General features: G+C 72.1%; 41 protein-coding genes, 2 pseudogenes and 1 riboswitch (2 of these 44 cut by a window edge). Of the genes and pseudogenes, 26 read left to right on the top strand and 17 right to left on the bottom strand.

Annotation, left to right across the window (positions count from 1 at the left end):
* The 10 genes from OG792_RS19905 to OG792_RS19860 all read left to right on the top strand — a co-directional run.
* Positions 1-1,377: the 3' end of a BTAD domain-containing putative transcriptional regulator gene (locus tag OG792_RS19905; RefSeq protein WP_329101021.1), read on the top strand. It extends 1,908 nt beyond the left edge of the window; the window shows 1,377 of its 3,285 coding nt (coding positions 1,909-3,285); the start codon falls outside the window, past its left edge; the stop codon is at positions 1,375-1,377.
* Positions 1,378-1,581: 204 nt separating this feature from the next.
* Positions 1,582-3,474 (top strand): bifunctional 3-(3-hydroxy-phenyl)propionate/3-hydroxycinnamic acid hydroxylase, encoded by a 1,893-nt coding sequence (locus tag OG792_RS19900; RefSeq protein ID WP_329101019.1) that lies wholly within the window; start codon positions 1,582-1,584, stop codon positions 3,472-3,474.
* Between the two features lie 41 nt (positions 3,475-3,515).
* Positions 3,516-7,949: a peptidoglycan-binding protein gene (locus OG792_RS19895; RefSeq protein WP_329101017.1), complete on the top strand. Its 4,434-nt coding sequence runs from the start codon at positions 3,516-3,518 to the stop codon at positions 7,947-7,949.
* A 91-nt stretch (positions 7,950-8,040) separates the two neighbouring features.
* Positions 8,041-11,730, top strand: coding sequence for a DUF6603 domain-containing protein (locus OG792_RS19890; protein WP_329101015.1), 3,690 nt, complete (start codon positions 8,041-8,043; stop codon positions 11,728-11,730).
* A 1-nt stretch (position 11,731) separates the two neighbouring features.
* A complete protein-coding gene (locus OG792_RS19885; RefSeq protein ID WP_329101013.1) occupies positions 11,732-16,765 on the top strand; it encodes a hypothetical protein in 5,034 nt (1,677 codons plus the stop codon).
* Positions 16,762-21,462, top strand: a complete 4,701-nt coding sequence (locus OG792_RS19880; RefSeq protein ID WP_329101011.1) for a hypothetical protein — start codon at positions 16,762-16,764, stop codon at positions 21,460-21,462. The genes OG792_RS19885 and OG792_RS19880 overlap by 4 nt, the downstream gene beginning before the upstream one ends.
* The gene (locus OG792_RS19875; protein WP_329101009.1) at positions 21,459-23,363 is read left to right on the top strand and encodes a hypothetical protein; all 1,905 of its coding nucleotides are present in this window, start codon (positions 21,459-21,461) and stop codon (positions 23,361-23,363) included. The genes OG792_RS19880 and OG792_RS19875 overlap by 4 nt, the downstream gene beginning before the upstream one ends.
* Positions 23,364-23,457: 94 nt before the next feature.
* On the top strand, positions 23,458-25,323 hold the full coding sequence (locus OG792_RS19870; protein WP_329101007.1) for a hypothetical protein: 1,866 nt from the start codon (positions 23,458-23,460) through the stop codon (positions 25,321-25,323).
* Positions 25,323-26,324 (top strand): peptidoglycan-binding domain-containing protein, encoded by a 1,002-nt coding sequence (locus OG792_RS19865; protein WP_329101005.1) that lies wholly within the window; start codon positions 25,323-25,325, stop codon positions 26,322-26,324. Before OG792_RS19870 ends, OG792_RS19865 begins: the two co-directional genes overlap by 1 nt.
* A 63-nt stretch (positions 26,325-26,387) precedes the next feature.
* The gene (locus tag OG792_RS19860) at positions 26,388-28,460 is read left to right on the top strand and encodes an ATP-binding protein (RefSeq protein ID WP_329101003.1); all 2,073 of its coding nucleotides are present in this window, start codon (positions 26,388-26,390) and stop codon (positions 28,458-28,460) included.
* A 58-nt stretch (positions 28,461-28,518) separates the two neighbouring features.
* On the opposite strand, the gene OG792_RS19855 is transcribed toward OG792_RS19860, so the two are convergent.
* The 3 genes and pseudogenes from OG792_RS19855 to OG792_RS34745 form a co-directional block, all read right to left on the bottom strand.
* Complete coding sequence (locus tag OG792_RS19855) at positions 28,519-28,989, bottom strand: hypothetical protein (RefSeq protein WP_329101001.1); 471 nt, start codon at positions 28,987-28,989, stop codon at positions 28,519-28,521.
* 297 nt (positions 28,990-29,286) lie between these two features.
* Positions 29,287-30,861: an ATP-binding cassette domain-containing protein gene (locus OG792_RS19850; RefSeq protein WP_329100999.1), complete on the bottom strand. Its 1,575-nt coding sequence runs from the start codon at positions 30,859-30,861 to the stop codon at positions 29,287-29,289.
* 112 nt (positions 30,862-30,973) lie between these two features.
* Positions 30,974-31,156, bottom strand: a pseudogene (locus OG792_RS34745) (hypothetical protein); the annotation flags it as partial.
* Between the two features lie 735 nt (positions 31,157-31,891).
* Here OG792_RS34745 and OG792_RS19845 point away from each other — a divergent pair.
* A complete protein-coding gene (locus OG792_RS19845) occupies positions 31,892-32,416 on the top strand; it encodes a winged helix-turn-helix domain-containing protein (RefSeq protein ID WP_329100997.1) in 525 nt (174 codons plus the stop codon).
* Positions 32,417-32,427: 11 nt separating this feature from the next.
* On the opposite strand, the gene OG792_RS19840 is transcribed toward OG792_RS19845, so the two are convergent.
* Complete coding sequence (locus OG792_RS19840) at positions 32,428-32,649, bottom strand: hypothetical protein (RefSeq protein ID WP_329100995.1); 222 nt, start codon at positions 32,647-32,649, stop codon at positions 32,428-32,430.
* 23 nt (positions 32,650-32,672) lie between these two features.
* On the opposite strand from OG792_RS19840, the gene OG792_RS19835 reads away from it, so the two are divergent.
* From OG792_RS19835 to OG792_RS19825, 3 genes are all read left to right on the top strand, one after another.
* Positions 32,673-32,963 carry an MBL fold metallo-hydrolase gene (locus OG792_RS19835; RefSeq protein ID WP_329100993.1) on the top strand — a complete coding sequence of 97 codons (291 nt, stop codon included), beginning with the start codon at positions 32,673-32,675 and terminating at the stop codon, positions 32,961-32,963.
* Positions 32,963-33,931: an amidohydrolase family protein gene (locus tag OG792_RS19830; protein WP_329100991.1), complete on the top strand. Its 969-nt coding sequence runs from the start codon at positions 32,963-32,965 to the stop codon at positions 33,929-33,931. Before OG792_RS19835 ends, OG792_RS19830 begins: the two co-directional genes overlap by 1 nt.
* A gap of 88 nt (positions 33,932-34,019) precedes the next feature.
* A complete protein-coding gene (locus tag OG792_RS19825; RefSeq protein WP_329100989.1) occupies positions 34,020-34,970 on the top strand; it encodes an NADP-dependent oxidoreductase in 951 nt (316 codons plus the stop codon).
* A 173-nt stretch (positions 34,971-35,143) separates the two neighbouring features.
* Here OG792_RS19825 and OG792_RS19820 read toward each other — a convergent pair whose 3' ends face one another.
* Both OG792_RS19820 and OG792_RS19815 read right to left on the bottom strand, forming a co-directional pair.
* Positions 35,144-36,019, bottom strand: coding sequence for an alpha/beta fold hydrolase (locus OG792_RS19820; protein ID WP_329100987.1), 876 nt, complete (start codon positions 36,017-36,019; stop codon positions 35,144-35,146).
* Positions 36,020-36,129: 110 nt separating this feature from the next.
* Entirely contained in the window at positions 36,130-37,332 is a 1,203-nt protein-coding gene (locus OG792_RS19815) for a low temperature requirement protein A (RefSeq protein WP_329100985.1), read from the bottom strand.
* A 268-nt stretch (positions 37,333-37,600) separates the two neighbouring features.
* Between OG792_RS19815 and OG792_RS19810 the strand changes: the two genes are divergently transcribed.
* Positions 37,601-38,893 (top strand): low temperature requirement protein A, encoded by a 1,293-nt coding sequence (locus tag OG792_RS19810; protein ID WP_329100983.1) that lies wholly within the window; start codon positions 37,601-37,603, stop codon positions 38,891-38,893.
* Between the two features lie 71 nt (positions 38,894-38,964).
* On the opposite strand, the gene OG792_RS19805 is transcribed toward OG792_RS19810, so the two are convergent.
* Both OG792_RS19805 and OG792_RS19800 read right to left on the bottom strand, forming a co-directional pair.
* Positions 38,965-40,008 carry a non-reducing end alpha-L-arabinofuranosidase family hydrolase gene (locus tag OG792_RS19805; RefSeq protein WP_329100982.1) on the bottom strand — a complete coding sequence of 348 codons (1,044 nt, stop codon included), beginning with the start codon at positions 40,006-40,008 and terminating at the stop codon, positions 38,965-38,967.
* The gene (locus OG792_RS19800) at positions 40,005-41,327 is read right to left on the bottom strand and encodes an endo-1,4-beta-xylanase (protein WP_329100980.1); all 1,323 of its coding nucleotides are present in this window, start codon (positions 41,325-41,327) and stop codon (positions 40,005-40,007) included. The genes OG792_RS19805 and OG792_RS19800 overlap by 4 nt, the downstream gene beginning before the upstream one ends.
* 619 nt (positions 41,328-41,946) lie before the next feature.
* Here OG792_RS19800 and OG792_RS19795 point away from each other — a divergent pair.
* Together OG792_RS19795 and OG792_RS19790 are read left to right on the top strand one after the other, a co-directional pair.
* Positions 41,947-42,156 carry a hypothetical protein gene (locus tag OG792_RS19795; RefSeq protein WP_329100978.1) on the top strand — a complete coding sequence of 70 codons (210 nt, stop codon included), beginning with the start codon at positions 41,947-41,949 and terminating at the stop codon, positions 42,154-42,156.
* A 469-nt stretch (positions 42,157-42,625) separates the two neighbouring features.
* Positions 42,626-42,880 (top strand): hypothetical protein, encoded by a 255-nt coding sequence (locus OG792_RS19790; protein WP_329100976.1) that lies wholly within the window; start codon positions 42,626-42,628, stop codon positions 42,878-42,880.
* 54 nt (positions 42,881-42,934) lie between these two features.
* Here the strand turns inward: OG792_RS19790 and OG792_RS19785 are convergent, their stop codons facing one another.
* Positions 42,935-45,802 carry an nSTAND1 domain-containing NTPase gene (locus tag OG792_RS19785; RefSeq protein ID WP_329100973.1) on the bottom strand — a complete coding sequence of 956 codons (2,868 nt, stop codon included), beginning with the start codon at positions 45,800-45,802 and terminating at the stop codon, positions 42,935-42,937.
* A 351-nt stretch (positions 45,803-46,153) separates the two neighbouring features.
* Between OG792_RS19785 and OG792_RS19780 the strand changes: the two genes are divergently transcribed.
* The 3 genes from OG792_RS19780 to OG792_RS19770 are packed head-to-tail and all read left to right on the top strand — an operon-like array spanning position 46,154 to position 47,223.
* Positions 46,154-46,516: a DUF2089 domain-containing protein gene (locus tag OG792_RS19780; protein ID WP_329100971.1), complete on the top strand. Its 363-nt coding sequence runs from the start codon at positions 46,154-46,156 to the stop codon at positions 46,514-46,516.
* Positions 46,513-46,773, top strand: coding sequence for a hypothetical protein (locus tag OG792_RS19775; RefSeq protein ID WP_329100969.1), 261 nt, complete (start codon positions 46,513-46,515; stop codon positions 46,771-46,773). The genes OG792_RS19780 and OG792_RS19775 overlap by 4 nt, the downstream gene beginning before the upstream one ends.
* Positions 46,774-46,794: 21 nt before the next feature.
* Positions 46,795-47,223 (top strand): SHOCT-like domain-containing protein, encoded by a 429-nt coding sequence (locus tag OG792_RS19770; protein ID WP_329100967.1) that lies wholly within the window; start codon positions 46,795-46,797, stop codon positions 47,221-47,223.
* A gap of 113 nt (positions 47,224-47,336) precedes the next feature.
* Here OG792_RS19770 and OG792_RS19765 read toward each other — a convergent pair whose 3' ends face one another.
* The 3 genes from OG792_RS19765 to OG792_RS19755 all read right to left on the bottom strand — a co-directional run bounded on the left by OG792_RS19765 (position 47,337) and on the right by OG792_RS19755 (position 50,587).
* Positions 47,337-48,164, bottom strand: a complete 828-nt coding sequence (locus OG792_RS19765; RefSeq protein WP_329100965.1) for a tautomerase family protein — start codon at positions 48,162-48,164, stop codon at positions 47,337-47,339.
* Positions 48,165-48,353: 189 nt separating this feature from the next.
* Positions 48,354-49,550, bottom strand: coding sequence for an NAD(P)/FAD-dependent oxidoreductase (locus OG792_RS19760; RefSeq protein ID WP_329100963.1), 1,197 nt, complete (start codon positions 49,548-49,550; stop codon positions 48,354-48,356).
* Positions 49,551-49,642: 92 nt separating this feature from the next.
* Positions 49,643-50,587, bottom strand: coding sequence for an RNA polymerase sigma-70 factor (locus tag OG792_RS19755; RefSeq protein WP_329100961.1), 945 nt, complete (start codon positions 50,585-50,587; stop codon positions 49,643-49,645).
* 27 nt (positions 50,588-50,614) lie between these two features.
* Here OG792_RS19755 and OG792_RS19750 point away from each other — a divergent pair, with 27 nt between their 5' ends.
* Complete coding sequence (locus OG792_RS19750) at positions 50,615-51,262, top strand: shikimate kinase (protein WP_329100960.1); 648 nt, start codon at positions 50,615-50,617, stop codon at positions 51,260-51,262.
* 126 nt (positions 51,263-51,388) lie between these two features.
* Here OG792_RS19750 and OG792_RS19745 read toward each other — a convergent pair whose 3' ends face one another.
* Positions 51,389-52,039, bottom strand: a complete 651-nt coding sequence (locus OG792_RS19745) for a class I SAM-dependent methyltransferase (protein WP_329100958.1) — start codon at positions 52,037-52,039, stop codon at positions 51,389-51,391.
* A 77-nt stretch (positions 52,040-52,116) separates the two neighbouring features.
* Complete coding sequence (locus OG792_RS19740; RefSeq protein WP_329100956.1) at positions 52,117-52,998, bottom strand: helix-turn-helix transcriptional regulator; 882 nt, start codon at positions 52,996-52,998, stop codon at positions 52,117-52,119.
* Between the two features lie 449 nt (positions 52,999-53,447).
* Between OG792_RS19740 and OG792_RS19735 the strand changes: the two genes are divergently transcribed.
* Positions 53,448-54,071 carry a helix-turn-helix domain-containing protein gene (locus tag OG792_RS19735; RefSeq protein ID WP_329100955.1) on the top strand — a complete coding sequence of 208 codons (624 nt, stop codon included), beginning with the start codon at positions 53,448-53,450 and terminating at the stop codon, positions 54,069-54,071.
* A gap of 278 nt (positions 54,072-54,349) precedes the next feature.
* On the opposite strand, the gene OG792_RS19730 is transcribed toward OG792_RS19735, so the two are convergent.
* Positions 54,350-54,706, bottom strand: coding sequence for a hypothetical protein (locus OG792_RS19730; protein ID WP_329100953.1), 357 nt, complete (start codon positions 54,704-54,706; stop codon positions 54,350-54,352).
* A 10-nt stretch (positions 54,707-54,716) separates the two neighbouring features.
* Here OG792_RS19730 and OG792_RS19725 point away from each other — a divergent pair, with 10 nt between their 5' ends.
* The gene (locus OG792_RS19725; protein WP_329100952.1) at positions 54,717-54,845 is read left to right on the top strand and encodes a hypothetical protein; all 129 of its coding nucleotides are present in this window, start codon (positions 54,717-54,719) and stop codon (positions 54,843-54,845) included.
* Here the strand turns inward: OG792_RS19725 and OG792_RS19720 are convergent.
* Positions 54,834-54,905 (bottom strand): annotated as a pseudogene (locus OG792_RS19720) (helical backbone metal receptor); the annotation flags it as partial. The gene OG792_RS19725 and the pseudogene OG792_RS19720 sit on opposite strands and share 12 nt — an antisense overlap.
* Positions 54,906-55,076: 171 nt before the next feature.
* A riboswitch (adenosylcobalamin (AdoCbl) riboswitch) is annotated at positions 55,077-55,219 on the top strand.
* Positions 55,187-55,411, bottom strand: coding sequence for a hypothetical protein (locus OG792_RS19715; RefSeq protein WP_329100950.1), 225 nt, complete (start codon positions 55,409-55,411; stop codon positions 55,187-55,189). (Overlaps the previous riboswitch by 33 nt.)
* A 29-nt stretch (positions 55,412-55,440) precedes the next feature.
* Between OG792_RS19715 and OG792_RS19710 the strand changes: the two genes are divergently transcribed.
* The 3 genes in view from OG792_RS19710 to OG792_RS19700 are tightly spaced (at most 20 nt apart) and all read left to right on the top strand, a layout consistent with a single transcriptional unit that may run on beyond the window.
* Entirely contained in the window at positions 55,441-56,049 is a 609-nt protein-coding gene (locus tag OG792_RS19710; protein WP_329100948.1) for a hypothetical protein, read from the top strand.
* Between the two features lie 20 nt (positions 56,050-56,069).
* A complete protein-coding gene (locus OG792_RS19705) occupies positions 56,070-57,026 on the top strand; it encodes a hypothetical protein (protein ID WP_442932256.1) in 957 nt (318 codons plus the stop codon).
* Positions 57,026-57,671, top strand: partial view of an energy-coupling factor transporter transmembrane component T gene (locus OG792_RS19700; protein WP_329111334.1) — the 5' portion only. The gene runs 494 nt beyond the window's last position; the window shows 646 of its 1,140 coding nt (coding positions 1-646); the start codon lies at positions 57,026-57,028; the stop codon falls past the right edge of the window. Before OG792_RS19705 ends, OG792_RS19700 begins: the two co-directional genes overlap by 1 nt.

The following is a 57,671-nucleotide window of genomic DNA, read 5'->3' as shown; positions in this document are numbered from 1 at the left end:
CCGGCCGCGCAGGTCGCCGACGGGCTTGCCACGGCGTACACGGCCGCGCTGCTGATCGAGGCCGGACCGGGGTCGGTCGGGTTCCGCCACCCACTCTTCGCCGAGGTCACGTACGCCGAACTGCCGCCGCCGCGCCGGGCCGCGCTGCACGCCCGGCTGGCCGTCGGGTACGAGCGGGCCGGCGACGTCGCCCCGGCCGAGTTGGCCCACCACTACGGTCAGGCGATCGGGCTCGGCCACGGCGACGACCATCTGCGGTGGTCGCTGCTCGCCGCCGACGACGCGACCCGACGGGTCGCCTACGAGGACGCGCTCGGGCATCTCGACCGGGCCGCCCGCCGGCTGGCCCCGACGGCCGACGTCTCACCCCGTGCGGCGCAGACCGAACTCCGGGTCCAACTGCGTCGGGCCGCGCTGTTGCAGATGACGGCCGGCGTCGGCAGCGACGCCGTCGACCAGGTCTGCGCCCGCGCCCGGGACCTGTTGGCGCTGGTCGGGCCGGAGGCGGACGTCCGCTCCGCGCTCTGGGTGCTGGGCGAGGTGGCGGCCAACCGGGCCGAGTTCGAAATCTGCGTCGACATCGCCCGCCGGCTGGTCCGGGCCGAGGACGACGGGACCGGTCTGATCGCCGTGGCCGGCGAGTACCTGCTGGGTGTCGTCGCCTACCTCGCCGGCCGGCTCGCCGAGGCGGAACACCACCTGGGGGCGGCGGTCGACGGGCTGCGCGCCGTGGATCCGGGGCTGCTCGGCGAGCAGATCGGCCGGCGGCCGGTGCTGGCCGCGTACAACTTCCGAGCGCTGGTCCGGTCGCTGCGCGGCGACGCGGCCGGCGGTCGGGCGGACATCGCCGCCGCCGAGACGCTGGCCGAGGAGCTGGCCGACCCGTACGGCCGGGCGAACGCCGCCCTCTTCGCCGGCTGGATGGGGTTGCAGGAGCGGGACGTCCCCGCCGTCCGGGCGGCGGCCGGGCGGTGCCGGGAGATCGGCCGGGACAGCGGCCTGCCGCATTTCGTCACCACCGGCGCGTTCTTCACCGAGTGGGTCGCGGCACGCAGCGGTGATCCGGGCCGGCTGCCGGCGATGCGTGCCGCCGGGGACGCGATCTACCGGCTCGGACTGCGTTCCACCCGCACCATCACGGTCGCGGCGATGGCCGAGGCGTACCTGGCCGCCGGTGACCCGACGACCGCCCTGGCCCTGGCCGACGAGGGGCTGGCGGTGGCGGAGCGGACGGGGGAGCGCGTCCTCGTCGCGGAGCTGTACCGGGTACGTGGCCTCGCCGGCCCCGACCCGGCGGATCTGGACACCGGATCGTGGCTCGCCGCCGAGCAGGGCGCCGGGATGCTGCTGGCCCGCTTCCCCACCGAGGACCGCTGACCGGACCGGCGGCCTGATCGGGTCCGGCGAGAGCGACGGGAGAGCCGGCTCCACGGCGTCTCCACGCGATCTCCACGTCGCCTCCACGGGTTCGGTCCACACCGGTTCCACGGGACCTCCATGCCGCCCTGGTGTCGTGTTCACCGTCGAGGCGGGCAGCCGGTGGGCCGCTCGCGGTGAACCGCGTACCGGAGGGGCAGTCTCATGCGTCCAGTCGAGCCACCATGGACAGACGCCCTCCGCGAGGTCGACGTGGTGGTCGTCGGCTGCGGCCCGGTCGGCGCGCTGACCGCGAACCTGCTCGGCGCGCGGGGCGTGGACACGCTGGTCGTGGAGCGGAGTACGACCCCGCACGGCCAGTCGCGGGCGTTTTCCTGCGACGACGAGGCGCTGCGCGTCTACCAGCAGGCCGGCCTGCTCGACCGGGTACGGGCGGAGGTGAGCGTCCCGCCGCTCGCCGAGTACGTCAACCGCCGCGGCCGGGTCTTCGCCCGGATCGCCCTGTCGGAGATCGACTTCGGTTACGGGCATCCGCCGCTGCACTTCTTCGACCAGCCCCGGCTCGAACGGGCCCTGCGGGCCGGGCTGGACCGGTTCGACCACGTCCGGCTCGCCCTCGGCACCGAGCTGGTGACCCTGGACCAGGACGGGGACCGGGTGAACCTGGTCCTGCGGGACGTCGCCACCGGGCGGGAGTGGACCGTGCGCGCCCGCTACGTGCTCGGCTGCGACGGCGCCCGCAGCCGTACCCGGGCGGCGGCCGGGATCGGGCTGGTCGGGCGCAGCTACGCCGAGCCGTGGTTGGCGGTCTCCGGGGCGGCGCAGCCGTCGGCCGTACGGGTCGAACACACCACCTTCGTCTGCGACTGGCGCCGCCCCGCCTTCGTGTCGCCCGGTGCGGGCGGCACCTACCGCGTCGAGCTGATGCTTCGGCCGGGCGAGACCGAGGCCGAACTGCTCCGGCCGGAGAGCGTCGCCGCCCTGGTCGAGCCGTACGTCGACCCGGAGCGGTTCACCGTCGACCGGGCGGTGGTCTACCACTTCCACCGGCTCGTCGCCCGGCGCTGGCGATCCGGTCGGGTGTTCCTGCTCGGCGACGCGGCCCACCAGATGCCACCCTTTCTCGGCCAGGGACTGTGCAGCGGGCTGCGGGACGCGGCGAACCTGTCCTGGAAGCTCGCCCTGGTCCTCGCCGGTCACGCCGACCCGGCGCTGCTCGACACGTACGAGCGGGAACGTCGGCCGCACACGGTGGCGATGCTGCGCACGAGCGTACGGCTGGGTCGGGTCTTCCTGACCCGTGACCGCCGCGCCGCCTGGCTGCGGGACAGCCTGCTGCGGGCGGTCCAGACCGTTCCCCGGGTACGCCGGTTCGTCGAGCGCTTCGAGTTCAAGCCGGTACCGGCGTACCGGCGGGGGCTGATGGCCGGTGGCCGCCGACGCGGCGCCGTCGGGACGATGTTCCCGCAGCCCAGTGTCCTTGTCCCGGGCGAGGTCGGCCCGGTCCCGCTCGACCGGCTCCTCGGGGACGGCTTCGCGCTGCTCGGGCGACCCGAGTCCGTCGACCGACTCGACCGGGCCAGCGCCGCCGCCGATACCGACCGTCCTGCCGCCGACCGTCCTGCCGCCGACCGTGCTGGCGCCGACCGTCCTGCCGCCGACCGTGCTGCTGCTGCCGCCGCCGACGACGCCGATGCCGACCGCGCCGCTGACGCGGGACGTGCCGGGGCGGGAGACCGGCCGGGAACGGACTGGCCGGTGGCGGTGCGGCACGTCGTCGTCCACCCGCCCGGTACGCGGCCGTCGAGCCTGGACCGACCACGGATCGGGCGAACCGGCGAGCGGCAGTCCCGCCGGGGCGGTCCGGTGGAGCGGGTGGATGTCGTCGACGTGGACGGCGTACTCGGTGAATGGCTGCGGCGGCACCGCGCCGACCTGGTGCTGCTGCGTCCCGACCGGTTCGTCTACGCGGTCGCCACGTCCGCCGGGATCGACCGGGTCGGGCGCGACCTCGGTGCCGCCCTCCGCCCGATCCGCCACGCCCGGCCCGGACCGGGTGACGCCGCCGGCCCCGAAGCCGTTCCGAGTTTGTCGTAGTGACGGGAGTGCACCATGCCGCAGAAAGCCGGGGAACCGTGTTGAGCGAGGTCCCCGCCGCCGAGACGTCCACCCTGGACGCCGCCGCCGGCCCGCCACCGTTTGTCGTCTGTGGACCGATGCTGCGCCGGGTCGACCCGGTCGGGGTGACCGTCTTCGTCGCCGTCCGCGCCGCCTGCATCGTGACGCTGACGATCTTCGAGGCTGCCGGATCGGCTCGTGGGCCGGTGGTGGCCAGCGGAAGCCGGGCCGCGCGGCGGCTCGGCGACGGACTGTACGTGGTCGCGGTCCAGGCCACCGGAACGCTGCGCCCCGGCCAGCTGTACGGCTACGACCTCGCCTTCTCCGGCTCCGCCGGCACCTGGGGTTCGTTGCTGGACCCGACCGTGGTGGCCGCCACCCCGGACCAGGCCCTGGGGGTGCTGACCTACGCGGCGCAGCCGGGAGCCGGCGCCTCCGTACCGAGGTATCCGAGCTTCGCCACCCCGCCGGCCGAACCCGGTCGACTCCGGATCTTCCACGGCTCGTGCCGGAACCCGCTCGGCGAGGGCATGGACGCCTTCCCGGCGCTGGACCCGATCATCGCCGAGGCGGTCGGCGACCCGGACCAACGCCCGCACCAGCTCGTCCTCACCGGCGACCAGATCTACGCCGACAACGTCGCCGACGTGCTGCTGGCGATGATCCAGGGGCACAGCGCGGTGCCGGCCCGGCCCGGGGAGCCGGCCGTGCCCGCCCGGCCCGGGATCGCCGACAGCCTCGGCATGGGCCCGGAGGCGCTCCCGGTCAGCACCACCAACCAGCCGACCGACCGGACGTTCCCGCCGGGCCTGCGCGCCCCCGCGCTCACCGCGACGGCCAGGTTCACCACGCACCAGGCCGACAGCCACCTGATGTCGCTGCGCGAGTACGTCTGCATGTACCTGCTGGTCTGGTCCGACCAGCCCTGGCCCGCGACGTACCCGAGATTCGAGGACGTCTTCCCGGTGGAAACCCGCATCCTCCAGGACCCGCAGGGGCGCGCGGCCGGGGATACCCTCTACGACCAGCTGATCGGTGGGCGGCCGTACACGCTCACGGCGGCGCAGCGGCCGATCGTGGAACGCTTCCGGCGCTGGCACGAGCAGGCATTGCAGCTCAGGATCTTCCAGCAGGGCCTGCCTGCGGTCCGTCGGCAACTCGCCAACGTGCCGACCTACATGGTCGCCGACGACCACGAGGTCAGCGACGACTGGAACATGACCCGAGCCTGGGTCACCAACGCGGTCGTCGAGGCGCCGCTGGGCCGCCGGATCGTCCGCAACGCGCTGGCCGCGTACGCGTTGTTCCAGTCCTGGGGCAACGACCCGGCGCGGTTCGCCGAGTCCGGCCCGGCCGGCGAACCCGGACGGGAGATGTTGGCCGCGCTCGGCGGGTGGCTCGGTGCGCCGAACCCCACCGACGACCTGCGGCTCTGCACCCGGCTCGGGCTGCCGACCGGGGTCGACGCGGACGGGCGGATGCTCCGGCCGACCGGAGCGTTGGTCTACCACTTCACGGTGACCTGGCCGAAGTACCAGCTCATCGCCCTGGACACCCGGACCTGGCGGGAGTTCCCGACCGGTACGAAGCCCGGCGGACTGCTGCTGGCCGACCAACCGCTCAACGAGATGCTCACCGGCGGCGGGGTGCTGGACGACGAGGCGCTCACCGTGCTCGCCCAGCCGATCGCGCTGTTCGGCATGCCGCTGCTGGAGCGGGTGATCCAACCGCTGGCCCAGGTCCCGCTCGGCCGGTACGGCGCCGACCTGGACGACGCCTGGATGCAGAGCGAAGCCGCCCTGCACAAGTTCCTCGGCCGGCTGCTCTCCGCCGCGCCACCCGGCCCGGACGGGATCCGGCGGCGTCGGGTGGTCCTGCTCGGTGGCGACATCCACTTCGGGTTCGCCGAGCGGATCCGGTACTCGGCGACGCTGCCCTACGCCTGCGGACCGGACCCGGCGAAGCCGTTCGAGGGGATCAACCGGACCGAGGGGGTGTTGGCCGGCTTCGTCTCCAGCGCGCTGCGCAACGAGGCGTCGATGACCCGACTGCTGCACGTGACCGGCTACGCCCCGGTGCTCGACGTCCAGCGCCGACTCGACCTGGTCGGCTGGGCCAACGAGGACAGGGGGAAGGAGGGGCAGCGGCGCCACGTCGGGACCGAGGTCGCGGTGGCCGCCGACGCCGGGGCCGGCGTCGGGGTCGGCTGGTGGGCCTACGGCCGCCCCGCCGTCGGCGACCTCGACGGGCTCAAACTGCTCTCCGAGCCGCCGGAGTGGAGCGTCCAGGTCCAGTTCCTCCGGCACGACGAGAGCGACCCGGCGGCGCCGGGCGACGAGCCGGCGCAACCGGTACTGGATCCGGACGGGCTCACACCCCGACAGAAACTGGACCAGTACGCCGCCGCGGCCGGCAACCTGGAGAAGTGGTTCGGCCGCTGGGGCACCGGCCGGGAGATCGTCGGGCACAACAATCTCGGCGAGCTGCGCTTCACCTGGCCGACCGGACAGGGCAAGACGGCCACCCAGCGACTCTGGTGGTACGCCCCGGACGGCCGCCCGGCGCCGCTGACCACCCACACCGTCGACCTCGGCTACGGCTGCTCGCTGCTCACCCCGGCCCCGTACGGCGGCTACGTCCTCCACCCCGACGACCGCGACGCGGAGGACCCGGACCCGGAGAACCCGGCGAAACCGAAGCCCGCGCGCTACGGCGGGGTCGACCGGCCGGCCGAACCGGTCATCGAGAAGTTGGTCGACCGGTTGCAGTCCGAACTCGCCGAACTCGGCTTCGACCACCAGCCGAAGCCCGGCGAGTACGACCTGCACACGTACTGGGCGGTGCGGGAGTTCCAGACCCACGCCCGCGCGGACCGGGTCGCGTACGAGCGGCCCGGCGACACCGCCGCCCGCTACTCCGACCGTCTGGAGCCGGTCGAGGTGCCCGAGGCCGAGCGTTACCTCGGGCCGATCCACGGGTTCGCCGACCTGCCGACCCAGGTCGCCATCAAACACTGGCTGGACAAGCGCTGGCGTGCCCCGGTCGTGGTGGAGTCGTGGCAGGTCGCCGGCCGCACCCCGCAGCGCCTGGCGGCGCCGAACGTCTGGCGCTCCGACGTCGACCTGCCGGCCGACCAGCGGCTCTACGCGCGGGTGGTGACCGGACGTCCGCCCGACGCCGGGCCGGCCCCGACCAACCATCCCGAGCTGATTGCGCTGGGCGTCCGCAACAGCCGGCCCGACCAGCCGGAATGGGCGGGACCGGTCGTCGAACCCGTCTCCGAGCTGCTCCCGGAGCACCTGCTGCCCCGCCCGGACGGGCAGGTGACCGGACCGTCGCTGCGGGTGCTCGTCACGAACGCCGGGAGCAACAATCCGGCGATCGCCGAGCCTGCCGGGCGCCAGCTCTCCACCTTCAAGGTGCTGCGCGCGGTCGCCGAGAACACCCGGCCCGGCTCGACCGGCGGCTACTTCGACGTGGTCGACGGGGACGACCGGGCGCTGCTGCGGGTCGGCCCGTACGGCTGGGCTGCCGACGGGCCCCGCCCGGCACCGCCGGTGAACCCGCCGCCCTTCACCCTGCGCGCCGAACCCGGCCAGTTCTGGGCCTGGCTGGCCGCGTTGCGCGCCACCGATCGGGACGCGTACGACGCCCTGGGTGGGCTGGCCGGGTTGGTCGGCACCCCGGGATTCGGCAAGGACGGCGCCGCGCTGCTCCTTCCCGAACTGCGGGTGCTGCGGGCCCGGATGGGGCTCACCGGGCCGGACGCGGGCACCCCGGTCGTGATCGAGGGCTGGCCGGACGTGCTGCCGCTGCGGGGCTGGCACTGGGTGCACCGGTTCACCCTGGCGCTGCGCACCCACGACGGCGTACGCCGGTCCATCTGGCAGTTCGCCCGGCAGGGTCTGCACGACCTGCTCGGCACCGCCTGGGATCCGCCGGACGTGGCGCGGCGCAGCGTGCCGGACGTACCCGGTGCGGATCACAAGCCTCGGCGGGTACGCGTCGGCGACCTGTTCACCTCGGAACGGGCGGTCGCCCTGCTCGCCTGCTGGCAGGCGTATCGCGCCGACCAACTCGTGGCCCTCGGTACGCCGCAGGACGGGGAGCCGAACACGCAGCGGATCGTGCCGCGTGCCGGCAGCGCGCTGCGGGCCGTACTCGTTCGGGCGCGCGCCCTCGGCCCGGACTTCTCCGGCCCGCCGACCGGCTGGGCCGACGCGCACGAGCAGGCCCTGATCACCGCGCTCGGCGAGGTCGCCGGGGCCGACGCCGAGGTGGCGGCGGCGCTGACCGGGGTGCGGTCCTGGCCGCAGTGGCCGGACGGCCTCGACTACCGGCTACCGGTCGAGGAACTGGGCACCGAGCCGGGCGAGCCGGTCGAGCCGGGCCTGTCGGCACTGCGCGGCTCACTGCGGTTGGACACCACCGGCCTGCCCCGGTTCGTCGCGTGAGCGGCGGGATCGCGCCGGTGTGGTTGAGGCAGGACCGGCGGGCGGGGACGGACGAGGACCGAGCGGTGTGGACGGGAGAGGAGGGGTCGGGATGACCGACGAGGAGACCGGGGCGAGCCGGAACGCGCTCGCCGTGCTCTGGGGCGAGCTGCTGGCCGTGGCCGCGCCGGTGCTGGCCGCGGTGGACCCGTGGCGGCGGGTGCGGCTGATGCGGGCACTCGGCTGGGACCTGTTGGCCGTCACCGGCGACGACGCGGCCGCGGTGCAGGACTGGGTGGCGACGATCGAACCGACGCTGGACGCGCTGAGCGAGGCGCTGGCCGACGCCGACTCGCTCAGCGGCCTGATCGGGGCGGGTGGCGCCGCCGCTGAGGCGTTCGGGAAACTCGGCGCGCTGCCGCCCGCACTCCAGGGCAAGCTGCCGGAGTTCGACGGCCTGGCCGAGGAACTCGCCGACGACCTGGTCGACCACCTGATCCTGGTCTACCTGCGGGACCGGGTGCCGTGGACGCTGCCGCTACTGACCCTGCTCGGCCTGCTCGTCCCCGCCGCCGAGCACGATCCCAGCCCGGCCCTGCCGGCCGGCGAGAATCCGATCCGGCTGCCCCGCCGCCGCGACGAGCTGCGGTTGGACCGGATCGCGGACGTGATCGGGGACCCGGAGGCGTACTTCGTCGACCTGTACGCGAAGGAGGGCTGGGACACCCAGACCAAGGTCGAGAAGATGGCTGGGCGGATCCTGCCCCGGCTCGCGAGCCTGCTCGGCGCGCTCGGCGTGCAGGCGTCGTACGGCGTGGTTCCCAACGTCGGTCCGGACCAGGGCGAGGCGGGTCGACGGCTCGCCGACGCCCTGCTCCGGGTCCGCTTCTCCGGCCCGCGTACGGCCACCGGTGAACCGCCGTCGACGGCATTGGACGCCGGTTGGACGCCCAGGATCAGCGGCGGGTTCAACCTCGGGCTGGCCTCGTGGGACAGCCTGCTCACGGTGATCCTGGCGCCGGCCGGCGAGGTGAACGTGACCGGCGCGATCGGGTCGTGGAACGTCGCCACCGAGTTGAGCGGGTCCGGCCCGCTGATCGCGATCAACTCGGCCGGGGTGACCGTCGCGGGCGAGGAGTCCGAGGTGCGGTTCGCCGCCGAGGTCGCCCGGATCGCCGCCGCCGACGAGGCGGGCTGGGTCTTCGGCGCCCCGGACGGCAGTCACCTGGCGATCGGACAGCTCGTGCTCGGTGCCCGCGCGACACTCGGCACCGGACGGGACGACATCGCGCTGCTGCTCCGCGCCGGACGGGCCGAACTCGTGGTGCAGCCCGGCGACGGGGACGGGCTGCTCCGCAAGCTGCTGCCCGCGGACGGGCTGCGGATCGCCTTCGACCTCGGCCTCGGCTGGTCGCTGCGGACCGGACTGCACCTGGCCGGTGCCGCCGCCCTGACCGCCGAGTACCCGATGCACCTGAGCCGGTGGGGCGTGCACCTGAAGGGGCTGCGGATCGCTCTCGTCGGCGACAGCGCGGCCGGCCGGGTCAGCCTGATACTCACCACTCACGTAGAGGCCGAGATCGGCCCGTTCAGCGCGAACATATCGAACATCGGCATCCGCGCCGACCTGACCTTCCCGTCCGCGCTGCCGCCCGGCACGGACGACGGTGCCCCGGTCGGGAACCTCGGCGCGGCCGACCTGGCGCCCCGGTTCGAGCCGCCGAACGGCATGAGCCTCCACTTCGACCAGGGCTTCCTGCGCGGCGGCGGCTACCTCTTCCGCGACCAGCCCCGGGGCATGTACGCCGGCGCGTTGCAGCTCGCCATCGACTTCAACGAGAACGGCTCCACCACCGGCGGCTTCCAGGTGCAGCTCATCGCGGTGCTGAACACCCGCAACACCGATGGCAGCCGGATCATCGAGGCCGACGGCGACGAGACGTTCTCGCTGCTCGCCGTCGGCAGCGTCCAATGGTCCCCGGGGCTGATGCTCTTCTGGGGAATCTCGCTCACCGGCCTCGGCGTGGTGTTCGGGCACAACCGGCGCAGCAACCCGGAGGAGATCGGCAAGGCGGCCCGCGCCGGCACCCTCGACCACCTGCTCTTCCCGGAGGACCCGGTCGGCCGGGCCCCGGAGATCGTCGCCACGCTGAGTCGGCTCTTCCCGGTCGACCCGAGCGGCACGGTCATCGGCGCCATGGCCCGGCTCGACTTCCTGAGCGGCAAGGTCACGGTGGACCTGGCCGTACTGGTCGAGTTCCCCGCGCCGGTGCGCATCCTGCTGCTCGGCAAGCTCGTGATCGACCTCGGGAAGCTCGGCAAACTCCAACTGCACATCGCCGGCGTGTACGACATCGACCGCAAGGAGGTCAGCCTCGACGCCGGACTGGCCGACTCGAAACTGTTCGGGCGGCCGGTCAGCGGCGAGATGGCCCTGCGCGCCGGCTGGGGCGAGCGGGACCACTTCACGCTCGCGATCGGCGGGTTCCATCCCCGGATGCCGTACCCGGCGCGGTTCCCGAGGCTCAAACGGCTCACGGTCGTGGTCGTGGGCGACGGCAAGAGCATCGACGGCAAGAGCGGCAACGGCGTCACGATCTCCGGATACCTGGCGCTGACCGGCAACAGCCTCCAGTTCGGCGGCGAGGCGTTCGCGCGCTTCGAGGCGGCCGGGTTCCTCGTCGAGGGCCGGGCCTGGCTCGACGCCCTGGTCCAGTTTGACCCGTTCTGGTTCAACCTGGAGGTCGGCGCCGTACTGTCGGTCAAGTTCCGTGGCACCGAACTACTCGCGGTCACCGCGATACTCGGGGTCAGCGGACCCGCCCTGTGGCGGTTCTGGGGTGAACTGCGGTTCAAGCTCCTCTTCATCGACGTGTCGACGCGGTGGGACCTGAGCGGCGGGGAGGAGACGGCCGACCGCGAACCGGTCTCCTTCAACGTCACCGGCCTGCTCGCCGGGACACTGAAGAACCCGCGGACCTGGCAGGTCCGGTACACCGGGGTCGGCGGCGAACCGGTCACGTTGCAGCCGGTCCGGGCCGCGCCGGACGTGCTGGTGCTGGCCCCGGACGCCACCCTCGCCGTACGGCAGAACGTGCTCCCGTTCGACGTCGACCTGCAACGGTTCGGCACCTCCCGGATCGAGGGGCCGAACCGGTTCCGCCTGGTTGAGGTCCGGGCCGGCGGCGAGGGCGGGGTGACCGGCGAACTCGGCGATCCGCTCACCGACGACTTCGCCCCCGGACAGTTCCGCGACCTCACCCCGGAGGAGCAGCTGACCGTCCCCGGCTTCGAGCGGCTGCCCGCCGGGGCGACGGTGTCCCTACCGAAGGGCACCGCGCTGCCCGACCCGCAGAGCACGGTCTTCGCCGGGCTCTCCGGTGACGAGGCATGGGACCGGGTGATCATCGACGATCCCGGTGACGGCGGTCGACCGATGCCGGCCCGGCCGGTGACCGCCCTGGCCGCGCGGCAGCCGGACCGGCTGCTCACCCTCTTCGCCTCGACCGGGCCGGCGGCGAACGCCCGTACCCGGACCACCGGGACCGCCCGCTTCGGCGGTCTCGGTCTCGGGGTGGCCGACGCCGGTCCGTCCTGGGTGCCCGGTCCGCGGCCGCGATCGGGCCGCCGCGACCGGACGGCCGCCCGGACGGCCGCCCGGACGACGGCCGAGGCACTGCCCAGCGCGACGCAGGCCGCCGCGCTCGCCCCCGGCGGCGACCGGGCCCGGCTGGTCCGCCGGCGCACCGTCACCGTCCCGTATCCGACCATCGCCCTCACCACACCCCGGAAGGTGTCCTGACATGGGTGGCCTCCGATTCCTCCCCTGGGTGCGCGACGGCGTCACCCGGTTGATCTCCGATCCCGCTCTACCCACCGGCCGGCTTCCGGCCCGAGCCGAGGTGACCCTCACGGTCAGCGTCGAGGCCGCGCACTCGGACGGCTCGGCCGACCCGGTCACCGTCGACAGCGACACCCCCGCCTTCCTGTACGGCCCCGGCGACGTCATCGCGCTGGACGCCCGGCAGATCATCCGCGGCTACCCGGCCTCCGGTGCGGAGAACGTCGACGTGACCGCGTTCGCGGCGATCGAGTTCGACCGCCCCGACCTGCCCTGGCTCTACACCCCGGCCCGACCCGACCCGCTGGGCCGGCTCGAACCGTGGCTGGTGCTGGTCGTCGTTCCGATCGGGCCGACGGGTCGACTGGAGACACCGCCCGGTGCGGCGCTGCCCCGGCTCGCCACCATCGTCGGGGAACTGCCCGACCTGGCCGACTCGTGGGCCTGGGCGCACGCCCAGGTGCTGGTCGCCTCGGCGGACGAGGACGTGGCGGTCACGATCGCGAAGTATCCGGAGCGGAACCTGTCCCGGCTGATCTGCCCGCGCCGGCTCGGGCCGGACACCGACTACCTGGCGGCGGTCGTACCGGCCTTCGACGCCGGGGTCCGGGCCGGACTGGGGCTGCCGGTCGAGGCGGACGACGTCGGACCGGCCTGGGGCGGCGGGGACACCGACCCGGACAGCCCGGTGCTGCTCCCGGTCTACCACCACTGGACGTTCCGCACCGGGCCCGATGGCGACTTCGAGTCGCTGGCCCGGCGACTGCGGGCCCGAGCGCTCCCGGCCGACGTCGGCCGGCGGCCGGTGGACGTCTCCGCCGCCGGCGGCGGCCTGCCGGAGATCACCCCGGCCGGTGAGTCGGGCCGGTCGGTGCTCGCCTTCGAGGGTGCGCTCGCCTCGCCCTCGATGACCCCGGACGTGTGGCAGCCGGCGGTCGCCCAGCCCTGGCAGGCCCGGATGGCCGAGTTGCTCGAACACGTCGAGGACTGGTTCACCCCACCGCTCTACGGGCAGATCCACCTTGCGGAGGGCCGGGTGCCGCCACCCGGGGCCGAGCCGGTCTGGTTGGCCGGGCTGAACCTCGATCCCCGGTACCGGGCCGCGGCCGGGCTCGGCACCCAGGTGGTGCAGAAGCACCAGGAGGAACTGGCCGCCGCCGCGTGGGAGCGGGCGGCCCAGCTTCGGCAGGTCAACGAGCAACTGCGGCGCGGGCAGGCCGCCCGGGACACCGCGACCGCGCTGTTCGGCAAGCGGGTCGACCCCGAGGCGTCGGGGGGCGTACTCGGTGACGACCAGGTCCTGGCCCTGACCCGGCCGGTGCACGACCTCGTCGCCGCGCCGCCGCCGTCGCTGGCGGCCGGCCCGGTCGCCGCCAACGCCGAGTCGCTGGCCGACCTGCTGGCGGGCAACGAGGGCGCGCGGGCGGCGACCGGGGCCCCGTTCCGCCGGCTGGCCCGGCCCCGGGGCCCGCTGGCCCGACGGGTACGCCCCGACGCCGAGCGGACCGGGCTCGCCGCCGCCCCCGGGCCCAGTGCCCTGTCCCGGTTGGCCGGCGGGCTGGCCGCGGTGCCCCCGGCCCGGATGCCGATCGGTGGCACCGTCCTCGACGACCTGCTCGGCGCCGGGGTCGACGCGATCACCCCGGAGCTGATCCGGCAGGCGGCGGCGGATCCGTGGTGGCGGGTCGGCGCGCTGCCGCCCCGGCCGGGCGCCCGGTTCGCCACCCCACCGGCCGGTGTCCGGGCCATCGCGCCGCGCCCCCGGGCCGGCGTCCGGGCCGCCGCGACCGACGACCCGGTCACCGACATCGCCAGCAACGGCGGTGACCTACTCGGCGGCGACCCGTCCGGTGGCGAACGCTACTTCGTCGCCGGACGCGACGGTCGGCTCTTCGAGCACCGCCGGCTCGGCGGAAGCTGGGTCTGGCGGGACCACGGCCGGCCACCGGGAACCTCGGTGACCACCTCGGGCGCCGCGCTGCCCCCGGACCGGATCTACGTCGGGACCAGCGGCGGTCGGCTCTTCGAACGCCGCTGGGACGGCGACCGCTGGATCTGGGTCGACTGCGGTGGCCCGCCCGGCGGTACGGCCAGCCGGCCGACCACCGGCGGTGGCCGGGTCCACCAGCTCGGCGCCGACGGCCAACTCCACCGGTTCGACCCGGCCGCCTGGACCTGGAGTGCGCTGGGCCGTCCGGCCCTGTCGGACGGGGAACGGCTGTGGGGTTCCCCGCGCCCGCTACCCGGAGGCGTCTACGTGGCCACCTCCGCCGGCCGGCTGTTCCGGTACACCGGGACCTGGAGCCTGTGCATGGCGAATCCGCCGGTCTGGGGCTCGCCGGCGAGCGAGCACCGGGACCACCAGGGCGTGGACCGTCTCGCCTACCTGACCCCGAACGGCGAGCTGGTCACCGCGTCGATGAGCGGCGACGACCACCGCGCCCACGGTCGGGTGCAGTTCAACGGGCCGCCGCCCCGGAGCCTGCGGATCGTCTCGCTGGCCCAGCAGACGACGACGAGCTCGCTCAGCGAGCGGCCGGAGATGCTGGTCCTGGCGCACCCGGACGGGGTGCCGTCGGAACTGCGGCTGTACGGCCGGTCCAGCATGCCCGACGACCGCAAACCGACGGTCACCATCTGGTACTGGACCGACCAGTTCGACCGCCCGGCCAGCGGCATCGCGGCGCACCGGCCCGGTCCGGTGCTCGGCGACGAGCGCGACGGCGAGATCTTCGTCCGCACCGCGGCCGGCGGGATGGCGGCGTACCGGTGGGGGCAGCGGGGAGAGGGCTGGCTGGATCACGGGCTGCCCGCCGATCCGCGCGGCGCCGGCCGGGACGACGCCCCCGCCCCGGCCCCGCCCCCGGACCAGAACCCGTACCCGCCGCCGATCGGCCTGCTGGCGTCGCTGCTGGTGGCGTACCAGGTGGACGACGGGACGCAGAGCGTGTTCCGGACCCAGGCGGTGCACCACTTCGACGAGCACGGCACGCTGCGGGAGAACCTGCTCACCCCGGCGGCGACCGGGCCGGGTACCGGGGGGCCGGCGTACGGGGGCGCGGTCACGGTCGCCGCGCCGACCGCCGACGTCCCGGCGCGACTCTTCGCGGTGGCGGCGCTCGCCGACCCGGCCACCGCGAGCCGGCGCCTGGCCTACTGGGTCGGTACCGGACTCACCCCGGACGGCGCGGCCACCGCCTGGACCGGTCCCCACCCGCTGCCCGACCCGGTCAGCCGGTACGCCGGCCCGGTCGCCGCCACCGTCATCGACCTGGACGGCGACGGCGTTCCCGAGCTCGTCGTCGGGTACGCCGTCAACGAGCCGACCGCCGGCACCGGCCGGGTCTACTACCGGGTCGGTTGGGGGCTCGACCCGGCCGGCCGGGTCACCCGGGGTTGGAGCGACTCGCAGCCCCTCCCGGACACCTTCGACCTGGTCGGGTCGCTCGGCATCCAGGTGGTGGACATGACCGACGACCTGACCCCGGACCTGTTCGTCTTCGTCGCCGGACGCGACGGCGCCGGGCAACCGATGGCCCGGTACTACACCGGCCGGGGCATCAACCGCCGTGGCCGGGTCGCCGCCGACGCCTGGAGCGGCCCCCGGCCGGTCGACAACCAGGCGGCGGTCGCGGCCGGTGTCGCCGCCGGGGCCGCCGTGGCGGACCTGACCGGCACCCGCCGGCCCGACGTCGTGGTGTCGTACCGCTCCGGGACCGGCACGCTGACCACCCAGGTCGGCTTCGACCTCGACGCGGGCGGCGTGCCGGTGCGGTGGAGCCGCCCGCAGCTCACCCCCGGGCTGGTCGAGCCGGTCACCGGGCGTGGCTGCGCCCTCTTCCTCGGCGATCTCCGCCCCGACCTGGTCGCCGACCGGGCCGTCATGGGCGACCGGTTCATCGTCGCCGCCGCGGCGCACCAGGGTTGGCTGGGACCGGTGCAGGCGCTCGCCCACGACCCGCGACCGGAGCGGGTTGCGCTGACCCCGGCCGCGTACGCCGTTCGGGCCGCCGTACGTCCGGAGACGGCGGTTCCCGGCGAGGTGCTGGCCGGGTTGAGCATCGACGGGAGGTCCCTGGAGCATGCGCTTCCGGACAGCGGCGACCCGCTGCGCCGGCTGCTCGCCGGGGTCACCTTCGACGTGCCCGCGTACGAGTTGCTGCGCGGACTGTCGCAGGAGCACATCGCGCCGAACCTACCGGCGGTGGCACCGGAGACGATGACCGCGCTCGCCGCGAACCCCCGGTTCATCGAGGCGTTCCTGGTCGGGCTGAACCACGAGATGAGCCGGGAACTGCTCTGGCGCGGCTTCCCGGCGGACCCGAGGCAGACCTGGTTCCGCCAGTTCTGGGACGTCCGGGGCGCGATGTCGGCCGGTCAACCGCTGACCGACATCCCGCCGCTGACCGACGACGCCTGGCGCCACGGCCCGCTCGGCACCCACCTGACCGCGGTCGGTGCGCCCGGTGAACAGTCGCTGGTGCTGGTCATCCGTGGTGAGGTGCTGCGCCGCTTCCCGTCGACGGTGGTCACCATGCGTCGCGCCGCCTGGGCCGGCGACCGGCGGGAGCCGGTCGGCGACGACCTGCCGCCGATCTTCAACGCCTGGCTCTCCCCGGACCTGCTGCTCTTCGGCTTCCCGTTCACCGCCGACGAGGCGCGGGGCGACCCCGGACCCGGCGGCGATCCGGGCTACTTCTTCCTGCTCCGGGAGCAGCCGACCGCGGCCCGGTTCGGCCTGGACCTGGAACCGAGGCAGTGGCCACCGTCGGAGCCGCCGGAGCCGGTCGAGCGCTGGGACGACCTGCACTGGGGGCACCTGCCGAACGACGCGCGGTTCCTCCCGGTGGTCGCGCCCGGCCTGCCCACCGGGCCGGTGCAGGGCGCGGTCTTCGGCCGTACCGCCGCCGACATGGCTCGGGTGGTGCTCCAGCGCCCCGTCCTGCTCGCCCGTCACGCCAGCGACCTGCTACTCACCCCGGAGGACCCGTCATGACCAGCACACGCGCCCGGCGCCGAAGCGTGGCCCGGGAGCGGGCGGCGCAACCGCCACGGCTCTCCGGCGCGTTCACCGAAACCCCGTGGCAACTCTCCACCTGGTATCCGGTGGCGCTGCTGCCGGTCCGGTTGGAGACCCGCTTCGACGGCGCGACGCTGCGAGTACGGGTCTTTCCCGACCAGATCCACGTGGACAGCCACGAGCCGGGGCTGACGGAGGCGGAGGAGGCGGCCGGGCGGACGTACTGGATGGAGGTGGCCGCCGGCGGTCCGACCGCGGCCGAGATCGCCTGGACCGACCTGGTCCGCCGGTTCGGCGCGGCGCGGGCCGGCTGGATCGCCCGGGTGCTGGAGCCGGACGCCGGTGGCGCCCTGCCCGACCCGCTGTCCCGCGCCGCGTCCTGGACCGAGCCGGCTCGGGCCCGGTTGCTGCCGACCCGGTGGTACGCGGTCGGCCGGACCGCCGACGGGGTCCTCTTCACCGGCACCTCGCAGCCGGTCACCCGGGACCCGGCGGTCGGCCTGACCCCGGTGCTCCCCGGACAGCCGCCGGCCCCCGCCCCCGCCGACCCGGTGCCGGGGTTGCCGCCGGTCGACGACGGGATGCGCTGGATGGTCGACTACGCGGCGGCGGTCGCCGCCGGGATGGCCTTCCCGATCGGGGTGCCCACCGACGCCGGCGGGCGACCCCGGCCGGTGGAGCGGCTGCTGGTGTTCGGAGTGGACACGCAGGCCCCGCCGGACGTCTCCGCCCGGTCCCTGCACCGCCTGCTGGAGGCACACGCCGCCACCGACGGGCTGGCCTTCCTGCGTCCCGGCACCCCTACCAACAACACCGAGACGGTGAGCGTGCCCGTCCGGGCCCCGGTCGCCCGGGTCACCGCCGCCGACGCGGTGCCCGGCGGCACCGGTCCGGCGAACGAGAACGCCGCGGCCCTGGCCAGCCGGGCGCTGGCGCTGCCACTGGCGGCGGACGGCCTCGTCGACGACCTGGTCGCCGCACGCCGCCGGGCGGCCCGGCCCGGCGCCCCGACCGCGTTGGCCCGGGCCGCCGGCGCCGACCTCGACGAGCGAGCGATGGAGCGGCTGGTCCGGCACGCGCTGTGGCACCCCGGCCTCGGCAACACCCTGCGGCACCTGCTGCCGGTCGCCACCCCGGCCGAGCAGGAGCGGATCCGCGAGCACTTCGTCGCCCACGTACACCCGGAGGGGCCGCTGCCGACGCTGCGGATCGGGTCGCAGCCGTACGGGTTGCTGCCGGTCGCCGCGCTGCACGGCTGGCGGGAGACCGGCCCCGCGCAGCGGCGGGCGGTCACCGCGCTGGAGAACCTGTGGCGCCGGGTCTGGCTCGCCGAACCCGCCCCCCGGATCCGTCCAGGACTTGACGACCCGGAGCGGACGATGCTGGAGATCCTGGCCACCGACGCCCGGATCGCGGAGGTACGGGCCCGCAGCGTGCTCGGCAACGAGTACGTGAGCTGGCTGTGGCGGTTCTGTCGGCTCAACCTGGACGCGTCCTGGCAGGAGCAGGTGGTGGAGCCGGCGCGGGCCCTGCTGGCCGCCCTCGGGCTGGCCGGCGAGACCGATCCCCGGCTCTCGCTCGCCGTCTTCGCCAAGGACGCCTTCGCGCTCGGCACCCCGCTGCTGGGCACGCCGCCGCTCGGCACCCCGCCGCTCGGCTCGTCCGCGTCCGACGGGGCCGGGACGGTGGATCCGATCGCGGTGCGGGACTACCTCGTCGCGCTCGCCGCCATGCCGCTGCGCGGCGACCGGATTCCGCCGAGCCCCGCGCCGGACCTCCCGGTGCCGCTGTTCTACCGGCTGCTGCGCGTCGCCCTGCTCGCCGAGCACTCGGCGGCGGCCGACCGGCTCGCCGCGCTGGCCGGGTTGCCGGCCGCCGCCGAGCTGCCCGAGCCGGAGCTGGTCGACGTCCGGGCCCGCGAACTGACCGCCACCACCGCCCGCCGGCTGGCCGTCCCGGTCCCCGGCAGCGGGCTCGACGTGGGTGACTACCTCGCCGGGGCCGCGCCCGGGGACGACCGGCACCGGGAGGTCACCGCCGGGCTGCGCGGGCTCCGGTCGACGCTGACCGCGCTGGCCGACGCGCTGGTCCCGCCGCCGACCTCGGCGCCGCTCGACCCGGCCGACCTGGAACGGTACGTCGCCGGCACGCTCGGGCTGGCGGCGCACCGGCTCGACGCCTGGATCACCTCGCTCGCCACCGTACGGCTGGAGCGGCTGACCGCCACCCGTCCCGCCGAACTGCCGGCCGGGCTGCACGTCGGGGCGTACGGCTGGGTCACCGACCTGGTGCCGGCGCCGCCGCCGGTGCTGGTCGACCGGCCGGCGCACGTGCCGGCGACCGACGCCCCGGCGAAGCTGGTGGCCGCCCCCGACGGGGCCGGGCACGTGCACGCGCCGTCCCAGCAGCAGGCGGTGAGCGCGGCCGTGCTGCGCAGCGCCTGGCGCTCCCACGGGGGCGGGGACGACAACCCGGTGGCGGTGGACCTCTCCTCCCGGCGGGTCCGCACCGCCGAGCGGCTGCTCGACGGTCTGCGTGACGGCCAGCCGATGGGCGCGTTGCTCGGCTACCGCTTCGAACGCGGCCTGCATGACCACCCCCGGGGGCCGCTCGACCAGTACCTGCCGCTGTTCCGGCGGCTGGCGCCGGTCCGGGCGCACCGGGTCGATCCGGTGCCGGACGGGCCAGCGGAGATCAACTTCGCGATCGAGTCGACCGCCGTGACCGACGGGCTCGAACTGCACCGGCTGCACCGGTCCGGTGCCCTCGACACCGAGCTGGACCTCCTGCCCGGCCCCGTCCGGGTCGCCCTGGGCGAACTGTTGGCCGGAATCGCCGACGACATCGACGCGGTCGGCGACGCACTGCTCGCCGAGGGGGTGCACCAGCTCGCCGCCGGCGACCTGAACCGGGCCGCCGCCGCACTGGACGCCGCCGCCGGAGCCGCCGGGTCCGCGCCGGAACTGCACTTCAGCCGTACGCCGAGCAGCGGGGTGTCGGTGACGCACCGGGTCGCCCTGCTGTTCAACCTCGACGACCGGTTCGGCGCGGTACGCACCGACTGGCCGGCGGCCCGTACCGAGGCGCCCCGGATCGTCGGTCGGGCGGTCGACGCGCTGATCGCCGCGCTGCTGCCGCCGGCCCCACGGGTGTACTGGCGGATGCGCTGGCACGCGCCGGACGGCACGACGCGCACCCCGTACGTCGCGGCGACCCTGGACCACCTGGGCATGGCGGCGGTGGACCACGTCGCCGCCCCGCCGCATCCGGGCACCCCGGCCGACACCGACCTGGACCGGCGGATCGAACTCGTCGCCTGGACCGGATTCGCCCCGCCCCAGGTGACCCGGCAGTGGCGGCTGGAACTGAACTACGCGCCGGTCTCCGGCTCACCGGGGGAGTCGGTGAGCCTGGCCGACTTCCTCACCGCCGTCGCGGCCCTGCGCGACCTGTTCGGCCGGGGACGGCAACTGCTCGCCGCCGACCTCGGGCTGGACCCCGACGCGCCGCCGCAGGTGGACGACCACACCCGCAACGAGGCCGACGAACTGTGGCAACTCGCCCGGACCACCGCCTCGGCCCTGCGCGCCCTCGACCAGCCGGTACCCACGATCGATGACGGCCCGAACGCCGTCGCGGAGAACGGCCCGAACGCCGTTACGGTGAGTGACCCGGACGACGCGGAGTCGCGTCGGCTGCTCCGTACCGCGGCTGGTTTCGGCGTCGTCGGGGTCGTACTCCCACCGCCGGGACCGGAGACGGCGACGATGCTCACCGAGGCGGTCCGGTACGCCGGAAACGAGCTGACCCGCCGGATCGCCAAACACTGCGCGGTGGTGGCCGAGGCCTGGGGTCGTACGCCCTGCCCGCCCGGTGCCTGCGGCTGCGTGCCGGAGACCGACTGCGACGACCCGACCGCGCCCCCGGCCGACCGGCGGGACCTCCAGATCGCCCGGATCCGGGCGCTGCTCGGCGCGGACGCACCGGTGCTCTCCCGCAGCCGGGCACCGGAGCCGGCCGTCCTCGCCGGCGCGCTCGCCGCCAGCGACGACCTCCAGGGCGGTACGCCGCACCCGGTACGACGGTGGCTCACCCGCTACGGGCGGGTCCGCCCGGCGGTCGGGCGGTTGCAGGAGGTGCTGACGTTCGCCGAGGTGCTCGACGCCGGCGGCGCGGTACGCGTACCCGCGCGGGTACGGGTCGCGCAGCTGCCGTACCGGCCCGGTGACGAGTGGGTCGGCGAGTCGGCACCCCGACCCGACGTACGCCCGACGTCGCTGGTGCTGGTGACCCTCGGCGACCTCGACCCGCACCAGCCGGTGCACGGCCTCCTGGTCGACGAGTGGACCGAGACGGTGCCGGCCGTCACCACCCAGACCGGCCTCACGTTCGAGTACGACGCCCCGGCCGCCGCCGCGCCGCAGGCGGTGCTGCTCGGGGTCAGTACGGACGGCGCCGCCAGCTGGCAACCGTCGGCACTGGTCCAGACCCTCGAAGAGGCACTCGACCTGGCGATCGCCCGGGTCACCGACGTCGACTCGCTCGGCGCCGGCGGGCAGTTCCTGCCGGCGTACTACCTGCCGACCAACGTCACCCAGCCGGGCACCACCACCGACCTCACCCCGGACGCGCTGCCCCGGGCCGGGGCGGCCAGCGACGAGGAGAAGAGATGACGTACCCCGCCGCCCTCCGGACCGCGCCGCCGGACGACGTACCGGTGTCCACCGTGGCGGACGTGGCACAGCCGCAGCCGTCGGTGACCACCTGGACCCGGCTGGAGCCACGGACCCGCCGCGCCGACCTGAGCCCCGCGCTCCAGGCGCGGACCGCGGACCCGCTGTGGCTGCTGGCCCGGCAGTGGCAGCTCGGCGAGTTCCTCGGCGAGGACGCCGGTTCGCCGATCGCCGCCCGCGTGCAGGCCCGGGTGACCCCGTTCACCCGGTACCGCCCCGGCGGGCGCTCGGGCGGTGTCGTCCCGCTGCCGACCGACGTCCCGTTGGAGGCGTACGTCGAGCGGGAGTCCGTCCACACCGCCGACGACCTGCGATTCTCCGTCGAGACCGGACAGCAGTTCCTCCGCATGCTGGCCGGGGCCGGGGCCGGGACGCTCGGTCCGGTGGTGGCCGCCCACTATCCCGTCCCGGCCGTGCCCGCCGACGCGCCGTCGCGGCTCGACCAGGAGACCGCCGGCTTCCTGCGGCTGGTCGCCGGCCGGGTGCCGCACGGCGACCGGCTCCTCCGGGCGATCGCGGACGGGACGTTCACCCAGGACGTGCCGGTGCCGCCCGCCCTCGACGCGGCCGTGCTGAGCGCGGTCACCGGTTGGTTGCGCTGGCTCGGGGTGCCCGAGCGGCCGGCCGGTCCGGCCGACGGCTACCTGCTGCAACTGCCGGCGGTGATCTCGCCCGGGGTCGACCCACGGCCGGCGACCCCGCCCTGGCCGCCGGCCGACTTCTACCCGCTGGTCACCATGGCGCCGGGCGAGGAGACCGCCTGGCAGCGGGAACGGCTGGAGTACGAGTTCGCGATCGGCGCCGCCGGCCCGGACGGGGAGGTGGTGCTGACCGCCGGGGAGTACGACGGCGATCGGCTCGACTGGTACCACTTCGACCACCGGCCCGACGAGACCCTCCAGACGCCCCCGCCGCCGGACCGGCCGGACCTGGTCCGGGTCACCCTGCCGATGCCGGTCGGCTACGCGGGCATGCCGTCGACCCGGTTCTGGGAACTGGAGGACTCCCGGATCAACCTGGCCCAGGTCGGTGCGGGCGCCGCCGACCTGGCCCGGATGTTCCTCCTTGAGTTCGGACTGGTCTACGCCAACGACCACTTCGTGGTCCCGCTGGAGCTGCCGGTCGGCTCGGCGACCCGGATCCGGTCGCTGATCGTCACCGACACGTTCGGCGTCCGGACCCTGGTCCCGCCCGCACCGGACGCCAAGGGCTGGGCGCTGTTCCGGCCCTGGAACCCGGTCGCGGGCGAACCCTCCGAACTGCTCGTGCTGCCGCCGACCGCGCCGACGACCATCGACTCCGACCCGGTGGAGGAGGTCCGGTTCGGCCGGGACGAGATGGCCAACCTGGTCTGGGCGATCGAGTCCACGGTCACCGGCGCCACCGGCCGGCCGATCGACCGGAGCACGCAGGTCGGCCGCGCGGCCGTACCGCCCCGTCCGGCGGCCGAGGGGCCGGGCGTGCCGGAACTGGCGTACACGCTGGCCAGCACGGTGCCGGAGAACTGGGTGCCGCTCGTACCCACCGCCCCGGACGGCGATCCGACCCGGGTACGGCTGCGCCGGGTGCCGATCCAGCTCGTCCCCGAGCACGGGCCACCGGTGCCGGCGATCGGCCACAGCCGGGTGCTCGACTGGCGCCCCGCCCCGGACGGAGCCGGCCCGGTGGAACTCGCCATCCCGGAGGAGGAGATCGGCCGCGCCGGCCTGCGGGTGCTCCGCCGCTGGCAGCTCGCCCGCTGGTCGGACGGTTCGGTGCGGTTGTGGCTGGGCCGCTCCCGGCACGCCACCGGTGGCGACCTGTCCAGCGGTCTGCGCCACGACGCCGTAGCGCCCCGGTGAGCCCCGTCGCCCGGTCGCAGCCGGGCACCGCGTACCGCCCCACGGCGGCCGTCCCGGCCGCGTCCCCGAATCCCCGATCCGCCCGGAGAAGGCAATGACGATCAACTGGAAGAACAACCTGCCGCTGCCGATGGCGCGGCCCCGGTACTACGACCACCAGTATCTGCGCGCCGCCGACCTGACCCAGGCGGTCGACTACCTGCTGTCCCGGCAGAACCTCGCGGCCCGCCTGCTGCGGCCGGTCGGCGTGGTCAGCGGACTCGCCCTGGCCGCCACCGGCAGCGACGTGACGGTACGCGAGGGGGTGGCGGTCGACGTCGACGGCTCGGTCATCGTGTTGCCGGAGGACCTCCGGATGAGCCTGCCCGGCGACGGCACGTTCCACGTCGTCCTGCGCTACCTACAGACGCAGACCGATACCCGTACCGAGGGCGGGGTGGCCGGCGAGACCCGGTGGACCGAACAGGGCCTGGTCGAGATCACCACCGCCGCGCCGACCGACCCCGGTCGCCAACTCGTGCTCGGCCAGGTCACCCGGCAGCAGGGAACGGTGACCGTACGGGACACCGGCCGGCTGGCCGCCGGGCTCCGGGTGCCGGCGGGCGCGATCGTGCCGACGACCGGCGACAACCGGCAGTCCGGCATCCAGTTCCCGGCCGGGCTCACCGGCGACGAGGCGTTCATCCGCTACTCGGGCACCTCCGGTGAGAACACCGTGCTGCGGATCGCCAACCTTAACGACCCGGAGGACGTCATCGCGTTCGCCCAGGCCGGTACGGACCGACTCCGGATCGGCCAGGGCATGCTGCACCTGGGCAGCCTGCTGGGCGTACCGGTGCAGCCGGACCAGGTGGTCGCCGCGCTCGGCTTCCACGGGCCGGGCGTACAGCACGCGCAGCTCTCCTTCCGGGCCGGGCGGGGCTTCGAGCTGGTCGACCGGTCGAACGAGAGCCCGTCGCCGGACTACCCGCTGCACAGCAAGCCGTACGCCGACCTCGCCGTACGGGAACTGCGGGCGAACACGGTCGCCGGGCGGGGCGGGCTCAACCTGCACGCCGACGGGCAGGTGGCGCTGCGGGGCAGCGGCGGGCTGGTCCTGGTCCGGGAGACCGGATCCAGCGGTGACCTGGCCGTGCAGGGCTCCACCTGGCTCAACGGCGACCTCCACTTCGGTGCGGGGGAGCGGTCGATCAACGCGCCGAACCGGGTGACCGTGCGGGGACAGCGGATCACGCTGGTCGGCGGCGAGGGCGTGCAGGTGGCCGCCGTCGGAAACGGGAGCGCGGACGACGGCTCGCTGCGGGTGACGAAGCGCGCCTGGGTCGGCGACAGCCTCGAAGTCGTCGGCAACCTCGGCGTGAAGATGTCACCGGGTTGGATCCCCTCGGACAGCGGCGGCGGCATCGCCACCTGGGACCTGTACGCGGCCGGCGCGGTCTACGTCGGACCGGTCCGCGGGCCGCACCGGATCGTCCTGGACGGTCCGAGTGGCCACATCACCGCCACCACGAAGTCGTTCGTGATCGACCACCCGCTCGACAACCCGGCCGCACCGCGACGTCAGCTCGTGCACGCGGTGGTGGAGGGGCCGGAGCACGCCGTCCACTACCGGGGCGAGGGACGGCTGGTCGGCGGTGCCGCAACGGTCGAGCTGCCCGAGTACTTCGAGGCGCTGACCCGTCTGGAGGGGCGGACCGTCCAGCTCACCCCGGTCGTCGAGGACGACGGTCCGGTGTCGCCGCTCGCCGCCTCCCGGGTGGTCGCCGGGCAGTTCCGGGTCCGCACCGTGGACGGCGCCGACGCGTCGCACGCGTTCTGGTGGCAGGTCACCGCCGTCCGCGCCGACATCGAACCGCTGGAGACCGAGGTGCCGGCCCCGCCCCGCGACGACACGGGACCGGAGTCGGACGAGATCCCGGCGCAGGAGTCGGGCGAGTTCCCGTTGCAGGAGGAGGAGTGATGGAGAGCATGACGGTCGTACCCGAATCGGTGTTGATTCCGGAGGACGACGACCCGGGCAGCCGGATCGGGGAGCCGGTCGAGTACGACCTCTTCGAGGAGGAGGAACCGCCCGCCGGCGTGGCCCCGCCGGCGCTGGCTCCCGCGTACCACCTGGCTCCGGTGCTGGGGGTGCTCCGGGACGAGATCGACCGGCGCTGGCCACACCGGGACCGGGCCTCGGACGGCTGGATCGGTGACCCCGCGCACCAGGCCACCCAGTCCGACCACAACCCGGACACCGACAACCGTTCGGTCAACGCCCTGGACGTGGACCGGGACGGGATCGACCCGATGCTGGTGGTCCGCAGGTGCATCGCCCACCCGTCCACCCAGTACGTCATTTTCGACCGGACGATCTGGAGCCGGACCCGCGACTTCAACGCGGCGCGGTACACCGGCAGCAACCCCCACGACCGGCACCTGCACGTCAGCGTCAGCCACGACCGGGCGCTGGAGGCGAGCACCCGTACCTGGGGGATCGTCGACGTGGCGGTGCCGAAGCTGGGCGACCGGATCCTGCGCCGGGGCAGTCGGGGCGGCGACGTCCGCGAGTTGCAGACCCTCGCCGACCGGCTCGGCGCGAAGCTCACGGTGGACGGCGACTACGGACCCAGGACCGAGACCTGGGTACGCGACTTCCAGCGGGCGCGTCGGCTCACCGTGGACGGCGTCGTCGGTCCGCGTACGGTGGCGGCCCTGCGTGCGGCGACCCGGCCGGCTCCCGCGCCGCCGGCGAACCGGGCACCCGGCTCACGTACCCTGCGTGCCTCGCTGAGCGGGCCGGACGTGGAGTTCGTGCAGCGGTTCGTCGGGGAGCGGCGGTGCGGTCGGGCGACCGGGGTGTTCGAGGCGAAGACCGAGGCGGGCGTGCGCTGGTATCAGGGCATGCGGGGGATCACCGTGGACGGGCTCGTCGGCCGCCAGACGTGGCGGCAGATGGGGGTGGAGGTGAGCTACTGAGCGGCCCGCGTACCCGGCGGACCGTTCGATCCGTTGGTGGCGCGCGATGCCTATCGTGAGCGCGTGTCTGACCAGAAACCGCTGTCGGCGTTCGCCGAACGGCTATGCCAGTTCCGCGAAGACTGCGGGGCGCCATCGGTACGACTGTTGACGCAGCTGCTGCGCGAGGCCGGCCGGGTGTATCCCCGATCGACCATCAGCGACAAGCTCGCCGGGGTCTCCAAACCGTCCTGGGAGTTTGTCGAGGACTTCGTTCGGGTCTGCGCCCGGCACGCCGACCGCGAGGTCGACCTCGGCGAGTGGCGCGGCGCGTACCGGCGGATGTTGCACGACCTCGCCGCCGGGCGCGGCGGCATCCGGCGGGCGGGCGCCGCGCGGCCCGAGCCGTCCGCGCCCGGCGGCGGCCCGGCCGGCGGTACGGCCCGACGGCCGCTGCGGCAGCTCCCCGCCGATGTGTACCCCTTCACCGGCCGGGCCGGCGAGCTCGCCGCCCTCGACGAACTGCTGCGCACCTCGGCATCGGCGGGCTCGCTGGCCGTGGTGTCGGGCACCGCCGGGGTCGGCAAGACGGCGCTCGCCGTGCACTGGGCCCATCGGGTCGCGGAGCTTTTCCCGGACGGGCAGCTCTACGTCGACCTGCGCGGCTACGACGCCGAGACCGAGGTGTCGTCGGCGCAGGCCCTGGAAGGCTTTCTGTACGCGCTCGACGGCGCCGACCCGCACCGGCGGGGCACCCTGGAGGATCGGGCGGCCCGGTTCCGTTCGATCGTCGCCGGCCGGCGGATCCTGCTGCTGCTGGACAACGCGAACTCGGTCGAACAACTCCGCCCCCTGCTGCCCGGTACGACCTCCTGCTTCGTGCTGGTCACCAGCCGCGACCGACTGCCCGGCCTGGCCGCCCGGCAGGGCGCACGGCGGGTGGACCTCGACCGGCTGCCGCTGGCCGAGTCGGTACGCCTGCTGGCGGCGCTGGTCGGCCGCCGGGTCGACGCCGAGCCCGACGCCGCGGTGGTGCTCGCCGAGCGCTGCGCCCGGCTGCCGCTGGCCCTGCGGATCGCCGGTGAGTTCGCCGTCGAGCGTCCCGCCACGACCCTCGCCGAGGTGGCCGAGAGCCTGGCCGACGAGCGGCGCCGACTCGACCTGCTGCACGCCGGTGGCGACGCCCGCACCGACGTACGCGTCGTCTTCTCCTGGTCCTACGGCCGGCTCGACACCCCGGCCAAACGGCTGTTCCGCCTGCTCGCCCTGCATCCGGGCCGGGACTTCGACCGGCACTCGCTCAGCGCGCTCGCCGGGCTGACCCTGACCGCACTGCACCGCCCACTGGACACTCTGCTCCGCACCCACCTGCTCCAACGCGCCGACGACGACCGCCTCGAACTACACGACCTGCTCCGGGCGTACGCGGCCGAGCTGCTCGGTGACGACGAGCGGACCCGGTTCGTCCGGCTGCTCGACTACTACCGGCGGGCCGCGTCACTCGCCTCGACGGCGGCGTTCCCCGCCGACCCGCCCCGACCGCTGCCCGCCCACGACGGGCCACTACCGACGCTCACCACCGAACAAGCGGCCAGGACCTGGCTGGACGACGAGCGGGCAAACCTGGTCGCCCTGGTCGAGTACGCCGCCCGACACGATCACCCGGCACCCGTGGCGGACCTTTCCGCGATCCTCTGGCGCTACCTCGACTCGGGCGCCCACCACGTCGACGCCGCGACCATCCACGGTGCCGCCCGCACCGCCGCCCACCGGATCGGCGACGCCCCCGCCGAGGCCGAGGCGCTGCACCGGCTCGGCACGGTGGCCTGGCGAGCCGGCCGCGAAACCGAGGCCGTCGACCATCTCCTGCTCGAACTCGGGCTACGCCGGATGCTCGATGACCGGGCCGGCGCGGCGATCGCACTCAAGTGCCTGGACCTGCTGCACGATATGCTGGTCCGCTACGGCGAGACGATGGGACCGAGCGCCCAGGCGACGCGGGAGCGGATCGCCCGGGAGCGGGTACGGTTCGCCTCTCCCGAGCCGGATGGCCCGGCGCCGGACCGGGAGCCGGCTGACGAGTCGGACGGAATTCTCCGGGCCCAGCGGGATCTGCGCGATCTCCAAGCGGCTCAGCGCGCCGCGTCGGCGCTCTGAGCCGACGGCGTACGGGATGACACTCGGCTCGGCCCGCAGCGACCGGCGGACGCGGCCGTCAGCGGGCGCCACCGCCGCTCGTGCCGGGGTGGGTGTCCCCGTTCCCGTCGCCGTCGCGCGGGTCATCGCCGGCGAGGAGCCTGCGGAACTCCTCCGCCTGTGCGTGCGCCGCCCTGGCGGTACGCAGCCAACGGCCGAGGCCGGCGAGCCCGCCCGCCAACGCCAGCACGAGCATCTGCTGGGCGCTGCTCGTGCCGTCCCAGGTGAGGGTCCCGAACCGGTTGATCAGGAACCCGGCGTACAGCAGGTAGGCCAGCAGCGCCGTGGCGAGGCTCGCGGCGAGGTCGGCGGTCCACATCGCGTAGACGGCGACGGCGGTCGCGACAAGCAGGAGCCGGGCCGCCACCTCGTTCGGCGACAGGGCCGCCGCGCTCACAATGGTCACGCCGAGCGCCAGTAGGGCGCCACCGGCCAGATCGATCCCGAACGGGGTGGGCTCGACCTCGCCGAACCCGGAAGTCGTCCGCATCGTCTCTCCTGTCCACGACACCGGTGGCGCCGGGATTCGGCCGCCGGGAAGGCATCCGAATGCCGCCGACGGGCGACACGCACGGGTGCCAGGACCGAGCGTGCTCCGGTGATGCCGGACAGCGAAAGAGGTCCCGGTGCCCGTTCCGGTCAACCTGCCCGATTCGTGACGCTGTCCGACGGGGCAGAATCGAAGCTGGGCTGGGCGTCACCGGCCGTCGAATGCCGTCGCCGGTGACCGCCTTGCCCGAGAACTGCCCACGAACACCGTGGTTCGTCCGGTGCGATCCGAGACGGGTCAGCGAGTTGTGGTCGTCGACCGTGACCTGTCAGAGCTGCCCGACGTCTCCCGTCGCCAGGCGGCCCGGCGCGCGGCCTGCTGTTGCGGGTCTGCGGTCGGCGCTGCCGCGAGTAGTCGCCGGGTGTAGGGGTGAGCGGGTGCGCGCAGCACCTCGGGCGTCGGGCCCTGTTCGACGATTCGGCCTCGATGCATCACGGCGAGCCGGTGCGCGAGCTGTTCCACCACGGCGAGGTCGTGGCTGATGAACAGGCAGGCAAAGCCGAAGCGGTCCTGCAACGATCGGAACAGTTCCAGAATCCGAGCCTGCACCGAGACGTCCAGGGCACTGGTGGGCTCGTCCGCGATCAGCAAGGCCGGATCGAGGGCGAGGGCACGTGCGATCGCCACCCGTTGACGCTGGCCGCCGGACATCTCGTACGGGTAGCGGTCGCGCAGTGTCGGTGCCAGTTGGACCGCTTCGAGGAGCTCGTCCACTCGCTGCCGCAGGGCCGTCGCGTCCAGGTCGCGGTGCAGCACCAACGGTTCGGCGACGCTGTCCGCGACGGTCTGCCGCGGGCTCAGCGAGGACGCCGGATCCTGGAAGACGACGCCCATCTCGGACCGGACCCGGCGCAGCACCCGGGCATGACGCCACGGGCGGCGGGCGACCTCGCCGACGTCGGTGCCACCAACCAGGACGGTTCCGGCGACCACGGGGACCAGACCGGCCAGCACCCGGCCGATGGTCGACTTGCCGGACCCGGACTCACCGACCAGGCCCAGCACCTGTCCGCGCTCGATTCGAAGTGACACCCGGTCCACCGCGCGGACCCGGTCGCCACCACGACGTCCCGGATACTCGACGACGACATCCCGCAACCGGACCACCGCCGGTGGCGGGACGGCGTCCTCCGGCGGCTGTCCGTTCCGGACCGTCCCGACGATCGCGGCCGGGGTGCGCCGTGGTGCCGGGATCGGCTCGGGTGCCCCGGCGGCCGACGTGGTCGACGGGTCCCACAGCCGCAGTTCGGCGAGTTTGGGCACCGCCCGCAGCAGCGCCATGTTGAGGGTGAAGCCGAACAGCAGGATGCCCAGTAGCGCCACCAGGTAGCTCGGTGCGGAGACCCCGACGGTGGACAGGAGCATCGCGGCCCGGTCGACCGCCGTTCCGCGTCGGACGGCGGCGAGCACCCCGGCGCCGACGCCGATGACCAGCCAGAGCAACGCGGCGCCACCGGCGATGGAGAAGGTGACCGGTGCTCGCTCCACGATCAACTGGGTGACCGGCTGGTTCAGCCGGAAGGAGTAGCCGAAGCAGGGCGCGGCGCAGTCGACCGAGGCCAGCCCGGAGCCGAAGTGGCGGCCGGCGACGATGCCGCCGAGGAAGTCGAGGTACTGCCGGGTCCAGGGCTTGTCATACCCCATGAACGCGCTTGCCTCGGCCAGCCGTTGCGGTGTGCAGGGTCGACCGCAGGACAGCTGGGCCGGGTCCGCCGGAAGCAGATAGAAGACCGCGTACGTCAGCACGCTGACCACCAGTAGCGTGCCGATCATGCCGAGCAGGCGCAGTGCGACGTACCGGACGGCTTTCATCGGCGCGTCCCCCGGCTGCGTGGGTCGGCTCGACGCCGAACCAGTGCTCGGCGCTGATCCCGCCGCCGAAGCCGAGCGGCTCGCCGGAGTCGGAGATCGCGGTCAGGTCGTAGGTGTAGGGGTCGTGCCCGGCGATCGAGGAGAGCAACGGTGCCGCGACCGCGACCACGAGGAAGAGGAGGACGATCACGCCGCCGACCACCGCCCAGCGATCGGCGAGCAGCCGACGCAGGAGGTGCCGGGCCGTCCGGGGGGTTGCGGGAGCAGACGGGGCGAGCGGGATGTCGACGGACACGTGGGTCTTCTCCGGGGTGGTGAAGCGGGATGCCGGCTAGCTCCACCGTCGATACGTCATCGACGATCGACGGCGCCGATCGTGTGGGCTTTCCCGTCCGGTCGGGAGTGCCGGATCGAACTTGACCCATCTGTGTACGGGTCGCGACGAGACCCCGGTGACCTGCCACGCTCGGTCGATCTTTCGATGTATCGGCAGCTCAGTAGCCAGATCGTGCAGTGGTCGGTGCCGGGGTGGAGCGGTCGATCCATCGACGAGGCTAAACCAAAGAGAGACCTATAACACATACGTGGTTAGTAGGAATTAACCACCTCGTAGGTTTTTCACAACAACTTCGCCCGATGGTGCCGTCGGGGGATGTCGCCGGCCGCCCGGCCGCCGACGGTCGGGCCTTGACAGAGCGTGCCCGCAACCACAAGCATCTGTGACATGGAAGCGCAGGCTCGAACTCTCATCGCCTGTCTGGTGGTCGATCTGGTCCGCTACGCCAGCGCCCGGTGTCCCTTCTGACGCCCGGTACAACCACGCTGCCCCACGGATCGATCCACCCGCGCTGACCATTCCCCACCGCGCCGCCGCGAACCGCGCCGAAACCAGCGCCGCCGTTCGGCCGGCGCAACGGTCGACCGTCGGCTCGGGAGGGCGCGCGTGCCCGTACGACCCGACCGGTCGGACGGCCACGGTCTCCGCCGTGGATCGCCAACACCCGACGACCCGCCATGCTCAGGAGGAAACATGTCCATCGCCGCCCTCGCACCGCTTTCGACCCCGACCGTCACCGCGCACCGACGGCTCGCCCGGGTCGCGGTCAGACTCGATCTCGCGGAGGAAAACCGGGACTCCCGGACGCTCGAACTGGTGGAAGCGCTCCGGCGGCTGCTCCTGCCGGCTGTCCCGGTGTCCACGGTCCACATCCATCCGGAGGTGCGCGCCGTGTTCCGTGGCGCGGCGAAGATCGCCCTGACCCGGCTGGAGTTCGATTTGCTCCTCTTCTTCGCCGAGCATCCCGTCCGGGTCTTCAGGCGGTCACAGCTACTCGGTGCCGTCTGGGGCAACGCCTATATCGGTGAGCGCACGGTCGACGTGCACGTACGCCGACTGCGCGAGAAATTGGGCGAGGAAGTGCCGCTGCTGGCAACCGTGCACGGGGTCGGATACCGCCTGGATGACGATGCCGACCTCGTCATTGTCCGTACAGTTCACGAAGCAGCTGTGACGAACGTTGCGCCGGAAATGATTCCGCCGATAACAGTCGACTAACACATCGGCAATCACCGATTCGAGTCGCCGATGCCGACCGCGACCAGCAGTACCGGGATCATCACCGGCGCCGGCAGCACCACCCTCCTGGTTGAGCAGGAACCGCCCGTCGTGGGTGAACGGCTGCCTGGTGTAGAGGCGCCGTCGCGCTGCAACGTACCGGGGACTACATCGCCGACAGCATCCGGCCGCTGCGCGATGCCGGCGTACTCGACCTGATCCCTGCCGACCACGTGCTGACCCCGGAGATCCACCTGTGCCGGCGTTCGGCCACACTCCCGGCAACGTCTACCTGGTGGTCGAGTCGGCCGGGCAGCGGGCCCTGTTCGCCGGGGACATGCTGCACCACGGCGTCCAACTGGAGCGACCGGAGTGGAGCATCCGCTACTGCGTCCTGCCGGACGACTCGGCCGACCAGCGTCGCCTCCTGCTGGAGCGGGCCGCCGACTCCGGTGACCTGCTGGTGCCGACCCACTTCCCGTTTCCAGCCGCCGGGTACGTGCACCGGGCCGAACGCGGCTTCACGTACACGTTCATCGAGGTCTGATGGGTGCGGACGGCACCGGGCGGTTGTACATCGCCGACTTCCACACCCACTACGCCTGTCCGGCCTACCCGGCACTACCACCGCGCAACACGGCACGGTCGCTGGCGGGCCGCTGGGACGAGCTGGCCCGCCGGATCGCCGACCCGGACGACTTGCTCGCCGACTCCGGCCGGCAGGGCATCGACCTGCGGGTACTCAGCGCGCCGCCCGCGCTGGTGACCCCGCACGGCGAGCGCACCAGCCCGGCCGACCTGCGGCGGATCAACGACCACCTCGCCGAGGCGGTGTCGGCGGCGCCGGACCGGATCCGTGGCCTGGCCACTATCGACGCGTTCGGCGGCGAGGCCGCCGCCGAGGAGGCGGTACGCGCGGTCCGGGAACTGGGGCTGTCCGGACTGGTCGTCGACTGTGCCACGGAGGGACAACTGCTCAGCGCGGCGGCCGCCCGGCCGACCCTGACCGTCGCGGCCGCACTCGGCGTTCCGGTCTTCGCACACCCGATCAGTCCCGACCTGCTGACCGAGGCATTCACCGGCCTGGGCAGGTTCGGCACGTCGTTGGCCCGTGGCACGATCAACGCCGCGGCACTGCTGTCGCTGCTCAGCGACGGGGTACTGGACGACCTACCCGGGCTGCACGTGGTCTTCCCGATGCTCGGGGTGGCCGGTCTGTCCCTGGCGGCGGCGACCGACGAGGGAGAGGTCATCACCGCCGCGGCACCGTCCTCGCGCCGGGCACACGTCTACCTCGACACCATGGGATTCGCGCCGGCCGCGATCAGGTTCGCGACCGACCTGCTCGGCGCCGACCACGTGCTGGTCGGCGGTGACTGGCCGATCGGTGTCCGCGACACCTCGCGGGAGCGGGTCGAGACGGCGCTGGCCCGGGCCGGGCTGGACCACCCGACTGGTCGCCGGGGCCAACGCACTGCGGCTGCTGGGTCAACCCGTGGGGAGACAATGACCTGAACGGGCCCATTGGCGGGTTGTGGAATACCCGGGCCGGCAGCGCTCTCACTTCGGTCGAACGGACGGGCTGTTCCCTTACCCTCGGTGAATGAGAGCAGTCCAATTCACCGGGTACGGTCCACCCGAGGTTGTGCATGTCGCGGAGGTGGAGGCGCCGCACGCCGGTCCGGGCGAGATCCGCATCGCCGTACGGGCCTCCGGCGTCTCGCCCGGGGAGGTGTCGATCCGCTCCGGGGCGTGGCGTGACGTGGTGCCCACGGCGTTTCCGTTCCGGACCGGGTTCGACGCCGCGGGCGTGGTGGACGAGATCGGTGACGGCGTGACGGGAGCGGGCGTCGGTGACGAGGTGTTCGGCATGACCGGTTCGGCCACGCGCGGTGCCAATGCCGACTTCGCGGTCCTGACCGCCTGGGCGCCCAAACCGCCCGGGTGGAGTTGGGTGGAGGCGGGCGGCGCCGCGGGCAGCGTCGAGACGGCCACCCGGGTCCTCGACCGGCTCGCGGTCGACGCCGGGCAGACGGTGCTCGTGCAGGGCGCGGCCGGTGGGGTGGGCACCGTCGCCGTCCAACTCGCGGTCGCCCGCGGTGCCACCGTCATCGGTACGGCGAGCCAGCCCAACCACGACTTCCTGCGCTCCCTCGGCGCGGAGCCGACGACGTACGGGACGGGGCTCGTCGAACGGATCCGTGCGCTGGCGCCGGCCGGGGTGGACGCGGTGTTCGACTGCGCCGGAGGGGCGCTGCCGGACCTCGTCGCCATCGCCGGTGATCCGGCGCGCGTGGTGACCATCGCCGATTTCACCGCGGCGGCCCGGGGCGTACACCTGTCGCACGGAGCGCCGGCCGGCGACACGGGTGCGGCGGTGGGAGCCGCCGCCGACCCGCTGGCGTTGCACGGCCTCGCGATCGCGGTCACGCTCGCCGGCCAGGGCCGGCTGCGGGTGCCGGTCGCGGCGGCGTTCCCGCTCGCCGAGGCCGCCGCCGCGCACGCACTGAGCGAAAGCCGTCACGCCCGCGGGAGGATCGTGCTGGTGGGCTGATGCGCCCGTTCGTGACCGGCCAGCCGTTCCGGGCCAAGTACCTGGACCAGGCGTTGGGGTACCTCGCGGCGCAGCCCGACAGCTGGGTGACCACCAGCGACGAGATCGCCGAGCACTACCGGTGGGCCCGGCCGGGCTCTTCTCGTACCCTTGGTCGCGCTTGCCCACGACGGTCAGCGAGCGTCCAGCACGTCGCGCAGCCGCAACGAGAACTCCTCGGGCTTGCCCGCATAACCGAACTCACCACCGACGAAGCCGCCGTGGTGGCTCGGGAACACCACGGCCTCCTGGCCGAGCAACGCCGCCGTGCCCGCGGCCGTACGCGCGGTGTACGTTCCCGCCGACTCCTCGCCGACCGCGATCACGATCCGGGTCGGTGCGGCGGTGAGTACCCCCGCCTCGGGACGGTAGTCACTGATCGCCCACGAGTCCTTCGACAGCAGTGGATCGCCGCGGGTGCCGTCGTCGTCGGTCGACATGCCGAACATCGCCGGGTCGGGCGCGGGCTGGGCGAAGTAGGCGTCGGTGAACTCGCCCTGCCAGGACGTCATGGCGATGAACGCGGCCATGCCCGCACCCGTGCCCTTCGCCCGGTACGCCTCGTGGAAGGCGGCCCGAGCGCGTTCGGCGGCCGTGGCGTCGGGGAGCACAGCGTTGATCGGCGGCTCGTGTGCCACCAGCGTGACGACGTCACCGGGGTGGGCCGCGACCAGTTCGAGTGCGGTCACCGCACCGCCGCTGCTGGCGAACACCTCGACCGGACCGGCGCCGAGCGTCTCGATCAGCAGATGCAGGTCGGCCGCCTGCTGCTGCGGCGTGTGGTCGGACCGGCCGTCCTTTCGGACGCTGCGGCCCAGGCCGCGCGGGTCGTAGGTGACGACCGTGCGGTCCGTGAAGTACGCGGCGAGCGTTTCGAAGCCGCCCGCCGTCATCGGCTGGCCGATCATGAGCAGCGGAGGGCGCCCACCGGACGGGGGTAGCGGGCCACGGACGTCGTAGACCAGGTCGACGCCGGGTGTGGCGAGGGTGTGCGTCAGCTTGTTCGTCATGCCGGTGAGACTACGGCCCGCGCCGGCCGTGTTCGGGCGTCACGCGGCGAGCCTGCCGGCGGAGGGCATCTCTGGTGGCCGCGCGCCTCACCCGCGGGCCCGTGACCTGGTCAGATCGGCGGCGCCGGTGACTCCGGCGACCGACCGCGTGAGCGCAGGGCGTCCAGGACGGCGACTCCGACCAGTACGCCGGCGGCGGTGCCACTGGCGGCGAGTGGCGGTGCGTGCAGCAGCGCCGGTATCGGGGCGGCCAGCACGAGGATGCCGGCCACCCGCGACGGGGAGATCCGGCCGAAGACCTGGAACTCGAAGGGTGTCCGTCCGGTCAGGAAGAGGATGGGGCCGCCGAGGATGGCGAAGAGCCAGGCCGGATCTCCGTGTCCGAGCGGGTGGGCGATGGAGAGTTCGTAGCCGACGCCGGTGAGGACGATCCCGGCGATCATGGTGAGGTGGGTGAACGCCGTGGCGACGCCGAGGCGTCCCGGGTTCCGGGCGCTCGTGATCGCCAGGGGCAGCACCCGGCCGGCGCGGTGGAAGTAGATTCGCCAGAGCAGCACGGTGGTCAGCAGGCCAAGCCCGAATGCGGTGGCCTGGTCGACGGTGAAGTCGCTGCTGCTGAAGGTGAGCCCGAGGACGAAGATCGATTCACCGAGGGCGATGATCAGGAACTGTTGGTACCGCTCGGCCAGATGCTCGGCGGAGAGGAGTTCGCCGCCGAACCAGGACCGGCCGAGCCGGGGTGTCGGCCAACCGAGTGCCAGGGCACTGAGGTCCAGCACCACCGCGACGGTCCAGAGCAGGCCCCGGAGTGGTTCGTCCGCGAGTAGTCCGCCCACGATCCATGGCACACCGCTGACCCCGGCCCAGAAGATGATCCGTAGGGACACGGCCTTGTCCCCTTGGCGGTGGGTCGCGACGAGGAAGTACATCGACCGGCCGACCTGGGTCGCGACGTACGCACCGGCGAAGACCAGGGCCCGATCGCCGAACCCCTCCGGTAGCGCGACGGCCATCACCATGCTGCCGATGAGGGTCAGGATCACCACTACCTGGACCTGCGGCGCCTCGGGGTCCAGCCTGCTCGTCGCCCACACCGTCGTCGTCCAGACGATCCACAGAGCGAGGAAGAGCAGGAGGGTCTGACCGGCCTCCGGGAGCAGGATCCGCTGCTCCGACGTGAAATCGGTGATCAGCCGTTGCGAGACCCGGGTGAGCGCGAAGACGAAGACCAGGTCGAGGAAGAGTTCGAGGAAGGACGCGCGCTGCGAGGTGCTCTCCTCGCGAAGCAGCGCGGCGTCGCCTGCTTCACTCATTCGACACCGATTTACTGTCGAACGGGCCGGGCCGGCGAAGGAGCATCGCATCCTCCCTCATTGGTGATCCTCACACTCAACGAACCAGTGTCACCATCGGCACTGCCGCCGGTGGGTCACTACGGCACGTTGCAATTGCCCAGCGCGTTGCCTGATCTATATTCATTCCAATTTGGGTTGGTTCTGTCGACCTGAGTGGAGGGGAACGGAACCGCCGCAGGGGTCGGATCGATCGGATTCATCCGCTATCACAGGAAAGACGCGGGACATGCCTGGACGACAAGCGGTACATCTACGCAAGGTGGCACCGGGCGCCCGGGTCGAGCGACTGGAGGTCTTCTTCGACCTCGTCTTTGTCTTCGCGTTTTTCAACATTGCCCGAGTGGTGTCGTCCGACCTGTCCGTCGACGGCCTGATCCGTGGCCTGCTGGTGCTCGCGTTGCTGTGGTGGTGCTGGTGTTCCCACATGATCTGCGCCAACCGGGTCCGGCTCAGTGAGGGCGTCGCGCCCGTGGTGATCTTCGTTGTCATGGCGGCCACCCTCGCCATCGCCCTGAGCATTCCCGAGGCGTTCGCCGACGCGCCCGGTGGGGTGAACGGCTCGTTGATCTTCGCCGGTTGTTACCTCGTGATCCGAGGACTGCACCTGATGCTCTACTGGCTCGCCGCGCACGATGACCCGGGCATGCGGCGCCAACTCCATCGTTTCGCGATTCCGATGCTGGTGGCGACCGCCCTGCTGGTCGCCGCCAGCCTGGTCCCCCGGGAGCTGTTCGGCCTCAACCACGTCACCATCGCGACCATCCTGTTCGCCCTGGCCGTGGCAGTCGAGTACGGCGTGGGTCCGTTCATCGGCGTCTCGGGCTGGACCGTCGCCTCCGCCGGCCACTGGGTCGAGCGGTTCGAGCTGATCATCATCATCGCGCTCGGCGAGACGATCATCTCGGTCGGCGTCGGCAGCGACCTGATCGGTCGACCGGTGACCTGGCCCGCGCTCGTCGCGGCGGCCCTGGGAATCAGTCTCACCGCCACCCTCTGGTGGGCGTACTTCGACATCATCGGCACCGCCGCCCAGCAGACCATGCACGCCACCCACGGCCCCCAGCGCGTCCGACTGGCCCGAGACGCCTACATCTACCTGCACCTACCCATGATCACAGCGCTCATCCTGCTCGCCCTCGGCGCCGAGGAGCTGCTGGCACACCTGGGCGTCCGTCATATCGACGTCGGTGCACCGCAACCCGGGCCCGGAGTGCCGCTGATCTACAGCGGAGTGGCCCTGTTCTTCCTCGGTCATCTCTTCTTCCAGCTGAGCATCCTGGGCACCGTCGCCTGGAGCCGGGTCGCCACCATCGTGCTGCTCATCGCGCTGATCCCGCTGGCCGTACACCTGCCCGCGCTCGCCGCGATGGCCCTCCTCGCCATCGTCTGCATCACCCTGGTCATCGTCGAGGTGCTCGTCTTCTCCGGTGCCCGCCGCGCCCTGCGCGAGGCAGACCGCCAAGAGCGGACCGCACACGAGGAACGGGAAACCGACTGGCGCCGCGAGCGCTACGAGTGACCGGAGCCGTCGACCCACTACCGGCGGCTCGGGTGGTTCCGAGCCGCCGGGATAGTGGTTTGTGGATGGCTTCAGCAGGTGGTGTCGGTCTGGGTGAGGAGGCCCAGCCGCCAGGGCAGGCTGTTGTAGTTGCCGTCGGCGCCGGGACTCTTGCCCTGATAGAGGTATTGCAGGTTGCCGGGGTCGACGGTGAGGTTCTGGTCGTAACCGTCACGGACCAGTTCACCGTGGCTGATGTCGCTGGTCCAGGCGGTGCCGGTGAAGGCCACGTTGTTGGAGCGGGCGAACGGGTTCGCTTCGCTGTCGGCGACCGTCCGCCACGGGCCGGCGAGGTTGTCAGAGGTCCAGGATCGGAACCAGCGCCGGCCGTCGCCGCCGATCGCTTCCACCAGTAGGAGGTACTGGTCGCCGACCCGGTAGACGTTGGCCGCTTCGAACAGCCGGTTGCGGTCGGCGTCCTGCATCGCGATGACCGGCTGGTCGAACCCGTTGGGAAAGCTCGTCAGCGAGGTCTGGGACCGGTACAGGTGGCCGTTGTCGTCGGAGGAGAACAGGTGGCAGGTGGTCGTGTCGCAGATGACCCACATGTCGACCCAGTAGCCGTTGCCGATGTTCTGCCGGATGATCTCGGGCATGCCACTGTAGAAGTGCCGTGGTGCGGTCCAGCCGCCGGGGTTGCCGATGTCTGGGTTGGTGGAATAAGAGGCGTTCCCGGTCTGGTAGACGAGGTACCACAGTTGTTGTGGGGCAAAGTAGAACACCTGTGGTGCGGCGCGGTAGCCGGCGCCGAGTGGTGCCTGGTCGAGGTAGTGGTGGGTGGCTGTGCCGGCCCGGGGCCACTCGGTGAAGTTGAGGTAGACGAGGCTGTAGCCGGCTGAACTGGCCATGCTGGCGAAGACGTGGTAACGCCCGTTGTAGTAGACGACGGACGGGTCCTTGATTCCGGCGAGGTTGCGGGAATCCGTTTTGGGGCCGATCAGGGCGCCGGAGGAGTTCCAGCGGAAACTGGCCGGGAGGCTGCCGGTGGGCGGTGGCGTGGCGGGCTGCGGACCGGTCGGCCGGACCGACGTACGGGACCCGGTCCCGGGGCGGTCGTCGGCGCTGCCGTTGTTCATCGAGGTGAGCTGATCGACTGGACCGACGTGCAGGACGTGATCCGGGGTCGGGCGCCGGTGTTGCCGTTCATCATCGTGGTGAAGCCGAACGTGTTGCCGCTGCCGTTGGAACGTACCGTCATCACACTGCCGCTGCTGTCCCAGCTGAAGCTGCCGCTCCAGGTGGTGGAGACCCGCTGCGGCGCGGTGATTGCCACGACCACGGACCAGTTGCTGGCCCCGCTGACCGTCACCGAGCTGTTGTACCGGTCGCCCCAGACCGTGCCCGGCGTGACCGACGCCGTGCAGCTACCACCACCGGGCGGCGGCGTGGTCGGGGTGGTGGTCGGCGGCGGGGTGGTGGGGTTGGGGGCGCCGCTGTTCAGCGCGGCGAGCACCGCGTCGTACGCCGCCTTCTTGCCGCCCCCACCGTTGAACAGCAGCGGGTTCTCACCGGACCGCCACGAGTCCGAATCCCGAATACCCCAGACGGTGATGCCCGTGCAACGAGCCACCGCCAGGCAGTCGTTGGTCACATTGCGGTACGCGTCCGACGGCGCGTTACGGATGTCCAACTCGGTGATCTGCACATCCACCCCGAGCGCGGCGAAGCTGGACAACGTCGTTCGGTAGTTGCTCGGATAGTTCGAGCCACCCGTGAAATGCGACTGGAGACCGACGCAGTCGATCGGCACGCCACGGTTCTTGAAGTCCTGGACCATCCGGTAGACAGCCTGGGTCTTCGCATCGGTCCAATTGTCGATGTTGTAGTCGTTGTAGCACAGCTTGGCGTTCGGGTCCGCCGTCCGGGCGGCGCGGAACGCGGCCTCGATCCAGTCGTTGCCCGTGCGCTGGAGGTTGGAGTCACGCCGGGCACCGCTGGATCCATCGGCGAACGCCTCGTTGACCACATCCCACCAGGTGACCTGACCGCGGAAGTGGGTGGCGACCTGCGTGACGTGGTTGAGCATCGCGTTACGCAGCGCCGTACCCGACATGGCCTGCATCCAGCCGGGTTGCTGGCTGTGCCAGGCCAGTGTGTGGCCGCGCACCTGCATGCCGCGCGAGCGGGCGTGCTGCACGATCCGATCCGCGTTGCCGTAGCTGAACTGGTTCTGGTTCGGCTCGGTCGCGTCGATTTTCATCTCATTTTCCGGTGTTACCTGGTTGAACTCCCGGTTCAGGATGGTCGTGTACGCCGAGTCATTCAACTTGCCCGCCGCGACAGCGGTGCCGAAGAATCGCCCGCCACGCTCGGCCGCCGACGCACCCAGGGTCGTGGCCGCCTGTGCCGAGGTGCTCACCACAACTGCGGTGCCGGTAACGAGGAGCAGGCTCATGATGCCCAGCAACAGCCGGGAGGAGCGGAGCCGTCTCCGCGTCGGGCGCTGGTCCGCCGCAACGGATTGATTCATCATCCTGGTATTCCTTCCTCTGGTGAGTTGACCGGATCCGCGGGTCGACAAGTCGACGGCGACGATCCCGGTTTGATCGGGTCCCGGAGCCCATGGCGTTGCTGGGAGAAGTCACGGCACCGGAAATCAGCGACAGAACGGCTCATGGCCGTGCCTCGCACCTTTCGGCCGGTAGCCGGGCTGGACAGGCGGCGGAAGGGGTGACGCCGGCTTCGCGTCACGGATCGTTCGTTACCGGTCCGCTCGCGTCACGCCCTCGGTCGCTGAACAAGGCCCGTGATGTCCGCGGTTCGTGTTGAGGTGGGTTGACCTGTGTGCATCTGCTCCTCCGGGTCGACGGGGCGGCGGGGGACCAGCTCGTGATGCCGTCGGGGGTGGACCGACCCCGGCCGTCGTGGGGGTGCCAAGCTGTCTGCGGCCTAGGTTACGAAACTTTTCCGAAATATCCAAGGCCCTAAATTTTTGTACTCGGCCGGCCGGTGGCCTGGGTCGGGGTTGAAGGGTGCCCTGATAGAACACGCTTTTAGCAGCTCAGAGCGCCTAGGTGACGATCGACTGGCGACGACGGTTTGGCATCGACGTGTTCGTTTCGAAGGCGCCGGCCACCCTTCGTCCGGTCGATCTGCGCCTCGTCGGCCCGCAATTTTGCGGGCAGGTGGGCGAAAATTTTCAGACCCACGACCCCGACTATTCGGTGTCTGACCTGGGTCTTCGTGGTGGAAGGCCAGGTCAAGAGGGAAAGTCACAGACTTGAATCCTATGAAACTTCTCCGTAACCTCTCGCCCTACGGGTGACCACAGGGTCAACGTCGCAGCTCAACCGGCTTCGGACCCCACCCGCACCCACCACCATCGCCCCTTTCCGGTGGCTCACGTCCAGGACCACACCGGGCACCACTACAGCAGCGGTCCCGGCTCGCCGCTGTCCGTCGGGCGGCCGCCGCACCTAAATCCCGAATGGTCATCGGGCGGCAGCGGCAGCCACACTCGCCACGCACCGCGCAGGCGGACCGGCCTGGCTGCCTGAGCCAACGGCTTGCCGACGGGGTGTGCCACTTCCTGTGGCCCTCCGGGCACGCGGATTGTTCAGCGTTTGTTGTTCACCGCGCCGGCGTCGATCGTGAAGAAGAAACCGCTGCTAGACAGGTCTCAGCACAGGGGGCGGGGCGTTCGACCACGATCGCCGCTGAAGACGACCGCTCCCGGAGCAGAGAGGGAGAGCCATGGGTATTCGAATGAAGCGGGCGGCCGGGCTGCTCGCGGCGGCCGTGGTGGCGACGGCGGGAGTCGGTTTCGGCGCGCAGGCAGCGCAGGCCGCACCGCCCGGCTACGAGTTCCTCACCTACTACTACTGGGTGGAGGACTGCACCAGGGCCGGGCACGCGGGTGTCGACGAGGGACGCTGGCAGCGGTTCACCTGCGAGGACGGTAGCTGGTTCCCGGGGGACGACTACGAACTCTGGGTCCTCTACTACTGATCCGGCACCGCGATCCGGGCGGCCGGTTCGGCGATGGACGGCCGGCGTGCTGGTTCATGTCGGCCGTCCACGGCAGGGCGGGCGGTAGTCCCGACCGGGGAAGTAGGTCGCCCAGTGCTCCGGGCCGATTGGGCCGTCGACGGAGTCGCACACCCAGGCCGCGGCCGAGGAGACGTCGAGCTGGTCCAGGGGCGTACCGGGAATCTTCCACAGGATGGCGGTGTCGTCGTCGCTGGCGGTGGCGAGGACCCGCCCGTCCGAGCGGAACGCGACCGACACCACCGGCTCGGTGTGTGCCTTGAGCACCGCGACCTGCCGGTAGTGGCCGGGTTGGGCCACGTCCCAGAGTCGTGCCGTCTGGTCCTCTGCCGCTGTGGCGACGGTACGCCCGTCGGGGCTGAACGCGACCGAGCGGACGATGCCGTCGTGGCCCGTGAGTACGCCCAGCTCCCGACCGCTGGCCAGGTCCCACACGCGGGCGGTGCGATCCTGGCTGGCGGTGGCGAGTCGGGTCCCGTCGGCGCTGAACGCCACCCATGTCACCCGGCCCCGGTGACCGGTGACGATCCTCGGCCGGTCCGGCTCGGCGAGGTTCCACAGCGCGACGGTGTGATCGAAGCTGGCGGTGGCCAGCACCGTGCCGTCCGGTCCGAACGCCGCGCCGACGACAAACCCGGTGTGCCCGGTCAGGGTCATGAGTTCGCGCGGGGCGCGCGGATCGGCGACGTTCCACACCTTCGCCGTACGGTCGCTGCTGACGGTCACCGCCGTACGGCCGTCCGGGTGGAACGTCACCGCGTTCACCTCGCCCCGGTGTCCGTGCAGGGTGGCGAGTTCGACCGGGTGGCGCAGATCGGCGACCTCCCACAATTTGGCCGTACCGTCCCAGCTCGCGGTCGCCAGCACCCTGCCGTCGGGGCGGAAGGCGGCGGCGTTGACAGTGCTGGCGTGGCCGGTGAGTACGGCGGCGACCTCGGGTCGACGGGCATCGGCGACGTCCCACAGACGGGCCGTACGGTCGTGACTCACGGTCACCGCGGCGCGTCCGTCGGCGCGGAGGGTCACGGCGTTCAGGTTCGCGTCGTGTCCGGACAGACGCGCACTGTGCGGAAACGGGATCATGGCCAACAGGCTTGCCCGTGCCTCGGCGGTCGGCGCCAGCCGGTACGCGGCCAGACTGAGCTGCGCCGCCAGGTCCGGATCCTGCCCGCGCAGCAGGCCGGCCTTGCCGGCGACGATCTTCGACAGCGCGGTGTCGCTCTGCCGGGCGGCGGAGCGCTCGACGTTGACCGCGTACGTCACCGCGGCGGCGGCCAGCACCAGCAGGACGCCGAGCAACGCCACAGCCTGGCCCAGCCGCCTGCCCCGCTGGCGGGTGAGCCGATGCTCGGCCAGTTCGGCCGCGCGGCTCGCTTCGAGGAAGGTACGTTCCCGGCTGGCCAGTGTGCCGCCGTTGCGTGCTGCCCACTCGCGTGCGCGGACCAGCCGCACGCCGCGGTAGAGGGCACCGTCGTCGTGGTCCAGGGCCTCCCAAGCCTCGGTCGCCTCGGTCAGCGCGCGATGCACCCGCAGTCCCTCGCGGTCCTCGGCGAGCCACTCCCGCAGCCTCGGCCATGATCGGAGGAGTGCCTCGTGCGCGATCTCCACACCGTCCCGGTCCAGGGTGACCAGGCGCGCGTGGGCGAACCGGTCGAGCACCGTACGGGTGTCGGCGTTGTCGTCGAGCTCGACCCGGTCGACCCGGCGTTTGGCGTCGCCGGTGCCCTCGCCCGGCTCGGTGAGCCGCAGCAGCAGGTTCTTCGCGATCTTCCGCTGACCGGCGGAGAGTCGGGCGTAAACCGCCTCCGCGGTCTGGGTGAGCGCGCCCGCGATGCCGCCGGCCGCCCGGAACCCGGCCAGCGTCAGGGTGTTCCCCCGCCGCCGCAGCCAGGTTTCCAGCAGTACGTGCGACAGCATCGGCAACACCCCCACCCGACCGTTGGCCTGGGCGACCAGTTCGGTGAGCAGCGCGGTCTCGACCGCATAGCCGGAACGGACCGCCGGCTGGGTGATCGCCAGGCGTAACTCCTCGGGGTTCATCGGGCCGACCGTCACCTGGCCGTCGCGCAGCACCTCGACCAGGTCCGGAAAGGCGGTGCAGTGCGCGTAGAAGTCCGCCCGTACCCCGAGCACCACCCGGCATCTGCTGTTGCGGGTGAGCGCGGCGGTGAGCAGCGCGTCGATGAACCGGCGCCGTTGCTCGTCGTCCCGGCAGAGGGTGAAGACCTCCTCGAACTGGTCGACCACGATCACCAGTTCGGCGTCGTCCGGCGCGGCCGAGGCGATCATGCGGTGCAGCGCGCGTACGTCCGTTCCCGGCACCGCCACCGGTGATCCGGCGTGCCGGGCGAGCTGGATCGCGCATTCCTCGATCGGGTGCGCGCCGGGGGTGAACAACAGCACGGGGTCGGGCAGTCTCGGCATCACCCCGGCCCGGAGCAGCGAGGACTTACCGACGCCGGACGCACCGAAGGCCACCACGACGCGTTGGCGTGCCAGCCGGGACCGCACCTCGTCGACCAGTCTCTCCCGACCGAAGAACCGCTCGGCGTCCCGGGGCTGGAGCGAGGCCAGCCCGGCGTACGGTGGCTCGCGGTCATCGCTCTGCTCGGGCGCCGGCAGTTCCGCCGCGACCTCGCGCCACCGCTCCTCCCAGTCTTCCGTCGAGCCGCCGCAGGCGGCGACGTAGGCCAGCGTGACCGCCATGCTCGGCAGCTTGTGGCCGGCCGCGGCCTGGGAGAGGGCCGCCTCGGAGTAGTGGGCGCGGCCGCTCAGCTCCCGATAGGTCGGCTTGCCCGCTTTTTCCCGAAGCAGGCGCAGGTCGCGGGCGAATCGCAGCAGGGCGGTGTCACCCGGATCGAGTGGGCGCTCAGCTCGCGGCATTGCCCTCTCCCGCTGATCTCTCCGAAGCCTTCGTATCGCACATCGGGGCATCGATGCCGGGCGACGTGTCTGTCGCACAATCCGGCACCTCGGACACTTCGCTTCGAGCATCCCCGAACTCCGGGGGAACCGATGTCAGTGTTCGGACAGCACCGGCGGCGAGATGCACCGATCCCGTGGGTGATAGCACGGCTGGCCACCACGGGGACACCGCGGATCGCGGACGACAGGGGAGCGGCGGCCGGCCAACGAAGATCAAATTAAGAAACTCAAGGTTTTCGCGTTGACACCTTGAAAAAGTTAATATACAAATGAATGACGGGTGAGTTGCCGAGGGTGAGGGAGCCGAGGGTGGACTGGCAGGAACTGACGGATCTGACGCGCGGACAGCCGTTCGTGGTCGAGCGGGTGCGCCTGGCCGGCAGCGGCGTCGCGGTCGAGGGGCAGTTCGAGCCGCCGCAGCTGGCGCAGCTGAGCATCGACGACCAGGTGTTCGTCGCCGCGTTCGTGCGGTCGCACGGTTCGATCAAGGAGATGGAGCGGATCTTCGGGGTGAGCTACCCGACGATCAAGGCCCGGCTGAACCGGATCGCCGAGCATCTCGACTTCGTCGACACCAACCCGGCGCCCACCGGCGCCGACGTCGTCGACCGCCTGCGGCGGGGGGAGATCAGCGTCGAGGAGGCGTTGGTCGAGCTGGAGAAGTCCAGATGATCCCGCAACTGGTGACGTACCGTCATCGCCGTTCCGACGGTCGCTGGCTGCGGCTCTACGTCCCCGTCCTGCCGGTGGCTCTGCTGCTCTCACCGCTGCTGCTGCTCGCCGTGCTGGTCGGACTGGTCGCCTGCGTCGTCTTCCGGGTGAGTCCGGTGGGCGCGCTGCGCGGCACCGGGCAACTGCTGTGGGCGCTGCCCGGCACCCGGTTCGAGATCGGGGACGGCCGAACGGCCGTGCTCGTAAGCGTCAGATGAATCAGAGCGGGAGGAGCAACAATGAACGAGCAACGCCGCCAGATTCTGCACATGCTGGCTGAGGGCAAGATCACCGCAGACGAGGCCGAGCGGCTGATCGACGCCGTCGAACGAGAACAGCCCGAGTCGCCGCCGGGGGCCGCGCCCCGTCCGAAATCCCGACCCAGGTATCTGCGCGTGGTGCTGGTCTCGGAGGAGGGCAGCGGCGACGGGCCGGGCCGGATCAACGTCCGGGTCCCGCTACAACTGCTGCGCGCCGGGGTCCGGCTCACGAGCCTTATCCCACCGCAGGCGCTCACCCAGGTCAACACGAAGCTGCACGAGTCCGGGGTGCCGATCGACCTCACCCAGCTCAAGCCGCAGCACATCGAGGACCTCATCGAGCAGCTCGACGACATCACCGTCGACGTCGATCAGCCCGACGTGAAGGTGCAGGTCTTCTGCGAGTGACACCGCCACGGCGCCGGCCGCCCGTCCGCTCCACGCGGTCGGGCGGCCGGTTGGCGGCGGAGGGCGGCGGAGGGCCGTCACCGACGGACCCACGGTGCCCGGTCAGCGGCGCCCTAACCGGCGGCGCTGACGGCGGCGGCGGTGTCGGGATAGATCTGTGCCCGGACGAAGTTGCCGTCGGCGATATCGAACAGCCACATGTTCTCGGCGAACAGCGATTTCCCTGACTTCTTGCCCCGCCCGGTGACGGTGATCGCGGCGATCAGATGGTCCTCTCCCTCGATGACGCGGGTGAGGTCGGTGACGAAGGACTCGTAGTAGTCGCTCGCCCCGGTCACCCGGTCGAACAAGGTGCCGAACCCCTCCGGACCGGTGAACTCGCCGCCGTAGGGCAGCGATTTGGGCACCTTGAGGACGAAGTCGTCGCGCAGCATCAAGGTCATCCGGCTGCGGTCGTTGTCCTTGAACAGCTGGATGATCGCGTCCACCATTTCCGTCTTCGTGTAGGCGGCCCTGGTGCCGGATCCGGTGGCCGCGCGATCCAGTGCCTCGGCGGCGGCAACCTCGCTGGCGGCCACCCCGTCGGCGAAGGAGAAGTTGACCGGGGGAGTCACGTGGATCATGACGAACACGTCCGCCGGCTGCACCCCCGGGCCCTCACCGAGCAGCCTGACCAACGTTTTGTAGAACCGCCGCTTGGCCAGCTCGCCGAGGTCCAGGCCGACGGTGATCGTGAAGACGACGAAGTCGTCGGAGCGTGGCCCGCCGCGAAAACTGCGGTTGAAGATCATCTCATCGGGCTCGTGCTGGTGGACGAGCTGGAATCGGTCCCCGGGCTGCATTCCGAACTCCGCGACGAGCGCCTCGTGTACGGCGTTCGAGACACCTTCGAGGTATTCGCGGGACTTTCCCCGCGCGAGGGAGATATCGACGAAAGGCATGACGGTCCTTCCCGTGCCAGGTTCGATGCTGGATCACCCGGATCCGGCGCTCCCTCGGGCGTGCCGTGAACTCAATCATGTCGTACGACAAACACGTTAAGAGAGGTATCTCGTGCGATGTCGTACATCCAGCCGACAGCGGGGCGGGTGCCCTCACATCGAGGGTGCCCGCCTCGCCGCGTGCACCGGTTAGGCCAGTTCCTTCACGGCCGGGCCCGCCGTGACCCGCTCCCGGGTGACACTGCGGCGCCGGGTCGGCAGCCCGAGCGTCGGGTTGGCCACACCCCAGACGGCGCCCTTGCAGACCAGCTCCTTGTAGACAGCGGCGAGCCGTCCGGTCAGGGCCGCCGCGACCGCGCGATCGTCGGCGGTCACGTACTGGATCAGGCCCTCCCTGCGGCCCAGCGAGATGCACTGGTTGAAGTAGCGCAACGCCGCGTTCGGGAGCTTCCCACCGGTCAGCCGGGCCGCGATCGAGTCCGCGGCCTGCCACGCCATCGGCACGCCCGAAGCGCACGCCATCCGCATCGGCCTGTTCCCCGCGCCCATCGCGAAGGCCGCGTCGCCGATCGCGTAGACGTCCGGGTGCGAGACCGAGCGCATCGTCGCGTCGACCACTATCTGGCCGGCGCCGGTGACCTCCAGGGAGGTCTGCTTCGCGATCGGGTGGACCGCGAAGCCGGTGGTCCACACGGTCACCGTGGCCGGGATGACCCTGCCGTCGGCGGTGGCGACGCGCTCGGCTTCGACAGCGGTGACGGCGGCGTGCTCGTACACGGTGATCCCGAGCTTGCCGAAGACCTTTCGCAGGTGCGCGCGGCCCTTGGGGGAGAGCGAGTCGCCGAGGCCGCCACGGGCGGCGAGGGCCACATCGAGGTCCGGCCGGGCCTCGGCGATCTCGGCCGCGGCCTCCAGCCCGGTGAGGCCACCGCCGACGACGACCACGGTCTGCCCGGCGTCGAGACGGGCCAGGCGCTCGCGCAGCCGGAGCGCTCCGGGGCGGCCGGCGATCTCGTACGCATGCTCGGCGGTTCCGCTGACGCCCCGGGCGTCCCAGCCGCTGCCGAGGGCGTAGACGAGCGTGTCATAGGCGAGTTCCTCGGACCCGTCGGCGTCGATGACGGCGACGGTTTTGCGGTCGACGTCGACGCCGGTGACCCTCGCGACCCTCACCACGACGCCGGTGCCAGCGAACATCTCGGTGAAGGGCCGGGGCTTGAGGGTCTGGCCGGTCGCAAGCTGGTGCATGCGTACGCGTTCGATGAAGTCGGGCTCGGCGTTGACGACGGTGACGGCGACGTCCTCGCGGCGGAGCCGCTTCGCGAGGCGGCCGGTCACGATGGCTCCGGCGTATCCGGCGCCGAGGACGATGATGCGATGCTGCATGTCCGTGCTCCTGTCTGACGCGGGTTCGCCACTTGAACCGGGCGGGCCGCGGTTTGCTGACAGGAACACGTTGTGAAGCACCTCACACGAGGTCAGAATCCGCTGAACAGCGGTTCCCCGTGGTCGGAGGCCGCGAACCGCTCGGTCGCGCGCCCCAGCTTGTCGGGGTTGACCTGACTACGGACCGCGGCGATGCCCTCGGTGGTGATCTCCAGGCACATGACGCCGACGACCCGGCCGCCGACGACGACCACGACGGCGGGATCGCCGTTCGCGGTCCAGGCGTAGACCTCGGCCGCGCCGCCGAGCACGGCCCGCTTGGCCTCGGTCGGTTTGAACAGGCCCCACAGGAACCTCGCGACCGCACGGGCGCCCTCGAACGCCCTGGTACGGGCCGGGACCTTGCCGCCACCGTCGCCGATCGAGATCGCGTCCGAGGTGAGCAGCCGTACGAGCGGTTCGATCTGGCCGCTCGTGGCGGCGGCCAGGAACTCCTCGACGATCCGCCGAGCGGCGACCCCGTCGACCTCGGTACGGGCCCTGCCGTCCGCCACGTGCTTCTTCGCGCGATGGAGAATCTGCTGGCAGGCAGCCTCGGTGAGGTCGAGGATCTCGGCGATCTCCCGATGTGGGTAGTCGAAGGCCTCGCGCAGCACGTACACCACCCGCTCGTTGGCGGACAGGCGCTCCATCAGGGTGAGGACCGCGTACGAGAGCGATTCGCGTTGCTCGGCGGTGTCGGCCGGGCCGAGCATCGGGTCCCCGCCGAGCAGCGGCTCCGGAAGCCACTGGCCGACGTAGGTCTCGCGGCGCGCCCGTGCGGAGGTGAGCTGGTTGAGGCACAGATTGGTGAGCACCTTGGTCAGCCAGGCATCGGGGACCTCGATGCGGTCGACGTCAGCGGCCTGCCAGCGTAGGAACGTCTCCTGGACGGCGTCCTCGGCCTCCGTCGCGGAGCCGAGGAGCCGGTACGCGATGGCTTCCAGACGGTGCCGGGAAGCCACGAACCGCTCGACGTCCTCCGGGGACAGGGGCATGACCCCGATCCTATGTGAGGCTGAAGGATGCGACTCGGAGGGAAGAACACGGACGCCTCGGCACTGTTCGGCCACGTCTACTGGATCGGTGGCGGGAGTGGTGCGGGCAAGTCGACCATCGCCCGTCGCCTGGCGGACCGGCATGGACTGCGACTGTACGCGACCGACGACGTGATGTCGGACCACGCCGGCCGCAGTACGCGGGACGACGCCCCGCTCCTGTCCGGCTTCATGGCCATGGACCTGGACGAGCGATGGGTGCACCGATCCCCGGAGACCATGTTGGAGACATTTCACTGGTTCCGGGGCGAGGGCTTCGACCTGATCGTGGAAGACCTGCTGGCGCTGCCGAAGGATCCTCCAGTCCTGGTCGAGGGCTTCCGGCTACTGCCCCATCTCGTACGGCCCCTCGCCGTATCCGGGCACGCCGTCTGGCTTCTCCCGACGCCCGCCTTCCGCCGGCACGCGCTGGACAGCCGGGGCTCCACCTGGGGCATCGCCGGGCGGACGAGCGACCCGGATCGAGCCCTGCACAACCTGCTCGAACGCGACCGCATGTTCACCGACCGCCTCTCCGAGCAGACGAAGCTCCTCGGACTGCCGATCGTCGAGGTCGACACGACCACGACCGAGGACGAACTGACCGAGCAGGTGGCGCAAACGCTGGGAATCTGAGGTCCGGTACGTCTCCAGTGCCTGTCGTCACCTATCCCCACCCTCGACCGGCTCGACGCTGACCTGGCTCGCCCAGCACCACTACACCGACATCGGCTGGTTCTTCGCACCGTGATGCGGTGCGGATCAGCGGAACGTGAACATGCGCGTGCCCGCCTGCGGTGCGCGGGTTGCGGCCGGTGTGTCGAGCTTGTTCATGCCGACCCGGAATCTGCTCTCCGTGGCGCTGGTGAACGACAGCTCGGTGAAGCCGTGGTCCCGGAAGTCCGCCCGGACCTGCTGGCTGGGGTCGTCGCCCCCGTCCCGGCCGGCCCGGGTCCAGATGACGATCGCACCGGGGGCGAGCAGGGCCGGCAGGGTGGCCACTGTCTGCCGCGTGTCGGCGGCGGAGATGTTGCCGAAGACGCCGCAGGCCAGCAGCAGGTGCGCGGGCGGCACGTCGAGGTAGGTGTCGACGGCGCCCGCGTCGGCGACGCGCACCTCCACACCGGACAGGCCGAGGTCGGCGGCCGTCGTACGGGCGCGTTGCGCCAGCACCGGGTCGAGCTCGACCAACAGCACCCGGACCCGGCGGTGTTCGTCCTGCTCGGCCAACACCGGCAGCACGTCGCGGCCCTCACCGGCGCAGATGCTCACCACCTGCTGGACGCCGTCCGTGCCGCAGGGCGCCTCGGCGAGCGCCCGGCGCAGGTCGCGGCGCACCACCCGGAGCCGGTGAGCCAGCGGCGAGTTCGGCTCGTCGTATTCGTCGTGCCACTTCTGCCAGTCCCGAGTCATCGCGCCATTGAACCAGTGACCGGTGCCGCACGTCGGAAACCTCGGGGGCTGGGTGGAGCACCGTGCGGCCGGGTCGCTCAGGCTCGCGTACGGGATGGTTGGTCGTGGAGTGGGTCGACCGGCCGGCCGGGCTCCGGTTGCCGGACCCGGTCGTGACGCAGCGCGGTTTCGAGTGACGAGCCGGGCTCGACCGTGTAGGTGACCAGCAACTGGTCGGGTTCCTCCGGCAGACGCAGCGCCCGGTAGGCGAGGGCACAACCGCCGAATCGCGGATGTCGCAGGCGGTAGGTGCCGTGGGTCTTGTCCAGGACGTCCTGGTCGGCCCAGAGTTCGTGGAAGTCGGGACTGCGGCCGAGCAGCTCGACTATGAGCGCGGACAGGATCACATCGTCCGGGCAACGGCCCAGGTCCAGCCGGAGTCGGGCGATGACGTCGCGCGCCTTCACCTCCCAGTCGCGGTACAGCTCGCGGGTCGCGGGGTCGAGGAACACCAGCCGGGCCATGTTGCGCCGTTCCGGCGGCAGCGCCGCGAAGTCGGCGAAGACCAGGCGGGCGGGTCGGTTCCACGCCAGCACGTCGGTGCCGCGTCCCACGACGTACGCCGGCACCTCGCCCATCGTGTCCAACAGTCGTTGCAGTCCGGGTGCGACCTCTTCGGCGCCGCGACGCGGCGGACGTCGCGCCGGGCGCGCGAGATTGTGCAGGTGTACGCGTTCCACCTCGGCCAGCTTCAGCGCGCGTGCGAGGGCGTCGAGCACGTCGGCGGAGACGGTGCCGTTGCGACCCTGCTCCAGCCGTACGTAGTAGTCGGTGCCGATCCCGGCCAGCCAGGCCAGTTCCTCGCGGCGTAACCCGGGCACCCGGCGCCGGTCGCCGAAGGTCCGTACGCCAGCGTCGTCGGGGTGTATCCGGGCACGGCGGGAGCGGAGGAACGCGGTGAGTTCGGTCCGTCGGTCCATATCCACATTCTCCAATGCGATCAGGCTGCCGGCGACCTCGTGAGGTGTCGCCCATAACACAGACAAAAGAGGCTCACAAGGGGGATGTGCTGCCCCTGTCTCCGGCAGTGCGCACCGGCTGACCATTGATCCAGCTGCTGATGGCCGACGGCCGCAACAAGAGCGAGCCGGGGAAAACCGCGTACGCCGCCGACCGGCAGCAGGGCTGGGTCAGGAGGGTTCAGGTTCCAGGATGGAGGCGTACCGGATGAAAGGCAACATCGGAGCCGTGTTCGGAGCCGCCGTGCGGTCGGCGCTGTCCGTCGGCGTCGGGAGGAGTCCGGCGCTCGCGGACGCGCAGTGGGGGATCATCGGGTACGGATTTTGCCATGGGGGTAGTTGTGGTCGAGTCCGTGTTCCGAAGTGACGATCTTCCTGCGGCCGATCGGTTCGCCTGTTGGTGTGAGTGCATGAGCAAGCCAATAGCGCCGATGGAAATGACGAGCGATCACGCTGCGGAGCTGATCCGTCAGTCCGACCCCGAGTGGTACCACCTGTCATTCATCATTGGGTCACTGGCGGGGCTCCTCGCTCGCCTGACCGCGGACTCCGGCAGCTATCAAATCTCGGACGGACCTCGGTTGGGAACCGTCCTGATCGATCTACTGTCAGCGTTGCTCGCCCACACACTCGACGCCGAAAACGCTCTCGCCCCGGAGGCGCGTCGACGGGTTCTGACCCTGCGCGTCCGGGCATTCATCGAGCAGCACCTGCATGAGCCAAGCCTCAGCGCGAGCACCATCGCCGCCGCGCACCATATCTCGATCAGTTACCTGCATCGTCTGTTTCAATCCGAGAGCGTTACGGTCGGAAGTCTGATTCGGAGCCAGCGTCTGGAACGGGTCCGTGGCGATCTGGCCAACCCCGCTCTGCGAGATATTCCGATTCACAGGATCGGGGCTCGTTGGGGATTCAGCGATCCGGCGGTCCTCAGCCGCGCTTTTCGTGCCGCTTACGGCATCCCGCCCGTGAACTACCGCCACCGGGCAAGGGTCAACTTGGAGGGGCAGCGGCCCGAGACCGACGCACCGTGATCAGGAGATCCGTAGGGAACCGGCCCGGTTGATGATGCGGCGACGCGAGCGAATCGTCCCTGACACCGGCACACAGTTCCTTGTCGATGCGTCGACGAGAGAATCACGTGACCGGGTGCACTAACGACCAGATTTGATCCCCGACGCCGACCGGAGCCGATCACCGGACACCGGGCCGCCGTCGTGAGGCGCCTGGCGATGGCGTGGTCGGGGGATCGTAGTGGCAGACGATGTAGCCGCCGATAGCCCTGAACCGCCCTGAGTCGATTCTCGAACCCTCATCCGAGGAACGCGCGCGAGCGTACGGCGGTCGGATCGAGCACTCTCGGTAGCGGCGGTTCCCCTCCGCCGCAGAACACGTACCGGGGCTCGCCGCCCGAGCGGGCGTCCAACCGGTAGACGCCCTGGTCTCCGGTGATGCGCCAGTCCACGTTCGGCGGCGCGCCCTCCCCATCGCCGTGGCGAAGTACGTAGATCAGGTACTCGCACGCGGGATTGAGTAGCGGTGCCGGTCCCGGATCCTGAGCCCACTCCGCCGAGGCCTGCCGGAGCGGCATCCGGCCACCGATGCGCACCTCACGCCTCGGGGCGGCGGGCAACGTCGGGGCGACCCACAGCACTTCGAGGATTCTCACCGTCGTCAGCGTGTACGGCATCGAGGGCCTCGCCGGATCGGGCGGCCACGAGTACGTACGTTGTTCGGTCAAGTCGATCACCGATGCCCGGATGACCGCGTGGCTCTCCGCCAACAGACCCGACCGGGCCGACGAGTAGTCCGGGCAGGGTGACCGCGACCGCCTCGGTCAGCGACGGCACCGGTGACACCACGCGCAGGGTCTTCCCTCGCCGCAGGTCGGTCGGGTGTGGGTCCGTACCGTCCCCACCGAACGGATCAGCCGTCCGAACCTCTCAGCACGGTGGCGCTCGGACCCTTACACCCTCTACTGTTCGATACGCATCGACGTCTACGTTGGCCCGTGGTCGACCACGGACGTCGGGCGAGCCAACTGGATATCGATGTGCTCGTGACGAGGAAGCCGGTCGAATTCCGGCACTGTCGCGCAACCGTAGGTCATCGCAGATGACGAGTCGGGTCCACCACGCGGGCACATGTGTCAGACCACTGTCGCGTTAACAGAGGTGACCGCCCGATGCACAAGCCGCTTCATCGCCTCGCTCCGCGACACCTGCCAAAGGTCACCGGCGTCACCGACCTCGCGGTCAGCACGGCCATCGCCGCTGCCAGGCTCCAACACCCCCTCCGGCCGGCCGTGGCGCTGGTCGGCCTCGGCTTCCCGTTCGTCGTCGCGCTGTACGTCGGCCGACGTCACCTCGTCCATCGGATCACTACCCACAAGGCGGTTGCTCCATGAAACGACTCCTGTCCACGGTCAGCGGCCTCGTGATGGTGGCCGCCCTGCTCACAGCCGGCCCGTCACCGGCGCGGGCGGTCGACCCCACCAGGGGCTACCCGGGGATCTGCACGGGCGCGGACGCGCTCACCGGCGTGACCGTCGTGATCGACTTCCAGGAGCTCCACAACAACGGTGGGGTGCCGGCATCGACGATCACCCGATGCTCGCCGAACGCCAACCCCGGCACCGCCCGTACGGGCATCAAGGCGTTGCAGGACGCCGGCATCTCGGTCGCCGGCACCGCGCAGTGGGGGCTCGGATTCGTGTGCCGGCTGGAGGGCCGGCCGTCGGCGACGGAGAACATCCCGCGCGTCAGCAACCCGACCTACAAGGAGCAGTGCGTGGTGACGCCGCCGGCCGAGGCGTACTGGTCCTACTGGCACGCCAACGGCGCCGGCACCACGTGGACCTACAGCAGCTTCGGTGCGCTCAACCGCAACGTCGTACCGGGTGGTTTTGAAGGCTGGTCGTTCTCGCTCAACCGCAACGCCTCGACCAACCCGGTGCCGCGGGTGACGCCCCGCAACCCGGCGGTCAACCCGCTCAACCAGACCGGCCGATGAAACCGCATCTGGTTCGGCTCGTGGCCGCGGCGGCCGTCGTCTACGTGACGGCGGCCGCCGTCCCCGCGTACGCGATCGACCACGGCAAGGGCAAGCCCGGATTCTGCACCTCCGGCAGCGGTGTGACCGTCGTGGTCGACTTCCAGCAGCTGGGTGGCACGACGATCGTGCGCTGCTTCCCGCAGAGTTCCCGGGGCACCGGCCTGGACGCGCTCAAGGGCGCCGGGTTCCAGATCGCCGGCGCCCAGCGCTGGGGCGAGGCGTTCGTCTGCCGGGTCGAGAACCGACCGTCGGCGGTCGAGCAGGTACCAATCTCCGGTAACCCCGACTACCGGGAAGCGTGCGTCGACACCCCACCGGCAAAGGCTTACTGGTCCTACTGGCACGCCGGGAACAACTGCCCCTGGCAGTACAGCCAGTGGGGCGTCAAGAACCGCGACTTCGTCCAGGGTGGGTTCGAGGGCTGGTCGTTCTCCCTGAACGCGACCGCCGCGTCCAACCCGGTGCCGCGCATCGCCGCCGTCCGGCCGGGGACCGAGGGCAGGGCCTGTAACGCCTCGGAGGAGCCGCCGCCGATTTCGGACGACCCCGACGAGCAACGACCGCCGCGACCGGATCCGCCGGCCCCACCCGGCAACGGCAACCCCGCCGGTGGCACCGACGACGGCAACCCCGGTGGTGGCGACGGCGACGGCGGTCGCGCGCCGAACACCGGTGGCGCACCGCCCGCGCCGACGACCAGCGGGACGGCGCTCCCGCCGCCGCGACCCCAAGCGACCGCTACGGGTACGGTGGCCGCCGCGAGCCCGGCCGAGAACGTCGCCTTCAGTGGCGGCGAGCGGGCCGAGGACGTCAACGAGGTGATCCGCAGACAGTCCGGCGCGAGCCGGTGGGCGCCGTGGGCAGCCCTGGGCGCGATAGTCGTCCTCGTGGTGACGACGTGGTGGACCGCCCGTCGCCGATCCCGGAAGGCGTGATGCGTCCGTTGTACTTCCTACCCCGCGACCTGCACCCCGCCGCCTGGTGGGTGTGGGCCCTGGGGCTGGCGACGGCGGCGAGCCGCACCACCAACCCGTGGCTGCTGATCACGATCATCGTGGTGGCCTGCCTGACGGTGGTGGCTCGCCGCTCGGACGCGCCGTGGGCGTTGGCGTTCCGGCTCTATCTCTACCTCGCCGCGGTCATCGTGGTCATGCGGGTCTTCTTCCGGTTCGTCTTCGGCGGCGCCGAAGGCGCCACGATCATCGTCCGGCTACCGGAGATCCCCCTGCCGGCCTGGGCGGCCGGTGTCCGGCTGCTCGGAGACGTGTCCGCGGAGTCCGTCCTCGGCGGTCTCTACGACGGGCTGCGTCTGGCCACGATGGTCGTCTGCCTCGGCGCGGCGAACGCCCTGGCCAACCCGAAGCGGCTGCTCAAGGCGATGCCGGCCGCCCTGTACGAGCTCGGCACCGCGGTCACCGTCGCGCTGTCGGTGTTCCCGCAGCTGGCCGAGAGTGTGCTCCGGGTGCGGCAGGCCCGCAAGCTGCGCGGCGGCACCGGCCGGGGCGTGCCGAGCCTGCGGGCGATCGTCATCCCGGTGCTCGCCGACGCCCTCGACCGGTCGCTGATGCTCGCCGCGTCGA

The sequence above is a fragment of the Micromonospora sp. NBC_01699 genome, from assembly GCF_036250065.1.
GTDB lineage: Bacteria > Actinomycetota > Actinomycetes > Mycobacteriales > Micromonosporaceae > Micromonospora_G.
This window is presented reverse-complemented; position numbering and strand designations above follow the sequence as displayed.

Coding starts and splice junctions, on each gene's coding strand:
- OG792_RS19740 (WP_329100956.1), bottom strand. CDS start 52,998: ATGGACCGACGGACCGAACTCACCGCGTTCCTCCGCTCCCGCCGTGCC.
- OG792_RS19900 (WP_329101019.1), top strand. CDS start 1,582: ATGCGTCCAGTCGAGCCACCATGGACAGACGCCCTCCGCGAGGTCGAC.
- OG792_RS19820 (WP_329100987.1), bottom strand. CDS start 36,019: ATGACGAACAAGCTGACGCACACCCTCGCCACACCCGGCGTCGACCTG.
- OG792_RS19805 (WP_329100982.1), bottom strand. CDS start 40,008: ATGAACAACGGCAGCGCCGACGACCGCCCCGGGACCGGGTCCCGTACG.
- OG792_RS19750 (WP_329100960.1), top strand. CDS start 50,615: ATGCGACTCGGAGGGAAGAACACGGACGCCTCGGCACTGTTCGGCCAC.
- OG792_RS19815 (WP_329100985.1), bottom strand. CDS start 37,332: ATGAGTGAAGCAGGCGACGCCGCGCTGCTTCGCGAGGAGAGCACCTCG.
- OG792_RS19790 (WP_329100976.1), top strand. CDS start 42,626: ATGGGTATTCGAATGAAGCGGGCGGCCGGGCTGCTCGCGGCGGCCGTG.
- OG792_RS19770 (WP_329100967.1), top strand. CDS start 46,795: ATGAACGAGCAACGCCGCCAGATTCTGCACATGCTGGCTGAGGGCAAG.
- OG792_RS19800 (WP_329100980.1), bottom strand. CDS start 41,327: ATGAGCCTGCTCCTCGTTACCGGCACCGCAGTTGTGGTGAGCACCTCG.
- OG792_RS19735 (WP_329100955.1), top strand. CDS start 53,448: ATGAGCAAGCCAATAGCGCCGATGGAAATGACGAGCGATCACGCTGCG.
- OG792_RS19825 (WP_329100989.1), top strand. CDS start 34,020: ATGAGAGCAGTCCAATTCACCGGGTACGGTCCACCCGAGGTTGTGCAT.
- OG792_RS19755 (WP_329100961.1), bottom strand. CDS start 50,587: ATGCCCCTGTCCCCGGAGGACGTCGAGCGGTTCGTGGCTTCCCGGCAC.
- OG792_RS19765 (WP_329100965.1), bottom strand. CDS start 48,164: ATGCCTTTCGTCGATATCTCCCTCGCGCGGGGAAAGTCCCGCGAATAC.
- OG792_RS19875 (WP_329101009.1), top strand. CDS start 21,459: ATGACGTACCCCGCCGCCCTCCGGACCGCGCCGCCGGACGACGTACCG.
- OG792_RS19715 (WP_329100950.1), bottom strand. CDS start 55,411: ATGGACGAGGTGACGTCGGCCGACGTACAGCGCGACGACGAACGGGAA.
- OG792_RS19890 (WP_329101015.1), top strand. CDS start 8,041: ATGACCGACGAGGAGACCGGGGCGAGCCGGAACGCGCTCGCCGTGCTC.
- OG792_RS19830 (WP_329100991.1), top strand. CDS start 32,963: ATGGGTGCGGACGGCACCGGGCGGTTGTACATCGCCGACTTCCACACC.
- OG792_RS19855 (WP_329101001.1), bottom strand. CDS start 28,989: ATGCGGACGACTTCCGGGTTCGGCGAGGTCGAGCCCACCCCGTTCGGG.
- OG792_RS19885 (WP_329101013.1), top strand. CDS start 11,732: ATGGGTGGCCTCCGATTCCTCCCCTGGGTGCGCGACGGCGTCACCCGG.
- OG792_RS19810 (WP_329100983.1), top strand. CDS start 37,601: ATGCCTGGACGACAAGCGGTACATCTACGCAAGGTGGCACCGGGCGCC.
- OG792_RS19870 (WP_329101007.1), top strand. CDS start 23,458: ATGACGATCAACTGGAAGAACAACCTGCCGCTGCCGATGGCGCGGCCC.
- OG792_RS19710 (WP_329100948.1), top strand. CDS start 55,441: ATGAAACGACTCCTGTCCACGGTCAGCGGCCTCGTGATGGTGGCCGCC.
- OG792_RS19865 (WP_329101005.1), top strand. CDS start 25,323: ATGGAGAGCATGACGGTCGTACCCGAATCGGTGTTGATTCCGGAGGAC.
- OG792_RS19775 (WP_329100969.1), top strand. CDS start 46,513: ATGATCCCGCAACTGGTGACGTACCGTCATCGCCGTTCCGACGGTCGC.
- OG792_RS19850 (WP_329100999.1), bottom strand. CDS start 30,861: ATGAAAGCCGTCCGGTACGTCGCACTGCGCCTGCTCGGCATGATCGGC.
- OG792_RS19745 (WP_329100958.1), bottom strand. CDS start 52,039: ATGACTCGGGACTGGCAGAAGTGGCACGACGAATACGACGAGCCGAAC.
- OG792_RS19845 (WP_329100997.1), top strand. CDS start 31,892: ATGTCCATCGCCGCCCTCGCACCGCTTTCGACCCCGACCGTCACCGCG.
- OG792_RS19760 (WP_329100963.1), bottom strand. CDS start 49,550: ATGCAGCATCGCATCATCGTCCTCGGCGCCGGATACGCCGGAGCCATC.
- OG792_RS19880 (WP_329101011.1), top strand. CDS start 16,762: ATGACCAGCACACGCGCCCGGCGCCGAAGCGTGGCCCGGGAGCGGGCG.
- OG792_RS19785 (WP_329100973.1), bottom strand. CDS start 45,802: ATGCCGCGAGCTGAGCGCCCACTCGATCCGGGTGACACCGCCCTGCTG.